Annotated in this window: 60 protein-coding genes and 1 pseudogene (2 of these 61 running past the window's edge); 28 read left to right on the top strand and 33 right to left on the bottom strand. The window is 63.1% G+C overall.

The features are described 5' to 3' along the window. The 9 genes from GLL_RS22670 to GLL_RS22630 all read right to left on the bottom strand — a co-directional run. Positions 1-308 carry the beginning of a response regulator gene (locus tag GLL_RS22670; RefSeq protein WP_011144387.1) on the bottom strand. The gene continues 382 nt to the left of window position 1, outside the view, so 308 of the gene's 690 nt are visible here — the first part of the coding sequence; it begins with the start codon at positions 306-308; its stop codon lies off the left edge, out of view. 249 nt (positions 309-557) lie between these two features. Then, positions 558-1,121: a Uma2 family endonuclease gene (locus GLL_RS22665; RefSeq protein ID WP_011144386.1), complete on the bottom strand. Its 564-nt coding sequence runs from the start codon at positions 1,119-1,121 to the stop codon at positions 558-560. A 127-nt stretch (positions 1,122-1,248) separates the two neighbouring features. Continuing rightward, complete coding sequence (gene bchM, locus GLL_RS22660) at positions 1,249-1,935, bottom strand: magnesium protoporphyrin IX methyltransferase (RefSeq protein WP_164929528.1); 687 nt, start codon at positions 1,933-1,935, stop codon at positions 1,249-1,251. Positions 1,936-1,940: 5 nt separating this feature from the next. Continuing rightward, the gene (gene mreD, locus GLL_RS22655; protein WP_011144384.1) at positions 1,941-2,465 is read right to left on the bottom strand and encodes a rod shape-determining protein MreD; all 525 of its coding nucleotides are present in this window, start codon (positions 2,463-2,465) and stop codon (positions 1,941-1,943) included. Continuing rightward, the gene (mreC, locus tag GLL_RS22650; RefSeq protein WP_011144383.1) at positions 2,434-3,672 is read right to left on the bottom strand and encodes a rod shape-determining protein MreC; all 1,239 of its coding nucleotides are present in this window, start codon (positions 3,670-3,672) and stop codon (positions 2,434-2,436) included. The genes mreD and mreC overlap by 32 nt, the downstream gene beginning before the upstream one ends. A gap of 12 nt (positions 3,673-3,684) precedes the next feature. Then, on the bottom strand, positions 3,685-4,731 hold the full coding sequence (locus tag GLL_RS22645; protein WP_011144382.1) for a rod shape-determining protein: 1,047 nt from the start codon (positions 4,729-4,731) through the stop codon (positions 3,685-3,687). Between the two features lie 61 nt (positions 4,732-4,792). After that, on the bottom strand, positions 4,793-5,581 hold the full coding sequence (locus GLL_RS22640) for a helix-turn-helix domain-containing protein (protein WP_011144381.1): 789 nt from the start codon (positions 5,579-5,581) through the stop codon (positions 4,793-4,795). Next, positions 5,578-6,324 carry a pseudouridine synthase gene (locus GLL_RS22635; protein ID WP_011144380.1) on the bottom strand — a complete coding sequence of 249 codons (747 nt, stop codon included), beginning with the start codon at positions 6,322-6,324 and terminating at the stop codon, positions 5,578-5,580. The genes GLL_RS22640 and GLL_RS22635 overlap by 4 nt, the downstream gene beginning before the upstream one ends. Beyond that, a complete protein-coding gene (locus GLL_RS22630; RefSeq protein WP_011144379.1) occupies positions 6,287-6,769 on the bottom strand; it encodes a hypothetical protein in 483 nt (160 codons plus the stop codon). Before GLL_RS22630 ends, GLL_RS22635 begins: the two co-directional genes overlap by 38 nt. Before the next feature lie 195 nt (positions 6,770-6,964). On the opposite strand from GLL_RS22630, the gene GLL_RS22625 reads away from it, so the two are divergent. From GLL_RS22625 to lgt, 3 genes are all read left to right on the top strand, one after another. Next, positions 6,965-7,747: a TPM domain-containing protein gene (locus tag GLL_RS22625; protein WP_011144378.1), complete on the top strand. Its 783-nt coding sequence runs from the start codon at positions 6,965-6,967 to the stop codon at positions 7,745-7,747. 87 nt (positions 7,748-7,834) lie between these two features. After that, positions 7,835-8,077: a Ycf34 family protein gene (locus GLL_RS22620; protein WP_011144377.1), complete on the top strand. Its 243-nt coding sequence runs from the start codon at positions 7,835-7,837 to the stop codon at positions 8,075-8,077. An 8-nt stretch (positions 8,078-8,085) separates the two neighbouring features. Beyond that, on the top strand, positions 8,086-8,889 hold the full coding sequence (gene lgt, locus GLL_RS22615) for a prolipoprotein diacylglyceryl transferase (protein WP_164929526.1): 804 nt from the start codon (positions 8,086-8,088) through the stop codon (positions 8,887-8,889). A gap of 70 nt (positions 8,890-8,959) precedes the next feature. On the opposite strand, the gene GLL_RS22610 is transcribed toward lgt, so the two are convergent. After that, positions 8,960-9,130: a DUF2949 domain-containing protein gene (locus tag GLL_RS22610; protein WP_011144375.1), complete on the bottom strand. Its 171-nt coding sequence runs from the start codon at positions 9,128-9,130 to the stop codon at positions 8,960-8,962. Positions 9,131-9,477: 347 nt separating this feature from the next. Between GLL_RS22610 and GLL_RS22605 the strand changes: the two genes are divergently transcribed. From GLL_RS22605 to GLL_RS22580, 6 genes are all read left to right on the top strand, one after another. Continuing rightward, entirely contained in the window at positions 9,478-10,062 is a 585-nt protein-coding gene (locus tag GLL_RS22605; protein ID WP_011144374.1) for a hypothetical protein, read from the top strand. A 47-nt stretch (positions 10,063-10,109) separates the two neighbouring features. Further along, positions 10,110-10,547 carry a DUF4079 domain-containing protein gene (locus tag GLL_RS22600; RefSeq protein ID WP_011144373.1) on the top strand — a complete coding sequence of 146 codons (438 nt, stop codon included), beginning with the start codon at positions 10,110-10,112 and terminating at the stop codon, positions 10,545-10,547. Positions 10,548-10,632: 85 nt separating this feature from the next. After that, positions 10,633-13,146: a hypothetical protein gene (locus GLL_RS22595; protein WP_011144372.1), complete on the top strand. Its 2,514-nt coding sequence runs from the start codon at positions 10,633-10,635 to the stop codon at positions 13,144-13,146. After that, a complete protein-coding gene (locus GLL_RS22590; RefSeq protein WP_164929525.1) occupies positions 13,130-13,990 on the top strand; it encodes a prepilin-type N-terminal cleavage/methylation domain-containing protein in 861 nt (286 codons plus the stop codon). Before GLL_RS22595 ends, GLL_RS22590 begins: the two co-directional genes overlap by 17 nt. Next, positions 13,987-14,562 carry a prepilin-type N-terminal cleavage/methylation domain-containing protein gene (locus GLL_RS22585; protein ID WP_011144370.1) on the top strand — a complete coding sequence of 192 codons (576 nt, stop codon included), beginning with the start codon at positions 13,987-13,989 and terminating at the stop codon, positions 14,560-14,562. The genes GLL_RS22590 and GLL_RS22585 overlap by 4 nt, the downstream gene beginning before the upstream one ends. Then, entirely contained in the window at positions 14,562-15,527 is a 966-nt protein-coding gene (locus GLL_RS22580) for a PilW family protein (protein ID WP_011144369.1), read from the top strand. Before GLL_RS22585 ends, GLL_RS22580 begins: the two co-directional genes overlap by 1 nt. Positions 15,528-15,538: 11 nt before the next feature. Here the strand turns inward: GLL_RS22580 and GLL_RS22575 are convergent, their stop codons facing one another. Beyond that, entirely contained in the window at positions 15,539-16,072 is a 534-nt protein-coding gene (locus tag GLL_RS22575) for a general stress protein (RefSeq protein WP_164929524.1), read from the bottom strand. 415 nt (positions 16,073-16,487) lie between these two features. Between GLL_RS22575 and GLL_RS22570 the strand changes: the two genes are divergently transcribed. The 5 genes and pseudogenes from GLL_RS22570 (at position 16,488) to GLL_RS22550 (ending at position 19,423) form a co-directional block, all read left to right on the top strand. Continuing rightward, positions 16,488-17,765, top strand: coding sequence for an IscS subfamily cysteine desulfurase (locus GLL_RS22570; protein ID WP_011144367.1), 1,278 nt, complete (start codon positions 16,488-16,490; stop codon positions 17,763-17,765). A 25-nt stretch (positions 17,766-17,790) separates the two neighbouring features. Next, positions 17,791-17,904, top strand: a pseudogene (locus GLL_RS22565) (iron-sulfur cluster assembly scaffold protein); the annotation flags it as partial. Positions 17,905-17,908: 4 nt separating this feature from the next. Then, a complete protein-coding gene (locus GLL_RS22560; protein ID WP_011144365.1) occupies positions 17,909-18,283 on the top strand; it encodes a HesB/IscA family protein in 375 nt (124 codons plus the stop codon). Between the two features lie 14 nt (positions 18,284-18,297). Beyond that, a complete protein-coding gene (locus tag GLL_RS22555) occupies positions 18,298-19,014 on the top strand; it encodes an RsmE family RNA methyltransferase (RefSeq protein WP_011144364.1) in 717 nt (238 codons plus the stop codon). Between the two features lie 64 nt (positions 19,015-19,078). Next, entirely contained in the window at positions 19,079-19,423 is a 345-nt protein-coding gene (locus GLL_RS22550; protein WP_011144363.1) for a DUF760 domain-containing protein, read from the top strand. A gap of 285 nt (positions 19,424-19,708) precedes the next feature. Here the strand turns inward: GLL_RS22550 and GLL_RS22545 are convergent, their stop codons facing one another. The 5 genes from GLL_RS22545 to obgE all read right to left on the bottom strand — a co-directional run bounded on the left by GLL_RS22545 (position 19,709) and on the right by obgE (position 23,892). After that, positions 19,709-20,110, bottom strand: a complete 402-nt coding sequence (locus GLL_RS22545; protein WP_011144362.1) for a hypothetical protein — start codon at positions 20,108-20,110, stop codon at positions 19,709-19,711. 98 nt (positions 20,111-20,208) lie between these two features. Then, on the bottom strand, positions 20,209-21,102 hold the full coding sequence (locus GLL_RS22540; RefSeq protein WP_011144361.1) for a glycerophosphodiester phosphodiesterase: 894 nt from the start codon (positions 21,100-21,102) through the stop codon (positions 20,209-20,211). Continuing rightward, positions 21,080-22,315, bottom strand: coding sequence for a geranylgeranyl reductase (gene chlP / locus GLL_RS22535; protein WP_164929790.1), 1,236 nt, complete (start codon positions 22,313-22,315; stop codon positions 21,080-21,082). The genes GLL_RS22540 and chlP overlap by 23 nt, the downstream gene beginning before the upstream one ends. Positions 22,316-22,380: 65 nt before the next feature. Beyond that, positions 22,381-22,869 (bottom strand): hypothetical protein, encoded by a 489-nt coding sequence (locus tag GLL_RS22530; RefSeq protein WP_011144359.1) that lies wholly within the window; start codon positions 22,867-22,869, stop codon positions 22,381-22,383. Positions 22,870-22,884: 15 nt separating this feature from the next. Further along, positions 22,885-23,892 (bottom strand): GTPase ObgE, encoded by a 1,008-nt coding sequence (gene obgE, locus GLL_RS22525; protein WP_011144358.1) that lies wholly within the window; start codon positions 23,890-23,892, stop codon positions 22,885-22,887. Between the two features lie 274 nt (positions 23,893-24,166). On the opposite strand from obgE, the gene GLL_RS22520 reads away from it, so the two are divergent. Then, positions 24,167-24,859 (top strand): manganese catalase family protein, encoded by a 693-nt coding sequence (locus tag GLL_RS22520; protein ID WP_011144357.1) that lies wholly within the window; start codon positions 24,167-24,169, stop codon positions 24,857-24,859. Between the two features lie 130 nt (positions 24,860-24,989). After that, on the top strand, positions 24,990-25,559 hold the full coding sequence (locus GLL_RS22515; protein WP_164929522.1) for a hypothetical protein: 570 nt from the start codon (positions 24,990-24,992) through the stop codon (positions 25,557-25,559). Between the two features lie 288 nt (positions 25,560-25,847). Here GLL_RS22515 and GLL_RS22510 read toward each other — a convergent pair whose 3' ends face one another. Together GLL_RS22510 and GLL_RS22505 are read right to left on the bottom strand one after the other, a co-directional pair. After that, a complete protein-coding gene (locus GLL_RS22510; protein WP_011144355.1) occupies positions 25,848-26,459 on the bottom strand; it encodes a glutathione S-transferase family protein in 612 nt (203 codons plus the stop codon). Further along, on the bottom strand, positions 26,456-27,301 hold the full coding sequence (locus GLL_RS22505) for a class I SAM-dependent methyltransferase (protein ID WP_011144354.1): 846 nt from the start codon (positions 27,299-27,301) through the stop codon (positions 26,456-26,458). The genes GLL_RS22510 and GLL_RS22505 overlap by 4 nt, the downstream gene beginning before the upstream one ends. Before the next feature lie 37 nt (positions 27,302-27,338). Between GLL_RS22505 and GLL_RS22500 the strand changes: the two genes are divergently transcribed. After that, positions 27,339-27,971 carry a 2OG-Fe(II) oxygenase gene (locus tag GLL_RS22500; protein ID WP_164929521.1) on the top strand — a complete coding sequence of 211 codons (633 nt, stop codon included), beginning with the start codon at positions 27,339-27,341 and terminating at the stop codon, positions 27,969-27,971. Here GLL_RS22500 and glyA read toward each other — a convergent pair. From glyA to GLL_RS22470, 6 genes are all read right to left on the bottom strand, one after another. Then, a complete protein-coding gene (glyA, locus tag GLL_RS22495; RefSeq protein WP_011144352.1) occupies positions 27,968-29,248 on the bottom strand; it encodes a serine hydroxymethyltransferase in 1,281 nt (426 codons plus the stop codon). The two genes, GLL_RS22500 and glyA, sit on opposite strands and share 4 nt — an antisense overlap. Positions 29,249-29,777: 529 nt before the next feature. After that, positions 29,778-30,227: a molybdenum cofactor biosynthesis protein MoaE gene (locus GLL_RS22490; protein ID WP_011144350.1), complete on the bottom strand. Its 450-nt coding sequence runs from the start codon at positions 30,225-30,227 to the stop codon at positions 29,778-29,780. Between the two features lie 4 nt (positions 30,228-30,231). After that, on the bottom strand, positions 30,232-30,477 hold the full coding sequence (locus tag GLL_RS22485) for a MoaD/ThiS family protein (protein ID WP_011144349.1): 246 nt from the start codon (positions 30,475-30,477) through the stop codon (positions 30,232-30,234). A gap of 38 nt (positions 30,478-30,515) precedes the next feature. Then, on the bottom strand, positions 30,516-31,706 hold the full coding sequence (locus tag GLL_RS22480) for a class I SAM-dependent rRNA methyltransferase (RefSeq protein WP_164929520.1): 1,191 nt from the start codon (positions 31,704-31,706) through the stop codon (positions 30,516-30,518). 114 nt (positions 31,707-31,820) lie between these two features. Next, positions 31,821-32,279, bottom strand: coding sequence for a hypothetical protein (locus GLL_RS22475; RefSeq protein WP_011144347.1), 459 nt, complete (start codon positions 32,277-32,279; stop codon positions 31,821-31,823). A 125-nt stretch (positions 32,280-32,404) separates the two neighbouring features. After that, positions 32,405-32,722 (bottom strand): hypothetical protein, encoded by a 318-nt coding sequence (locus GLL_RS22470; RefSeq protein WP_164929519.1) that lies wholly within the window; start codon positions 32,720-32,722, stop codon positions 32,405-32,407. A 173-nt stretch (positions 32,723-32,895) separates the two neighbouring features. Between GLL_RS22470 and cbiT the strand changes: the two genes are divergently transcribed. Further along, on the top strand, positions 32,896-33,513 hold the full coding sequence (gene cbiT / locus GLL_RS22465; RefSeq protein WP_011144345.1) for a precorrin-6Y C5,15-methyltransferase subunit CbiT: 618 nt from the start codon (positions 32,896-32,898) through the stop codon (positions 33,511-33,513). Here cbiT and GLL_RS22460 read toward each other — a convergent pair. Continuing rightward, a complete protein-coding gene (locus GLL_RS22460; protein ID WP_011144344.1) occupies positions 33,510-34,967 on the bottom strand; it encodes a hypothetical protein in 1,458 nt (485 codons plus the stop codon). The genes cbiT and GLL_RS22460 overlap by 4 nt on opposite strands. A gap of 4 nt (positions 34,968-34,971) precedes the next feature. Then, entirely contained in the window at positions 34,972-35,244 is a 273-nt protein-coding gene (locus tag GLL_RS22455) for a helix-turn-helix domain-containing protein (protein WP_197530076.1), read from the bottom strand. Positions 35,245-35,484: 240 nt separating this feature from the next. Here GLL_RS22455 and GLL_RS22450 point away from each other — a divergent pair, with 240 nt between their 5' ends. Continuing rightward, a complete protein-coding gene (locus tag GLL_RS22450; RefSeq protein ID WP_164929789.1) occupies positions 35,485-36,459 on the top strand; it encodes an RpoD/SigA family RNA polymerase sigma factor in 975 nt (324 codons plus the stop codon). A gap of 19 nt (positions 36,460-36,478) precedes the next feature. On the opposite strand, the gene hemB is transcribed toward GLL_RS22450, so the two are convergent. From hemB to GLL_RS22435, 3 genes are all read right to left on the bottom strand, one after another. Then, a complete protein-coding gene (gene hemB / locus GLL_RS22445) occupies positions 36,479-37,462 on the bottom strand; it encodes a porphobilinogen synthase (protein ID WP_011144341.1) in 984 nt (327 codons plus the stop codon). Positions 37,463-37,556: 94 nt separating this feature from the next. Next, positions 37,557-38,138, bottom strand: a complete 582-nt coding sequence (locus GLL_RS22440) for a sigma-70 family RNA polymerase sigma factor (RefSeq protein WP_011144340.1) — start codon at positions 38,136-38,138, stop codon at positions 37,557-37,559. A gap of 8 nt (positions 38,139-38,146) precedes the next feature. Further along, positions 38,147-38,290 carry a hypothetical protein gene (locus GLL_RS22435; protein ID WP_164929516.1) on the bottom strand — a complete coding sequence of 48 codons (144 nt, stop codon included), beginning with the start codon at positions 38,288-38,290 and terminating at the stop codon, positions 38,147-38,149. 341 nt (positions 38,291-38,631) lie between these two features. Here GLL_RS22435 and GLL_RS22430 point away from each other — a divergent pair, with 341 nt between their 5' ends. After that, positions 38,632-42,198 carry an NB-ARC domain-containing protein gene (locus GLL_RS22430; RefSeq protein ID WP_011144339.1) on the top strand — a complete coding sequence of 1,189 codons (3,567 nt, stop codon included), beginning with the start codon at positions 38,632-38,634 and terminating at the stop codon, positions 42,196-42,198. On the opposite strand, the gene fabG is transcribed toward GLL_RS22430, so the two are convergent. Next, positions 42,195-42,890 (bottom strand): 3-oxoacyl-ACP reductase FabG, encoded by a 696-nt coding sequence (gene fabG / locus GLL_RS22425; protein ID WP_011144338.1) that lies wholly within the window; start codon positions 42,888-42,890, stop codon positions 42,195-42,197. The two genes, GLL_RS22430 and fabG, sit on opposite strands and share 4 nt — an antisense overlap. 136 nt (positions 42,891-43,026) lie before the next feature. On the opposite strand from fabG, the gene GLL_RS22420 reads away from it, so the two are divergent. The 5 genes from GLL_RS22420 to GLL_RS22400 all read left to right on the top strand — a co-directional run bounded on the left by GLL_RS22420 (position 43,027) and on the right by GLL_RS22400 (position 49,402). Beyond that, positions 43,027-43,230 carry a hypothetical protein gene (locus GLL_RS22420; RefSeq protein WP_011144337.1) on the top strand — a complete coding sequence of 68 codons (204 nt, stop codon included), beginning with the start codon at positions 43,027-43,029 and terminating at the stop codon, positions 43,228-43,230. Positions 43,231-43,396: 166 nt separating this feature from the next. Continuing rightward, a complete protein-coding gene (locus GLL_RS22415; protein WP_164929515.1) occupies positions 43,397-43,741 on the top strand; it encodes a hypothetical protein in 345 nt (114 codons plus the stop codon). A 157-nt stretch (positions 43,742-43,898) separates the two neighbouring features. Further along, the gene (locus GLL_RS22410; RefSeq protein ID WP_011144335.1) at positions 43,899-44,780 is read left to right on the top strand and encodes a DUF4351 domain-containing protein; all 882 of its coding nucleotides are present in this window, start codon (positions 43,899-43,901) and stop codon (positions 44,778-44,780) included. 461 nt (positions 44,781-45,241) lie between these two features. Continuing rightward, positions 45,242-48,796: an NB-ARC domain-containing protein gene (locus GLL_RS22405; protein WP_011144334.1), complete on the top strand. Its 3,555-nt coding sequence runs from the start codon at positions 45,242-45,244 to the stop codon at positions 48,794-48,796. Between the two features lie 108 nt (positions 48,797-48,904). Further along, the gene (locus GLL_RS22400; protein ID WP_011144333.1) at positions 48,905-49,402 is read left to right on the top strand and encodes a hypothetical protein; all 498 of its coding nucleotides are present in this window, start codon (positions 48,905-48,907) and stop codon (positions 49,400-49,402) included. Here GLL_RS22400 and GLL_RS22395 read toward each other — a convergent pair. Beyond that, positions 49,394-50,512 carry a Gfo/Idh/MocA family protein gene (locus GLL_RS22395; protein WP_164929514.1) on the bottom strand — a complete coding sequence of 373 codons (1,119 nt, stop codon included), beginning with the start codon at positions 50,510-50,512 and terminating at the stop codon, positions 49,394-49,396. The genes GLL_RS22400 and GLL_RS22395 overlap by 9 nt on opposite strands. 52 nt (positions 50,513-50,564) lie before the next feature. Beyond that, positions 50,565-51,650 (bottom strand): hypothetical protein, encoded by a 1,086-nt coding sequence (locus tag GLL_RS22390; protein WP_011144331.1) that lies wholly within the window; start codon positions 51,648-51,650, stop codon positions 50,565-50,567. A gap of 84 nt (positions 51,651-51,734) precedes the next feature. On the opposite strand from GLL_RS22390, the gene GLL_RS22385 reads away from it, so the two are divergent. Genes GLL_RS22385 through GLL_RS22375 form a run of 3 tightly spaced genes read left to right on the top strand, consistent with a single transcriptional unit; the run spans position 51,735 to position 53,999 of the window. Further along, positions 51,735-52,505 carry an SDR family NAD(P)-dependent oxidoreductase gene (locus tag GLL_RS22385; RefSeq protein ID WP_164929513.1) on the top strand — a complete coding sequence of 257 codons (771 nt, stop codon included), beginning with the start codon at positions 51,735-51,737 and terminating at the stop codon, positions 52,503-52,505. Positions 52,506-52,548: 43 nt separating this feature from the next. Continuing rightward, on the top strand, positions 52,549-53,190 hold the full coding sequence (locus GLL_RS22380; RefSeq protein ID WP_011144329.1) for a glutathione S-transferase family protein: 642 nt from the start codon (positions 52,549-52,551) through the stop codon (positions 53,188-53,190). Next, positions 53,187-53,999, top strand: coding sequence for a hypothetical protein (locus tag GLL_RS22375; RefSeq protein WP_011144328.1), 813 nt, complete (start codon positions 53,187-53,189; stop codon positions 53,997-53,999). Before GLL_RS22380 ends, GLL_RS22375 begins: the two co-directional genes overlap by 4 nt. Positions 54,000-54,069: 70 nt before the next feature. Here GLL_RS22375 and GLL_RS22370 read toward each other — a convergent pair whose 3' ends face one another. Continuing rightward, positions 54,070-54,455, bottom strand: the end of a protein-coding gene (locus GLL_RS22370) for an acyltransferase family protein (RefSeq protein ID WP_011144327.1). It continues 775 nt past the right edge of the window; 386 of the gene's 1,161 nt are visible here — the last part of the coding sequence; its start codon lies off the right edge, out of view — the gene reads right to left on this strand; it ends in the stop codon at positions 54,070-54,072.

The raw sequence follows: 54,455 nt of genomic DNA, 5'->3' as shown, positions 1-54,455 counted from the left end.
TACGAATCGGCCCCGGCGGCAAAGGCGGCAAGCACCGTCTGGTCGTTGTCGCGCAGGGTGAGAATCAGCACCCGCACCTCGGGGTCTTCGGCTTTGAGGCGGCGGGTCACCTCGATACCGTCGATATCCGGCAGGCCAATATCAACGATGGCGATGTCGGGCTTTTCTTTGGAGATGAGCTTCAATCCGTCTTGGCCGTTCGCCGCCTCGCCCACCACCTGCACGCTGTCGTGCTGCTGAAGCGTCATGCGCATTCCGGCGCGGGTGAGGTCGTGATCTTCTACCAGAACTACGCGGATCGCGGACATGTGAGGCCTTGTCTCCGGGTGTATGCGACTCATCATAGAACCGGGCACCAGCAGCGGCCACTTGTCTGAAGAGATATGTCGCCGAGTACAGTTGCGGTTCGCTCAAGGTATGGGGCGCACGTGACCTACGCACCCATCTCCTCCCTCAGTCTGCTCGATCAAGAGACGGATCGACACCCCCAAATGTGCGATATATGCTGCATGTTTCTCATTTGATCCCCTTAGAAAAAGGGGGCAGGGCACCTTGGTTCACAGAAATAATTGAGCAATGGAGGTGCTGAATCCCGGCAGTAGGGGTGAGGTGAGGGTATCGCTTCTGAGGAGAGTGGCGGCGAGTTGGAGCTGGGCGTCTGTGCGGCGATAAATTTCCAGGGTTTTCAGTTGCCAATTGACAATCCAGTACTCCTGAACCCCGTGCAGGGAGTAAAGTTTGAGTTTGACTTCTTTGTCCCGCTGTTCGTTGAGTTCGCCGGGAGAGAGAATTTCGACCATCAGTTCAGGGGCAACGGTTAGATGTCCTGCCCCATCGATGCCGTCGGCGAGGCGCTCTCGGCCAATCCAAACGACATCAGGAATCACTGCATCGGTCGGGGAGAAAATCACTCCTGGCGCCTGGAAAGCGCTCCCCAAACCAGTCACCTCTGACCAGGTTTCCAGGCGAACGTGCAGTTTGCCCGCTGCGGCCTGATGGCGAATATGGGGGGCGCGGGTCACCAACAGTTCTCCATCGATGATTTCGTAGCGTTTCCAACCGCCATCGTCGGGCATGGCACCAAGATCTCGGGTTGTCCAGCGGAGGGGGTTGGGAACCATCGGGATTGCTGTTGTGCTTGGTTCTCAGTGTAGTCGCCAAGGAGGAAGGGTCGGCCCGCACCTGAAAATAGAAGGGCGAACCGTGCCCAGCCCAGGGGTGGGTATGATTAATCTCCTCTTGTAAGTCTTATGCCGCCACTGCAGACGCGGAGCGCGCCGTCATCACCAGGCGGGCAAAATAAAACTTGTCGTCGATGGCCGCCCGCCTGAGGATCTTCCAGCCCAACCGTGTCAGGATCGCCTCGATGTCCTCGCTGCGGTGCTGGTAGGCGCGGGTGGTCTTGTTTGCCCCCGGAAAAAATTCGCCGACTTTTTTGAGGGCAGCAAACAGCAAGGTTTTGGGGGCGTAGGTGAGGATGAGGTGCTCGCCCGCCCGGTTGCTCAGGTGGGCGAGCATTTTCTCCACCTGGTCAAGGGGATAGTGGATGAGTACGTCCAGACAGACGACGGTGTCGTAGCGGCCGTCGATTTGCTCCAGTTCGAGCACTTCGAAGCGGGGATTGTCACTGTCGGGGAGCCGCGACTTTTGCCTGCGGCGCGCTTCGAGGATCATCTTCTCGGAGATGTCGGTGGCGAATACCCGGGCACCGCGCTCGGCCAACGGAAAGCTGAGGCTGCCCAATCCGCAGCCCGCATCGCAGATCGATTGGTCATGCACATCGCCCAGCCATTCGAGTACGCGCTCGCAAGTGCGCTGGTGGCCGACACGGATCGAATGCTGGATGCGGTTGACCGCCTCGTCTCCGTAGATGCGCCGCCAGCGCTCAAAACCGGTGTTGTTGAAATAGTCGCGAACAATCAGCTTGTCATTCATAGAACTTATTTTAAGGGAACCGGCTCGCGCCACCACCAGCGTAGAGGCATGTAGACGATCGGTGCCCACAGGCTGCTGATCAGTGCCGAACCGAGGGCCACCGACTGGTGGTGCGACCAGATTTCAGCCAGGGGCAGCACGCCCATCAGCGAATACTGCACCGCGATGCAGGTCTCGGAGAGCACGGCCATCGCGAAGGTAATTAGGGCCACCGAGATAAAGTCCTCCTGGATGAAGCGCTGCTTTTCGAGGCGGGCGGTGAGCACCGCGGCGAGGGCGAGGCCCAGGGCGTGGGTGGGACGGGCGATGGTCAGGCCGTCTTGCGCCCAGCCCATGGCCAGCCCCGCGATCCCCGCCGGCAGGGGTGCCCGGCGGATACTGAAACAAATTACCCAGATGAGCGGCCAATCGACGCCGATGCCCGCGATCGCCCACCCCGGTACCGGCGCAAACAGCGCCAGCAGCGCGCAGACGGCCGAGACCAGGGTGCCGATCGCGTTAATAGATTGGCGGAGCAGAGAGGGTTGCATCGGCGGGGGCTCCATTGCGATTTTCGGGACTGACGGCGCCTTCGCCCGCGGTGGTACTGGAGGCGGGAGGCGGAGCGGGCGCCTCGGCTGGAACCGACTCGGGAGTGGTCGAAGGGGCGGGCGCTTCGGAGGGACGGGGAACAGCCGGCTTCGGGGTACCGCCCGGTGCGATGTCCGTATCGGGGGTCGAAAGGCGCGGGCTGGCCGCCGGTTTGAGCGGGAAGGTCGGCGGGGTTTGTCCCTCCGGTTCGGGTGCGGGCGAGGGCTTGAGTTTGGGAACGAGCGGTGTGCTTGCGGGCGGCACTGCCGCTTTGGGCTTGGCGATCGTCACTTCGGCGGGGGCGCTGGGGGTGGGGGGTGCCGGTTTTGCGGTCGTTGCCCCGGTGGGCGTACTGGCTGCGGGTTGGGGGGCCGCCGGCTCAGCAATCGGAGGTGGAGGTGGTGGAGGGGGCGGTTCAATCTTGACGGCGGGCTCACCGGGGTAGATCTTGACCCATTCGAGGCGGCCGATCGGGGCAAGAAATGCGATCTTGACGCGGGGTACGGCCTGGTTCTTGTCGAGGCCCACCACCCGGCCCACCGGCAGACCGGCGGGAAAGCGCGAACTGAGGCCGCTGGTAACGATCAGTTCGCCGGGTTTGAGCGGTTGCTGCTCAAAAAATTCGACCGTCGCCTGCTCGCGCCGTCGCCCCTGCAGAATACCCATCAGCCGCGGGCGCACCGCCATCACCCCGACTTGCGAGCCGGGATCCGACAGCAGCAGCACGCGGCTGGTGCGCGCCGAGACCTCGCTGATCTGGCCGACCACCGCGCCGCCGTCGCTGAGCACGGACGAACCCACCTTCACGCCGTCCTCGCCGCCGCGGTTGACGACCATGCCCTGCCACCAGTGATCGGCACTGCGGCCGATCACCTGGGCAGTGATCGTCTTGAGGTCGAGCTTCTCCTCCAGTTCAAGCAGACTGCGCAGTTCCCGGTTTTCGTAGTAGAGCGCCTCCAGGCGTCCCTGCATCTGGCTTGCGCGATCGTCCCGCTTTTGAGCGGGGGTCGGACCGGCGTAGACAAAAGGCGAAGCGGCCAGGCCAAATAGATCCGCGATGAGCGCGCCGCCCGACTGGCGCATCCACCAGCCCAAACCCAAGGCCAGCAGCCCCGCCACCGCGACCAGTCCAAACCGTATCCACCACCGCCTGAGCCGCTCAACCACCGCTGCACCCCTCTATCGATCGCTCAGCCGCTTGATGCTGCCGCCCAGCACCCGCTCCAAACGCTGGAAGTCTTCGAGTACGCGGCCGATGCCAAGGGCCACACAACCGAGCGGATTCTCGGCGACGTGCACCGCTACCCCCGTTTCATCGGAAATCAAATCGTCCAGACCGCGCAGCAGGGCTCCGCCCCCCGCCAGCACGATGCCGCGATCGGCGATGTCGGCGGCCAATTCCGGCGGTGTGCGCTCCAGGGTGCGCTTGACCGCCTCCACAATCGCGCAGAGCGGTTCGTGCATACTTTCGCGGATCTCCGCCGCCCGGACCACCACGGTCCGCGGCAACCCCGACAGCAGATGCAGGCCGCGCACCTCCATTTTGCCGGCCGCCTCATCGCGCTGGGGATAGGCTGTGCCCAACTGCATCTTGATCCCCTCGGCGGTGCGCTCGCCAATTACCAGGTTGTGCACTTTCTTGAGATAGGTGCCGATGGATTCGGTGAGTTCGTCGCCCGCGACGCGCACCGACTCGGAGAGCACCGTGCCTTTGAGGGCGAGGACCGCCACTTCGCTCGTACCGCCACCGATATCGACAATCATCGTGCCGGTCGGTTCGCTCACCGGCAAACCGGCACCGATAGCCGCCGCCACCGGCTCGTCCACAAGGCGCACCTCCCGCGCCCCCGCCCGGATGGCCGCCTCCATCACCGCCCGCCGCTCGATGCTGGTCACCCCGCTTGGAATCCCGATCACAATCAGCGGGGAGACAAGGTACTGCCCATTGTGCACGCGCTGGATAAAGTGCTTAAGCATCATCTCGGTGACGTCGAAGTTGGCTATCACCCCATCGCGCAAAGGCCGGATCGTGACAACGCTGCCGGGGGTGCGCCCGAGCATCTGCCGGGCGGCTTCGCCGAAGGCCAGGGCTTTGCCGGTGCGCTCGTCGAGGGCGACCACACTCGGCTCGAAGAGCACCGTGCCCCGACCGGCGACGTAGATCAGCGTATTGGCTGTACCCAGGTCGATTCCCATGTCTCGGGAAAACCGACTGAAAAGGCCCACGCAACACCCTCACACGGATGACTCGATGGGGATCCTAACACAGAGAAGATTCGCGGTCTGTTCAGGGTTCCGGACGAAAGACGCGCTCGACGACTTCCCCGGATTTGCCTAGCTGTCCAAGGGAGCGGTCGTTGAGGGTAATGAGCACGCCCCCGGCGTTGCCGGCCCGTACGGTAAATTGCTTTTCGGCCTGCCAGTCGCGCTTTGCTCCCACGGGCAATTCGCCTTCGAAGGCCTTGCGGCCGTCGGCGATCACCCGCACCCAGGAGGCCTGGGTCATCGCAAGTTGCATCTGCAATCCCTTAGAAGCGGGGGCGGGCGGGCCGAAAGCACCGGCCCCCTGGGTTGTCGGTTTGGCGGGCGGCTTCTGGGTTTTGCCCTGGGCAGGTTTGGTCGGTGCGGGCTTGGTGGGTTTGACCGCCGAGACCACCTCGGGTTCTTGCGAGCGCTGCAGGTACGAAAATCCTCCGAGGGCCAGGATCACCAGGGCCCCATAGAGCAACCAGGCGTGAAAGGGGCGCAAAGTCGGCTTGCCGAGCGAGGCACTGGCCCGCTCGATGGGGGTACCGGCCGTCACTGCTTCGGCGGCCGCAGCGGCGGGTTGCAGTTCTCTGAGCAGTTCTGTGCCGTCAAGTTCAACTAGGTCGGAGTACTTGCGGATAAAGGCGCGCACGTACACCGGCTCCGGCAGATGGTCAGTCTGGCCGCTTTCGATAGCCAGCAAATAGCGCCTCGGGATGCGCGTACGCTCCGAGACGTCGTCAACCGACCAGCCGCGTTGCTGGCGGCCTCTCGCAAGCAATGAGCCCACCGATTTGAGCGAGTCGGGTTGAAAACTCTCGGTTGTCATAAGTCGAAGGTTCCAGTGGCTTGCAGTAGTCGTTCGATTTGAGAAGCGGATAATAAACGGTGGGCGCCCGGGGGCAGTCCCGCCAGGGCAACAGGGCCGATGGCCGTGCGGTGCAGCCGCTCGACCGGATGCCCCAGAAGCTCGGCCACCTTGCGGATCTGGCGGTTGCGGCCTTCGACCAGGACAACCTCCAGCTCCGTCGCCTCAGCAGCCCGGCTCACGACCGTGACCGCCGCCGGCAACGTCTTTTGGCCCTCAAGCACGACGCCCGCGCGCCAGCGCCCGAGTACTGCCGCCGTCGGTCGGCCACGCACCCAGACTCGATAGGTTTTAGGCAACTGGTGGCGCGGATGGGTAAGCCGGAAGGTGAACTCCCCATCGTTGCTGACAATCAATGCCCCCGAACTGTCGCAATCGAGACGGCCCACCGGGTGCAGACCCTGGCCCGTCCGCCATTCAGCCGGCAACAAATCGAGTACCGTCCGCCGCCCACGCGGATCAAAGCAGGTCGAAAGCCAACCGACCGGCTTGTGCAAAAGGACATAGAGCAACGGCGGCATGCAGTGCAACGGCTGGCCGAACACTTCGATGAGATCAATTTGGGGATCGACCCGAGTGCCCAACCGATCGACGACCGTGCCGTTGACGCACACCTGACCTGAGACGATCAATGCCTCCGCTTTACGGCGGGAGGCGATACCGTGCTCAGCCAGAAGCTTTTGAAGACGGATAGCTGCTCCCATTGCCGCCGCTGTTGAAAAAACCTACCTGGTAACTGTTGGCATCTTCGGGGGGGGTGTGAACCAGGATACATTCAAATTCCCGCGCCAGGTTGTGGACCTCGCGCAGATCCTCCTCCGACCAGATCGTCCAACTGCCGCGCAACTCGTCGCCGACGCGCACCTCGACGCGGTTGCCGATGATGTACATGATCCGCTGGCGCTGGGTAGCCCCGGCCGCCTTCTGCTCGAGCACTCCTTGCGGATCGAGTCCCAACAGCCGCATCGTTACCAGAAGGCGGGGTAGGGCCTCACAAATCTTTTGACGGGCTTTGTCGGGATTGCTGCGCAGCCAGGCAAGCTGCGCCTCCAGCACCTCCTGCTGGAGGTACTTGAGCGCTTCGAGGGGAGACTTGGTCTGGTAGCGCTGGCTCTCCCATATCTTCTCTAGCGCTTCCTGCAGATCCATAGGCTACTGCCAACAACTCTAGAGAACTTCGCTCATCTGCCGTCCTTATCGCCCACAATCATAGCCGTTCGGCTATCGAAAAAGAGTGGGTCGTCCGCAAATTTCCGCTCCCCCCACTGCAACCTTTGTAAATAAGCAGATGAGCCAATCCTCACCAGCACCATTACACTTGAAAAAAAGGACGCGGGTTGTTCTATGGGCAGGATGGGTTGGCTTCTCGGTGGATTATTGGGGCTGGCACTCGCGTGTCCGGCAGTGCGGGCCGAGGTCAACCTCCCGCAGCCGCCGGTGCCGGTGTTGGATATCGCCGAGCAATTGACGCCGCAGCAGCGCCAAGTGCTGGGCCGGCAGCTGACGGCACTGGAGAAAAATTCCGGTTTCAAGGTGCGGGTTTTGACCCAAAAAATCGAGTCGCCCGGCAGGGCGGTGCGCGATTACTGGGGACTCGATGAACGATCGATCCTGGTGGTGCTCAATGTCCTGGAGAACAACCCCCTCGATTTCAACATCGGCATGGCGGTGCGCGAGAAGCTGCCGCGGGTTTTCTGGCAGGAACTGCAGGGCCGCTACGGCAATCTGTTCTACGTCCAGGAGAACGGCCGCAGCAAAGCGCTGATGGAGACGGTCAACGCCATCGACGTGTCGATCCGCCAGGGTGGGCGCGCCTCGGTACCGGGCATTCCGCGCGAGCACTGGCTGTTCACCTTTGTGCTTTCGATTTGCGGCGGTCTGGTGGCCGGTTTTGCCAGCCACGGCCGCGACAGGGGTGGTTACTTCAGCTGGAAGGGCTTTCTGGTGTCCTCACCGATGTGGTTCATTTTGTTCGTGGCCTTCGGCCTCGGCCCGGTGCTCACCCGCACCTCCGATTGGTCGCTGATTGTCCAGAATTTCGGCGGATTTCTGGCGGGGGGGCTGGTGGGCTTTTTGATCCCCTCGCCCAAGCGCGAGCGGCAAGATCCCAACCTCTCGGAAGGTTGATCCGGATCGGTCGCCTGCGGCTTGGGATGCTAGCCTTGAGGCGATGGGAGGCTTGTCGCCCTCCCGTGCTCTCCACAGGATCCGCCTATGTGCATCTGCATCAATTGCGCGCTCGTGGATCGTTGCCAGACCTATCACCAGGTCGAGACCATCCACCAGCAGCCGCACCTGACGGAGGAACCTTCCTTCGAGCCGATTCATCCGGTCATCAACGTCAACATCTACGATTACGGCCAGGGCATGGAGTGGGACGTGGTCGGCTGTGAAAGCTTCGTGAGCGATCCCGGCCGCTGGTCGCGTCTGCGCCCCGGTGAATTGATTCCCACCTGACGGTGCCCATGGAAACCGGCTTCACCTCCCCGGGACCGCTTATCGTTCAGATTGGCGGCTTTGCGGTCCGCTGGTACAGCTTGCTCATTCTCGCGGGAATCATTGCCGGTACGCTGCTGTCGCAGAAACTGGCCCCCGAGCGCAAGGTCGCCCCGGAGGTGCTCTCGGATCTGGTCGTCTGGCTGGTGGTGGGGGCGATTCCGATGGCGCGGCTGTACTATGTACTCTTCGAGTGGCAGCGCTTCGCCGGGGAACCCTGGTGGAAGGTGTTTGCCATCTGGGAAGGGGGCATCGCCATCCACGGCGCCATCTTGGGGGGGCTGCTCGCCGGTTGGCTCTTTTGCCGCCGCAACGGCTATTCGCTTCTGACGATGATAGATCTGGCCGCCCCGGGGCTCATCCTCGGCCAGGCCATTGGCCGCTGGGGCAACTTTTTCAATTCCGAAGCCTACGGTGCCCCCACCAATCTGCCCTGGAAACTGTTTATCCCCGAGGCCAACCGCCCGCCCGGGATGGCCGCCTTTGCCTACTACCACCCGACGTTTCTGTACGAATCGCTCTGGAACCTGGGGGTACTGGCCCTGTTGCTGTTTGTGTTCTTTCGCTTTAAAAATCTGCGGCCCGGCAGCATCGCCTGTCTGTACGCCCTGGCCTACAGTGTCGGACGCTTCTGGATCGAAGGGTTGCGCCTCGACTCGCTGATGGTGGGTCCGCTGCGCACCGCCCAGTTGGTCAGCCTCGCCGGAATCGTGCTGGGGGCAGTCGGTCTGTGGTGGCTCAATCGCCGCAGTGCCCGACAAGAGGCGCCGTGAGCCTCGAACAAGCGGCCCCGGTGCGTCAGGCGCACCGGGGCCGGCTGGTATTGCCTCGACCCATCTGCCGCTAGAGTTCGAGCAGGATGGCAAAAGTGTTAAGGTCAATAAGGCCCAATTTCCAGAGCACGATGGGGAGACTGCCCTGCCACAGTTGCACCAGTTCGCGGGCGCGCACCAGTTGCGGCTCGGTCAAAAGCCGATTGGTGAGCAAATAGGTTTCAACTGCGGGCGTTTCCATCGGCGTTGTTGGGGCGACGGCTGTGGGTGCGGGGCCGGTCGGCGAGGGTGAGAATGACGAGGGCCAGGCCAATGAGCATCAACTCCATGGACTTCAGGTCTCTATCGGGCGATACCTAGGCATGATGCCCGACTAGAGAAGGTAGCCCCAGGGCCAAGGCCGAACAAGTCATTGCGCTTGAGCGCAGCGGCATTGTAGCAGCTGGACGGATCGGTGTGTGTCTACCTTTGTGGAGAAGCGCAGATCGGGAAGGGCCAATGGGGGGTCTGCCTTTGTGGGGATGAGCGAGTATGGGTAACTGCCTACGATGATTTCGATGGAGTATCGCGCGGAATACCGGAGGGATCATGCTGTATTTATTTGCCTACGAACTCAAACAGCCGCTCAGCGCTTATCCGGATCTGGTGAGCTTCATCGATGAGCTCAAGCCCCAGGCGCGCCCGATGGAGAACGTCTGGTTGCTCAATAGCTCCGATCTGCCCTTTAATTTGCAGCGCCGACTCAAGGAGCGCCTTGGGGAGGACGAGCAGTTCTATATGGTCGATGTCTCCAAGTCGATCGTCGCCTGGTCGGGGGTGGAGGGGGAAGTGGCTGATTTTATCGGTCGCTTTACCGAGGCGGTCGAGCAGGACGTCAGCGACCGGCTGTTGACCATCGCCTTCGACAAACCCCTCGATACCGCGACCGTCTCCAGTGCCGCCGGTTCCGAGGTGCGGCCGCTGCTGGCCAACGTCTGGCAGGTACAGTCGCAGGCCGCCCCCGAGCAGATCGTTTCGGCGCTGCGCAGCAGTCTTGCTGAGGGTAGCCGTTTGCTGGTGGCGGATGTGTCGCTGGCCCCGGCGGCCTGGTCGCAGCTTCCCGAAGATTCGGCCTACGCGGCGGTGGCCTACACCCGCACCGAACAGGGACCCGGGGATCGCCAGGAGTTCTAGACGGCGGGCGGCTGCTACGATAGCGCCGTAGTGCGAGCCCTCGGCCGATGCACCTGCCCTCGTTTCTCTGGCTCTGGAAAATTGCGGCCTGGTCGATGGGTCTGTCCCTCGCGGTGTACGCCCTGCTGGCGGCGAGTGGCCTGTGGGTATTGATCCGGCGCCCTGGAGGGCGCAGCGGACGGGCTTTGCGCCGATTGCACCTGGGCGCCGGAGTGGCCCTGGTGGGCCTGACTTCGTTGCTGCTCGGCATTGGTGTGGTGGGTACCCTGGGCCGCTTCGGCTCGCTCGGCCATTCTCCCCACCTGGGTTCGGGGCTTTTTGTGGTCGCCCTTGTCGCTACTTCCGCCTGGACCGCCCGGCAGATGCTGCGCGGCCGCCGCTGGGCAAAACCTTTGCATTTGGGAGCGGGTAGTCTGTTGCTCGTAGGTTTTGCCGCGGTGCTTGCCACCGGCTGGCAGGTCGTTCAGAAGTATCTGCCGCCTTGATGTCGGGCGGGCGTGCGGCGGAAGCGGCATCCCGTCATCGCCGCTGATTTGTCGCTTGAATGGGGACGCAGAGCAGGAAAATCTCATGCATTTGCGTTCGCGGCGCGGCGTCACCCTGGTGATGGTTCTGACCATTGGTCTTATCGTCGGTACGATCGCCAGTGCCGCCTTGCTGTTGGGAGCCCAGCTGGCCACCGGCACCGCCGGCCGTCGCAGCGCCCTCGAAGCGCGACATTTGGCCGAGGGAGCGAGCGAACTGGTGCGCAGCAAGCTGCTCGGAGATTACCGCCGCGCCGGTTTGCCCCGCGCCGAATGGTTGCGCCGGTTGCTGCTGCCCCCGGATGACCCGCTTTCGCGCCACGCCGCCAACCGCGGGGATCCGGAGCTGGCTTTCTATCTGGTTGTGAGCGATGCCAAAGTGGCGGCCGATCCGGGGGCGCTGTTTGCCGAGCCGGGTGCCATCCGCCCTGCAAGCCAGCTTCCGGCCGAGGTGATCGCCCGCGTCTTTGCGCTGCCGGCGGCGGATGGCACCGCGAAGGATCTGGAAATATTCGCCACCGCCTACCTGCGCGGCACCAGCCAGACCGTCTCGCGCACGCTGCAGGGCCTGGCACCCGAGAGTTTCGAGTTTGCGCTGCTCGCGCGCGAACCCAACTGCCAGTTCTGTCACCTGCAGATCCACGGCAACGTCGGGGCTCTGGCCCATCTGCGTCCCGGCTTTGAGCACAAGGCAGCCGACAAATCCGCCATGGGGGACGCGGGTTTCGACGAAAGTACAGGAGAAATTGCCACCGGACCGTCCTCTGCCTGGGGCGACGGCAACCGCGAAGGCATTCTCGAAGACAGCGGCAGGAACACCACGGATAATGCCCTGGCCTCGCGCATCCGGGGGAATGTCTACACCAACCAGCTCGCCACCAACGACAAAAGCGATCTCGATTATGGATCGGGACGGGCCACCCGCCTCAACGGGGTCGTACTGGAGTCCGACCGGCCGGGTGGGAATGCCGGGGTGACGACCCGGTACTTCGGACCACTGTTCTATTTGTTGCGCGGCGAGGATGTCGATCGCAACGGACGGCTGGACGATTTTCCACCCTTTGATCTCGAAGCGCTTGCGCGCACTGCCTCGGGCTCGGTGAGCGGCAATGTCCAAGCGGTTGCTTTCGAAAGCACTTACGTCGCCCGGCCGGTCGCCCGCCTTGGACCGGTGGTGGCGGGCCAGGCCGTGCTGCTTGGGGAACTGCCCTCCGAGGCAAACGGCCACTGCCGCAGCGCCAAAAATCCGCTGCTTGTGCAGGGGGACTTGTTCGTAGAAGGCGATGTGGTCTTGCGCGGCTGCCTCCAGGGCCAGGGCCAGATCTACAGCGCCCGCAACCTCTACGTGGCAGGCGACCTGGTCTACCGCAACCCACCCGGAAATTTTGGCAACTACACCGCCGCCACCGACCCGGACGCGGCGGCCCGGGCCGATATTGCCGCCGCCAAAGACAGTTTGCGCCTCGCTGCAGGCGGCAGCATCATCCTGGGCGATTACACCGAGCGTGGGGCGGACGATGCGCCCAGGCTCTACCGCGATCGGGCCGGCGAGGTCCACATCCGCTCGCGCTTCGGCTTCACCAAGGGCCGGACGGCCGCTCTGCGAATCCTGAATGGACGGCTTGAGGAGCTGGTAGCGGTGGGCGCCGGCCAGTGGCGCACCCTGGCGGGCCAGGCGATCCCCGCCGGTGAGGTCACGACACTCGAAGCCTACGACGCCCTCGTCCGACCGGTTGTCTGGGACAGCACCCGCAAAGCCCTGCGCAGTTGGCTGTCCGACGATGCTTACCGTGCGTTGTTGGGGGAGAGCATCCCGGGCGGGGAAGGTTCGCTGAGCAGTTGGCGGGTGGACGTTTCGCATCACCGCATTCCAGCGGACGGCAAAGACGGTCCCCCCGAGACGCTGCTGACCCTGGCCACCAGCGCAGATCCCGCCAAAGTCGACAGCGCCCGGCATTTTTTTGCTGAGAATCTGGCCCTCTCGGACGACCCGGCCTCCCTCGAAGAGGCGGAAAACCGCGCCAAAGCCGTCATTGCCCAATTGCAAAGCGGCCGGAGCGGCTGGAGCACCGATGCCGTCGCCTCCCTGGTCACAGCGGGCGGATACGACCGCAAAAGCTGGATGTTGGATCTGGTGCACCGCGATCCGGGTATCTTGGACCCTTACGCGGTGGTCCGTCCCACCCAGATCCAGCGCGTCGATGCCTTGCTCTACAGCGCCCGGCGCATCGCCGGGCACATCAACGGCACCAACTTTACCCTCAACGGCGGGGCGGTGGCGCCGGAGGTGGCGATCAGCGCCCCGGGGGCGGGATGGCTGGGCGAACTGACCACCGATGCCGCCCTGAAGGCGCGGGTGGAGGCCAAATCCAACCAGACCAATCCCCTTTCGGGAACAAGTTATAAATATGGAGCGTTGAACTACGATTACCGGTTGCGCAATGGAGAAGCCGCCTTGCGCCACGTCTCCCGCCTCAACACTGCCGAATCGATCCGATTTGGCAGCAGTAGTGGCGGTGCCCTCACCAGTAAGGTTTGCCGCAATGCCCAGTGCAACTAGACGCCCGCGCGGGCGCCGGGGTCTTACGCTCGTCGAGGTGCTGGTGGCCACGGTGCTCCTGGCGCTGTTTCTGGCGGCTCTCGCCCCGATGCTCTCCGCCGCTGCCCTACTGCGCAGGCAACAGGAACTGATCGCCGAGGCTACTAACCTCGCCCAACTCGAAATCGAAGAAATTCGCCGCTCCTGGTCGGCCATCGAAAACCGCGGTCTGGGCTCCCGCCAGAATATCGGCGGCCTGGTGCCGACCGCCATGCGCGACCGGCTTGTACCCCTGCCCCGGCCCTGTGTGCTGAGCGAGGTCGAATACGAAGGCTGCCAGTACCCCGAAGCGGTTCCGCCGGGGGCTCTGCCGCTTACCGCCTCCGAGAACTACCCCTTCAACTCGGACGGTTACGAAGTGAGCAGTCCCGACCCGAGCGGCGAAGGGCCGGACGATCTTTATCTTTATGATGTCAACCGCGAGCCGCCCGACTCACCGCGCTCGGCGGGCTTCACCATGGCGGGGGTGCGTGGTTCCAGAACCTACCGGGTGCAGGTCTTCTGGGGTTATGCGCCGGGCTCCGCCACCCCCGCTGTGGCCCTGGACGATCCCCAGTGGTACCGGCAGGAGGTGGTGCGGGTGGTGGTGCGCCTCTATCTGGCGGGCAAGGACGGCGATTTGCCGGTGGACGGCGACGGCAACCCGACCCGGCTCACCCGGGCGGTGCGGCCTTTGATCACCTCGCGCAGCGAGGAGGTGGCCGACACCCGGTCTGCCGCCAACGACCCGCAGACCCCGCCGGTTTTCAGCCCCCTCGCCCCGCTGGTGGTCCTGAGCGCCGATATCGCGAGGAGCTACCAGTGAGGCGCGCGGCCCTCGGATTTACGCTGCTCGAGCTGATAATCGTCATAGCCCTCATCGGTTTGTTGGCGAGTTTCGGAGCGGTGTCGGCCTACGGCCTTTTGCAGTCGCGCCGCTTCGACAGCGGTGTGCAGGAGTTGGCCCTGGCCGCCCGCAAGGCCCGCTCCCGCGCCCTCGAATCCTCCGAGACCTACACGTTCGAATTCACCCTGCACGACCCGGGCCGCAACGCCGATCCCGACGATCCGCCGGATCGCTACGCGCTTTACCGTGGTGCTGAACGTCCGGCTGTACCCGACTGGCGGCCCTTGCCCCAGCGCATCTGGATCTATCGCACCAGTATCCCGGGGCCGCCCTACCGCTGGACCTTCGACGAGCGCGGCACGGTGAATCCCTCCCAGATAGGCACCGTCGTGCTCCAGGACGGCGACAACCTTGATGCCGGTCTGGAAACAGCCAAAGACCTGCCCGGCTACCTGCGCAGCCGCGAGAGCAACCCCAACGGCGCAAGCCGGGGGGCGATCATGAACACCTATCTAGGTAAAATCAGCGTCGTCTCGGTGGGGACGCTCTGATGCGCAACCGCCGCGGCCTGACGTTGCTCGAACTGTTGATCACAGCGGTGATTGGTCTATTGCTCGTGGGGGCTGTGACCTACACCTTCACCAACTTCGGCAAAAATGCCCTGGTCGAAAACGCCGTGAGCGACGTGCAGATGGATCTGCACAGTGCCCTCGGGTTGATGACCGACGAATTGCGCCAGGCCCGCTATATCTACAACACCGACCCCAAAAGCAGTGCCACCGACCGTCTGCTCCTTGACCCGATAAACCCGACTACCGCCACCGAGGAAACGACCCTGGCCTTCGCCAATTTCGACAAAAGCCGGTTGGTACAGGCCGATTCGCCCGGCTTTCGGATTTTGTTGGCCTTCTGGGTGCCCACGGTGACAGGCACGGGTCGCCTGGGGGATCGCGCCTCCCCTGCGGGCCGGGGAACACCGCTCGCCTTCAACCTCGACAGCGGCGCTCTCACCGCCTGGGGCTCCGCCAACTCGATCCCGGCCTACAACCTGATTGTTTATTATGTCACCGACCCGCCCCCCGGCTCCGCCTGGGGCGGCCCGCGCATTCTGGAGCGCTGGGAATCACAACCGGTGCCGATCCGCTACGACGAGTTCGTCCAAGCTGAAAATTCCAACCGCTTTCTCGACCTTGCCAACTTCGATGCCACCGCCACTCCGCCGGTGGATGGCGTGTTCCTGCGCAGTTTGCCGTCGGCCGATGAGGCAAGTTTTGCCCTCGCCGATTTTCTCGACGCCGACAAGGGTATCGAGGTAAGGTACCTGAGCGCCCAGACGGTGCAAATCAGCCTACGGGGCAGCCTCGCAGGCAGCCAGGCCGATCGCTATCTGGCCTCCACCGGTTCAACCGCCCAGACGTACTTGCGCGAGAATGCGGGCGACGCCCTCGACTTTACGACCACCGTTGTCGCCCGCAACGTCTGCACCGCCAATGCCATCTGCGTGAAAGATCCCTGAGCGGCCAGAATTTAGCCGCCCGCCAGGTCAAGCCCGGTGCTGTCGGGCGGGTTGCTGCTGGACGGCAAGAGCGCCTCCGGGCTCACCGCAAAACCGACATCCGCGCCGTGACGGTTCAAGATTGCCAGTGCGTCGGTGACGCGAACCCCAAGCGCCTGCACCGTAACCAAGGTGGAGCCCTGGGCGACTCCCCGTTCGAAATGCCGTGCCTCCGCCTCAGGGACGCCCATACCTGTGAGCAGTTCCACCAACTTCTCCGCCAGGGCGGGCTCGCGGGGACTCAGCAGATTGGCGATTGTACCGAGGATACCACTGCCGCCCTCGGCGGCTTCTTCGACGGTCTGGGTGCCGGTTGCGTTGATCAGTTCGCGCTGTTCCTGCCGTTCGGCGAGCGCCACCCCAAGCGTGTCGAGATTGAACCCGTTCGCGTCGAGATCGGCGATGGCGGCTTCGGCGCTGCGCCGGTCCACGAACAGTCCGGCCAGCGTGCCCCTCTCGATAAGATCCGGCGGCAACGAAGTGAGCGGCTCGCGGGGTGTCTCCATGTTTTCCTCCTGTATGCCCTGGCGGCAGTTCTCTCCATCGTCGCGGCAGTCCGGCACGGCAGGCTCTCCCTGGGGGAAGAAAGCCCGCCATGCAGGCCGGAAGTGAGTTCGACCCCGCAAAATCAGGCTCAACAGCATTGACACTCCCCGCGGCTGAAGCTTCGGCAGCAGTCCACCGCGTCTGGCAGGACAACAGGATAACCAGGCGCTAAGCCTTGCCGCTCTCGGCGCACAGTCCTCTTCCACAGCTCTGGCCAGGCCAAGTCCCAGTCAGAGGCATGTCTTGCTGAGCCGTCGTTCGCCACCGGTATCGCCACCACCGTAAAGTACAATGAAGCCAGCGAAACAGTACCAAGTTAGTGCGGTATCCGTTCGAGTCCGGCGAGACGTTTAGCACCCGAAGGGAACAGGCAGGATGATCACTAGAGCTATCTATATGGACAACAACGCCACCACCCCGGTCGATCCGGTGGTGCTGGAGGTGATGTTGCCGTACTTCACCGAGAAATTCGGCAACGCGGCCAGCCGCAACCACGCCTATGGCTGGGAAGCGGAGGAAGCGGTCGAAAACGCCCGCGCCCAGATTGCTGCGGCGGTAGGGGCCGACCCGAAGGAAATCATCTTCACCAGCGGCGCCACTGAATCGAACAACCTCGCCCTCAAGGGTGTGGCCGAGGTGTACCGCGAGAAGGGCAACCACATCATCACCGTGGTCACCGAGCACAAGTGCATCCTGGATAGCGCCAAGTACCTCGAGCAGCACGGCTGCCGCATCACTTATCTGCCGGTCAAGCCCGACGGTCTCATAGATCTGGCCGAGTTGGAAGCGGCGATTACCCCTGAGACCGTTTTGATCTCGGTGATGTTCGCCAACAACGAAATCGGCGTCATTCAGCCTGTCGCCGAAATCGCCAAGATTGCCAAATCCCACGGCGTGCTCTTTCACACCGACGCTGCCCAGGCCCTGGGCAAAGTGCCCATCGACGTGCAGGCCCTAGGCATCGACTTGATGTCGATGTCAGGCCACAAGCTCTACGGCCCCAAGGGCATCGGTGCTCTCTACGTGCGGCGCAAGAACCCGCGTGTGCGCCTCGAAGCGCAGTTGCACGGCGGTGGCCATGAGCGGGGCATGCGCTCCGGTACCCTCTATGTGCCCCTGATTGTCGGCATGGGTGCCGCGGCCGAGCGGGCGGTGCAAAACCTCGAAGTCGAAGCGGCCCGGACGCGCAAACTGCGCGAGCGGCTCTTAGAACAAATTACCGGTCGGTTGAGCGAGGTTTATGTCAACGGCTCGCTGGAACATCGCCTGTCCGGCAACCTCAACTTGAGCTTCGCCTTTGTCGAAGGGGAAGCCCTGCTGATGGGCCTCAACGACACGGTGGCACTCTCCTCCGGGTCGGCGTGCACTTCGGCGTCGCTGGAGCCCAGTTACGTGCTCAAGGCCCTGGGGGTGGGCGACGAATTGGCTCACTCCTCGCTGCGCTTCGGGATCGGCCGCTTTAATACTGAAGAAGACATCGACCGCACCAGCGCCAAAATTGTCGAGGTGGTCAACCGCCTGCGCGAGATGTCGCCTCTGTGGGAGATGCACCAGGAAGGCATCGACCTGAAGCAGATGGCCTGGCCGCCCACTGACTTTCTTTTGCCCACCGCACACCCTGAAAGGATCCCAGGCCATGCCGTACAGCGATAAAGTCATCGACCACTACAACAATCTCCTGAGCCTGCCGCCGGTCAAGATCCACTGCTCGGTGCCGGCTGAGGATGCCATGCGGGCTGCCGTTGCCGACTACCAGGCCGAACAATCCAAAACCCTACCCACCCAGGAATGACACCATGACCACCAGCATCGACACCGCTCCGGCCCGTCGCCTTCCGCGCCGAGGCATCCAGATGACCGAAAGCGCCCTCGCCGAGGTGATGCGCCTGCGCGAGCGCCGCGGCGGCGATCTGATGCTGCGCGTCGGCGTCAAAGGCGGCGGTTGCTCGGGCCTCAGCTACACGATGGACTTCGAAGAAGAATCCAACGTCACCGCCCACGACGAGGTCTTCGACCACAGCGGCTTTAAAGTCGTCTCCGACAAAAAGAGTCTGCTGTTTCTCTACGGGCTGGTGCTCGACTACAGCGACGAATTGTTGGGCGGCGGCTTCAAGTTCAACAACCCCAACGCCGAGCGCTCCTGCTCCTGCGGCAGTTCCTTCTCGGCCTAGCGGCGCACCGCCCCATGGGCAGCACCGCCCGGCTGTTTCTGGACCCGGTTCAGTTTAGCGGTGATACCGCCCGGCTCGACCCGGCCCAGTCGCATTACCTCAGGCAGGTACTGCGGCTGCGGGACGGAGCAAGTTGCATCGTAGGCGACGGCCTGGGCAATACCTGGCAGGCGACCCTCGCGGGCGACACCGTCAGGCTCGGCTCGCTTTTGCCCCGAACGGGCGAATTGCCCCTGCCGGTCACCATCGCCTGCGCGGTTCCCAAGGGCGATCGCTGGGACTGGCTGTTGCAGAAGTCTACAGAGCTGGGGGCAGACCGGATTGTGCCGCTGGTGTGCGAGCGCTCGGTGGTGCAGCCGGATGCCAAGCGGCACAAGCGCTGGCAGGCGATCGTCCGCGAAGCCGCGGAGCAGTCGGAGCGCGCCGTGCTGCCCGTCGTCGAACCACCGGCCTTGTTTGGCATGTTTCTGAGGCACCCTGCCCGGGGTACGCGGCTTATCTGCACTGCCCGCGGTGTGCGGCCACCTTTGTTGAATTATTTGCCGGCCGCCGCCCTGACATTGCTATTTGGGCCGGAAGGGGGGTTCAGTGAGACCGAAGTGGCCGCCGCCACCGACGCCGGTTACCAGGTATGCAGCCTGGGCAGCCGTATCCTGCGCACCGAGACCGCACCGTTGCTTGCCCTCGGTTGGATTGCCGCCTGGTACGAAGGGAAGCCTGAGGACACTTGACGCTCCCTGGCGCAAATGCCACGATCAAATTACAAGATGTTACGCACAAGCCGCCAAGGATGCCATGCTTGTCCCTTTCGACCCTTCGCAATTCGAATCCGAATCGGCCACAGGCGAACGGCCGCAGGATAACAAACTCGTCCACTACTTGCGGATGCAGTCGCCCGAGTTGCTTTCGCAGATCGCCCAATCCGTCACCCCGGAAGTGCATCAGATGATCGCGGGCAATATCCAGGGGCTCATGGGTAGCCTGCCGAGCAACCAGTTCAATGTTCAGGTAAGCACCAACCGCGACAACCTCTCGGCTTTGCTCGCCTCGGCGATGATGACCGGCTATTTTCTGCGCAACGTCGAGCAGCGCATGGAACTGGAAGGCCGCTTGAATGCCGCCCTTGGCGGCGAGGATTGAGCACGTTTGTTCTTGCACTCTAAGCCGGTGCCCCACGCCGCACTTCTGCAGCGTGGGGCATTTTGATGAGCACGGCACGGTCCCAACGCGGAATCGGGATAACAAATCCCGAGGGGCTCCGGGGGTAGATATATGCATGCGCTGCAGATGGAACTTCGCGGACAGCTTGGTGGCAGCACAAAACCCATACCCTCGCGATCGGAGGGCTATGCTAAAATCCCGCAAATAATGATCGGCAGTACGGCATGCCGTTTACTACCCGAACAAAAGGGGCTTATGGCGCGCTTAGAGAACGCCGGTTTCTTTTTCATTTAGTGAAGGGTATTCGTCTTCATCGGTCGAAAGAAGCGTCGAACCCTTCGCCCAGGTGAGCAACGAAATCAAAAACGACTGGTAGCCAACGTGGCGCCTTTGGGCTTCGTCCTTAAGCCACTTGAGCAGTTCTCCGGGCATCCGGATGCTGATGAGAAAGCGTTCGTCAGTCTTAGCCGCTTCAAGGGTTTCATCGAGACTGGTGCGCGGCTTGTAGGCAAAACGTTTCCACACGTGGCGGTAACGGTAAATGGTGCTCACCGAGAGCTGGGTCTCGGAGGCGAGTTCGCGCACCAACTGGCTACTTTGCATCGGCAGCGCATTCTTTTTATGCAGCGCCTTCAATGCCAACTCGATCTTCTCCTGGTTTTCCATATCTACTGTTTTTCCTCCGGGATCATGGCTTGCTGTTGCAAACTATACATCAAACATAGCGAAGTTCCCGGGGAAGCGGGAAGCGATTTTTTGACTTTTCAGCAACCCAGCGCCTGCAAAAGATCGGGCACATCGGTAACCAAACCGTTCACCCGCCATTCGGTAAGTACAGCCATTTCCTTGGCGTCATTGACAGTCCAGGGTATTACCTGTAGACCGGCCGCCTGGGCTATCTCGACTGCGGAGCGATCGATAGACTGGTAGTAGGGACACCACAGCTGTGCATTAAGGTGTTGCATATCGGTCAGCAAATTGACCGGTGTATGTGCGGTAAGTAGGGCAGTTCGAATCGAGCGATTGCACTGCCCGATCGCCTGAAGTGCGCGGGGCACAAAGGACAGAACCACAACATTCTTACAGAAACTCGATCGTTCAATCGCAGAGGCAACACACTGTTCGAAGCGCTCGCCATGGGGGCCAAGCCATAGGGCGTCATAAAACGGGGCGCGTTTGATCTCAAGAAATATGCGAATGCTTTGCAAATATAGTGCCTGTTCGGCACCCAATTGCCCATAAGCCGCTAGCAACGCGAACACCTGCTCGAGGGTAGGCGGCACAAAGACGCTAGCTACATTTTTCATCAACAGCGGTGCGATCCGGCCTGTGTAGAGGGTTTTTGGGCGCTCCGCGGACCCCAATTCGAACTGGCAATCAGCGATGTAATTATCTTGAATCGTTGACAGTTCCAACTCTCCCCAGCAAGGCGGCTCCACAGGAAGCGGACCGGTGCTGAGGCGGCATTTGCCGGGCAGCGGGCGCGGGTCGTGGCTGACCAGCACCTGGCCGTCGCCGCTCAGGTGTAAGTCCATCTCGATACCGTCGACGCGCAGGTCGAGGGCTCTTTCGAAAGCCGGCAGCGTATTCTCGGGCACCTGCGCCCGGCAGCCGCGGTGGGCGATGACGAGCGGTCTAGCGGGTGGGGGAGAGGGCATTGCCCCGCAGTAGCGAGCCGAGCGTCTTGAGGGTGATCTTGGTCTGCACGAAGGGACCGGCGGGGACCACGGTCTTGTACAGGTACGAATCGAACGTCAGCCGCTGCACGTCGCGGTCGGCGCACATCTCGACGAACGCCTCGCGGGTGGCGTCGCTGCGGTAGAAGACATCCTGCAGGATCGAGAGCACCCGGTAGGTGAGGCCGTACTGGCGGTCCCAGCGCCGCACATATTCGCCCAATTGCGCTTCGGAGGGCAGCTTGCCGCCTGCGGCCGCCTCGACGATCGTCTGGGCGGCCATGCGGCCGGACTTGGCGGCGAAGTAGATGCCTTCGCCGCTCGATTTGGTGACGTAGCCCGCAGCGTCGCCCACCAGCATTACCCGGTCTACCACCCGGCGCGGGCGCGAGCGCTCCGGCAGCGGGTGCGCTTCAATTTTGATAATCTTGCCCCCGGCGATTTTGGCCCCCGCCCGCTCGCGCAGCGCCTTCTGCATCCGGCGGATGCCGTCTTTGTTGGGGGACATGGTGCCGGTGCCGACGGCGACGTGATTCGACTTCGGAAAGATCCAGGCATAAAAATCGGGCGAGACGTCAAAACCCAGGTACATCTCGGCGCGGTCTTCGTAGTAGGCCATCTTCTCGGGCGGCAACTCGATGCGCTCTTGAAAGGCGATGGCGTAGGGCACGTCCCCGGCGTCGATGGTCTTGGCGATCTTTGAGTGAAAGCCGTCGGCACCGATCACGATGTCCGCTTTGAGGGAGCGGGCGTTGCCGTCCTTGTCGCGGTACTCCAGAACGTAGGGGGTGCCGCGCTTGAGTTCGGTGAAGGTGCCCTCGATGAGGTGCGCTCCCACCGAAGCGGCCCGGTTGCGCAAGAACCCATCCAGCACCTCGCGGCGGCACATGCCGATGTATTCGTCCTGCTTGGTAAGGGAGATGTCCACCGCGTGGTTGCTCGGGGCAATCATCGACATGTTGCGCACACGCCGGTCGATGATCTCGCTGGGCAAATCGAACTCGCTTACCATGCACAGCGGAATCGCCCCGCCGCAGGGTTTGGCGTTGCTCAGGTTCTTCTCGATGAGATAAGTTTCAAACCCGGCCTTCGCACAAATTTCGGCGGCGCTCGAACCGCCAGGACCCGAACCCACCACCGCTACTCGAAGTGTCACTGGTTTCCCTCCGCCGCAAGACGCCCGACTGGTGGGCATATTAACACGCACTTTCGCGGCTCCCGGTGGGAGATTGCGTAGTGTAACAAAACGTCGCGGCCGGGTCAGCGCTCGCGGCCCTTGTCCAGAATCTTGAGGTAGAGCCGCTTGTAGCCGGTCTCCAGGTCGTTGGTGGGGTCGGTGAGTTTGCCGCGCACGGGCGTGCGGCCGTAGGCGCTGGTGAATTCGTAATTGTCCCCGGTGTAGAGCGCCTCGTTGACGTCGGTCGATTCGGTACCGCCCATCAGTTGCCAACGTCCGCCGATAAATTCGAGCTGGTAGCGCGCCTTGTCCAGCGTCTGCGACGGGCGGACGATGCCCGCTCGGATCAGGCCCTTAAACGGGCGGTCGGCCCGGTCGGTTTGGCTGACTTGAAAGCGCACGTCGGTGTAGCGGCAGCGGCCGCTCTGGCAGAAACGGGTTTTTTCGAGCTGTTCGATGATTTTGATCAGGCGATTGCGCGCCTCGGCCTCGCTCACTTTGCCCGCCGCCCCCGCCGCAAGCATGCCGCAGGCAAGCACGGCCACCAGGCCCAGGCTCTGTCTTCTGCGCACTTGGGATACCTCCTTCTATGTCGTTACACCCTGGGGGGCCTCCAGAACCTGCCAGACCCGCGCGAGCAGCGCGTCGAGGTTGCTTCTGGCTGCCGCTGAGATCACCAGCACCGGCTCGCCTGTCTCGGTCGATAAAATCCGCCGCCAGTGCTCCGCCTCCTCAGGCAGGCAGACATCGGCTTTGTTGAGGGCGACGATCCGGGATTTGTGGAGCAGCTCGCGGCCGTAGCGGCCCAGTTCGTCGATGACCGTCCGGTAGTCGGCCAACGGATCGGCACTGTCCAGAGCAATCAGCTGCACCAGCACGCGCGTGCGCTCGATATGGCGCAAAAATTCGTGCCCGAGCCCGACTCCCTGGTGGGCTCCCTCGATGAGCCCTGGAATGTCGGCAAAGACGACCCCGTCGCCGGTCACCTTGCGCACCACCCCCAGATTGGGCACCAGGGTCGTAAACGGGTAGTCCGCGATGCGCGGTCGTGCCGCCGAGAGCACCGAGATGAGCGTCGATTTGCCGGCATTCGGCAGCCCGATAATCCCGACTTCGGCAAGCAGCTTCAATTCGAGCAAAAGCTTGCGCTGCTGGCCCAATCTGCCCTCGGTGGCGTAGTCCGGGGCGCGGTTCTGGTTGCTGGCAAAGTGGGTATTGCCGTGGCCGCCCCGGCCCCCCACCGCCACTACCAGCCGCTGGCCCGGTTCGGTAAGATCGCCTATCGTCTCGCCGGTCACGGCATCCTGCACCACCGTGCCGCAAGGAACAGCAATCACCAGATCTTTGCCCTTGGCGCCGGTGAGATTTTTGGGGCCGCCCTTGGTGCCGTCGTCGGCTTCGAAGCGGTGGCGGTACTTAAAGTCGAGCAGCGTCTGCAAATTGGCGGTTGCCTCCAGCACCACCGCGCCGCCGTGGCCGCCGTCTCCACCCGCCGGCCCGCCCGCCGGCACGTACTTCTCGCGGCGGTAGGCCACCATACCGTCGCCGCCTCTGCCCCCTTCGACCTCGATTTCTGATCGATCGATAAACTGCATCGCCCGCCTATTCGCTCAGATCCCATCGTAGCCAGCCGGGACCGAACGGCACCGAAAAGGGCGGCACTCCCCCGGGGAAGGAGAGACATGGCAACTGGCAAGGAATTTTCTCCACCCCAGGGTGCAAGCGCGGGAAGCCCCCAATTCACAAAATATGGAAGCGGACTTTTTTGTATTGAAAACTTTTGAATTCAAGCCGTCGTGGCATTCAAAATCCATGGGCGTTTGTTTGACAAGTCTGCACAAAGCCGTTTATTCATTTGGGGAGCTTTCGATGTTCATTCACAAAAAAGAACCGATTCATGCAGTCAAGATTGATGAAGCCAATCCGCGCTTTGCCCAACTGCTGCTTGAGCAGTTCGGCGGGGCGACAGGAGAGCTTTCAGCCGCTTTGCAGTACTGGGTGCAGTCGTTCCACATCGAGCATCCGGGCATCAAGGACATGCTGCAGGACATCGCCGTCGAAGAATTTGGTCACCTGGAGATGGTGGGCAAGCTCATCGAGGGGCACACCAAAAACGTCGATCAGACCGATGCGTTCAAGAGTACGCTCTTCGCCGTACGCGGCGTCGGACCGCACTTTCTGGATAGCCAGGGGTCGGCCTGGACCGCCGCCTATCTTAACGAAGGGGGAGACGTGGTGCGCGACTTGCGCGCCAATATCGCCGCCGAGGCGGGAGCAAGACAGACCTACGAAGCGCTCATTAAGCTGGCCCCCGACGAAGGCACCCGCAAGACCCTGGTACACCTGCTGACCCGCGAGATCTCCCACACCCAGATGTTTATGAAGGCCCTCGATTCGCTGGGCAAACTCACCGACCCGCTGTTCGGTTCGATCGAGCCCGATGAGACGGTGCGTCTGTACTACAACCTGTCCTCCAATGGTGGGCAGGCCGACGAGCGCGGCCCGTGGAACACTGAACCCACCTTCGAATATGTCGCCGATCCGGCCTCCCGGATGCAGTAACGAGAGTCGAGCCCATTGGAGACCTGTGGCGGTTCTCCAATGGGTCCGTTCGGTTCGACCGATTCCGACTTGTCCACCCCTTCCAGGAAACCACCCGAGTGCCTTGGGGGAACGGTGGTATCTTGAGAGAATGCAACAGGCGGGAAGGAGGTACCCCCTGGGGGACATCGAACTGGCCTTCCGCAAGGCATGGTTGTTTCTGTACGCGCGCGGTGTCGGCCCTGACTACATCGCTGCTCTGGAAGCTTTTGCGCGTGCGACGATCGCCGCCTACCGCCAGGGGCTAAGCCTCGACCGGTTAAAACTTGAACTGATTGCCAACCGCAAGCTGACCGGCAACGCCGCCCTCGATGCCAATCTTGCCTTCGACCCCGAGGAATTGGGGGTGCGCGATCTGTGGCTGAGGCTTATCTATTTGACGCTCGAACTGGCAGGAGAGGCGCTCCCGGGCGAACCGCTCGCCAGCCTAGAGCCGAGCGCCGATGAGACCGGCGTCGAGATGCTGGTCGAAGGGGTGATCCGCGCCCACCGCGACGGCTACACCCTCGACTCGTTCAAGTTCGAACTGGCCTTTGAGGGGCGCCAGATCGAAGATCCGGAGCAGGCGGCCCTGTTCAGCCAGTGGCTTCGGATTATTTTTATGTGTTTGCAACTGCGCGAAGAAGAAGACACTCCCGAAGCGGACGATCAAAACGCATAAGTGTTGCCGCCGACGCGCAGTTGCAGCGGCACCGCCCGGCCGTCGCTACTAAACTGCGGCATGGGAAGATGCCGTCAGGCCGTCGGTCCAAAGCCCGAACATCCGGGATTGAGGCAAGCACCATCCCGCAATAGGCGAGCACCGACAGTCCCAATAAGCCAAGAAAAATCGTGGGCGATCCCGAGCGCCACTCCATCTGTCTGTTCATCGGGATGATCCGATAGGTGTCGAGATTCTAGGTGCGGACAGCTGTAGAAAAAAGCGACTTTGTGCCAGCGGCCCAACTGTCTACGGCGCGGGCACCTGCATACCCCGTTGCACGGCGGGTCGGGCTTTGAGCCGCTCGAACCACACTTCGACGGCGGGAAAATCTTCGAGGATGATGCCCTGGAATGCGTGGATCTGCACCCAGGGGAAAATGGCTACATCGGCGATCGTATACTCGCGGCCCGCTACGTAAAGATTGCGGCTCAACTGCCGGTTGAGCACCCGGTAGAGGCGGATGCTCTCGCGAAAGTAGCGATCGATGGCGTAGGGAACGTGCTCGTCGGCGAAGCGCTTGAAGTGGTTGAGCTGTCCGAACATCGGTCCCACCCCGCCCATCTGCCACATCAGCCACTGCAAAGCGGCGTAGCGGGCAGCGGGTTCGCTCGGCAGCAATTTGCCGGTCTTTTCAGCCAGATAGATCAAGATGGCCCCGGATTCGAAGATCGTGAGCCCCGTGTCGTGGTCGATAATAGCCGGAATTTTGCCGTTCGGGTTGATGGCCAGGTACTCTTCCCGGTGCTGGTCGCCGCTGGAGATGTCCACGACATGGACGGTGTAGGGCAGGCCCACTTCCTCCAGCATCACCGAGACTTTGCGGCCATTGGGAGTGGTGAACGTGTAAAGGTCGATCATGGCGCTTCGGAAGGTTGCGGACGAGTTTCAGCATAGGCGAGCCCGGGTCGCCAGATGGGTTTCACCCCCCGGCTCACCTGGTGGATAAGCCAGTGCTCCTCGGTACGCACCGCCCCGAACCCGGCCGCCGCCAGGTCACAGGCCAGATCGCCCGCTGCGTAGGCCCCGATAAACGGCTCCTCGAAAATCTCGCCCAGCCACTCCACCCGGCGCAGCGTGCTCTGGGCACCATCCAGAATCAGGCACTGCCCCCCCGGCACCAGCAGCCGGTGCATCTCGGCAAGAATAACCGGCACCTCGTCAGGCGGGGTCTCGTGGAACAACAGCGACGCGCTCACCAGGTCGAAGGACGCCTCCGGCAATCCGCTCGCGCGCGCATCGCCATGCAGCCATTCAACGGCAAGCTTTTCGCGCTTAGCCTTGAGGCGGGCTGCCACCAGCATGTCGGCAGAAAGATCCAGACCCGTCACCCGCGCCCCGGGAAAAGCGCGCGCCAGAAGTACCGTCGTCGAGCCGGTGCCGCAGCCTAGATCCAGAATCCGACCCGGCGGCCGGGTGACGGCCTTGACCAGACAATCGCGCACCCAGGTTTCATTGGGCCACAAAACGTACTGGGTAATTGGGTCGTAGGTGACGGCGGCGCGCATGCTCAGGTAGCCGCCCGGGATGCCATGGAAGTTGTTCTCCAGGTAATAGGGCGGATATTGCACCTCGGGGCGGCGCAGTTCGGAGGTGGCCTGCTCCCAGTCGATACCCCGATAAGGGCGCAAGAAGGCGTCCTCGTCGATGAGCGCTCTGAGCACCGGCGCCAGGTAACGGTCGAAGAGAGCTTCGCGGGTCATGGGCGTGACAGATGGCGACGTTTCCCTTGTACCATCGATGCGGACAAGCGCGAATGGGAGCGGCGTGGGCTACTACCGGTTGCAGCCTCGGGCCTTCAGCCCGGTGTATCTGACGGATCTGGCAGGTCAGATCCTCGCTTCGCCCTATCTGGCTATCAACAACCTCAACCGGGACTTTGTGGCCACCCGCGGCTTCTCGGTCGTCTTCACCCGGGCGGGACTGGCGACCGTCCGGCGCCGGTTTCCATTTTTTGGCAGCTATCTGGATCTGGCGCTGGTGGAGGAGTGCAACGCTTTTTATCTCAATCCGCTGCTGCTCGAAGAAAATTCACGCGTCGATCCCCATATCGACCGCAGCCTGCGCTCGTACTGCAAGACCATCGAGCCGCCCTTTGCGGTGAGCGTGCTCTACGTGCAGGTGCCCACGGATCTAGAAGGCGGCGAACTGGTGCTCAGCCGTGCCCGCAGGCCGGTGGGCCGCATCCGGCCTGAAATCAATTTGCTGGTTCACTTTCAAGGGGATCTCACCCACGCGGTCGAGCGGATGCGGGTTTGCGGGCGGCGGTTGAGCCTGGTATGCGAGCAGTATCAGCTGGACGAGGAACAACTCGCCCAGATACCGGAATTTGTGATCGAATCGCGCGCGGCCGTCCGCCGGGGGGGCTACTAGCCCACCGGGGCCACCACTCGGCCGAGGTGCGGGTAGAGCGCGAAGCGCGTGCACAGCGATGCGACCCGCTCCAGGCAGTCGGCTACGACCCTGGCGTCGGTGGGCTGGGTGAGGCGGTTGGCGATGATCTCGCCGATTTCGCCGAATTCGGTTGTTCCCAGGCCGCGGGTGGTCATCGCCGGGGAGCCCAGGCGCAGGCCACTGGTCACAAAGGGCGACTGCGGATCGAAGGGGATCGTGTTTTTGTTGGTGGTGATGTTCACATCGCTCATCAGCAGGTCGGCCTGCTTGCCGGTGAGGTCCACCGAGCGCAGGTCCACCAGCATCAGGTGGTTGTCGGTGCCGCCGGAGACCAGGGTCAGGCCGCGGGCCGTCAGGCGCTCGGCCAGGGCGCGGGCGTTGGCCACCACATCGGCGGCGTAGGTCTTAAACTCGGGCTGCAGGGCTTCGCCGAAGGCGACGGCTTTCGCGGCAATCACGTGCTCGAGGGGACCGCCCTGGGTGCCGGGGAAGACCGCTTTGTCGAACCGCTTGCCCAGGGCCTCGTCGCGGGTGAGGATGAGGCCCCCGCGCGGCCCGCGCAGGGTCTTGTGGGTGGTGGTGGTGACCACGTCGCAGTGGGGAATCGGATTGGGGTGCACCCCCGCCACCACCAGCCCGGCGATGTGGGCGATGTCGGCGAGCAAGTAGGCTCCCACTTCGTCTGCGATCTCGCGGAAGCACTCGAAATCGATCACGCGCGGGTAGGCCGAGTAGCCGCAGATAATCAGTTTCGGGCGGTGGGCATGGGCCAGTTCGCGTACTTGATCGAAGTCGATGCGGTGGCTTGCAGGATCGACGCCGTAGTGGAGCGCCTCGAAGTAAATGCCCGACTGGTTCACGGGTGAGCCGTGGGTGAGGTGGCCGCCGTGGCTGAGGTCCATGCCCAGAATCTTGTCGCCGCGCTCCAAGAGCGCCAGAAAGACCGCCGCATTCGCCTGCGCGCCCGAGTGGGGCTGCACGTTGGCGTGGGCGGCGCCGAAGAGCGCCTTGGCCCGGTCGATGGCAATTTGCTCGACGGCGTCGACGAATTCGCAGCCGCCGTAGTAGCGCTTGCTGGGCAGTCCCTCGGCGTATTTGTTGGTGAGCACCGAGCCCTGAGCAGCCATCACCGCCGCAGAAGTAAAGTTCTCGCTGGCAATCAGTTCCAGGTGGGAGCGCTGCCGGTTCAGTTCCCGGTCGATCCAGCCAGCCACCAGCGGATCGGTTGCGCGCAGCAGATCGTCACTCACAGGCATGTACCTCGCGGGCAATATAATAAACCACCCTCGATCGATAGCATATCGGCGGTGCGTCTGCGGCTGAAGTCAAAAAATCCAGGATTGAGCGACGGTTGCAGGATGACGCAGGCTGCGTGGGTATCCTGCCTGTGTAGTCTTCATGAGACATAGATGGAGCCGAGTGAGGCACAGTTTCTAATCGTCAATGCCCTCGATGCCCTCGAATTACTGGAATCCGATGTCTGTGATTCGGGAGACCGGCACCTGGTATATCAAGACGCCCAGCCCGTCACTACCGGTGGCCCAGCTAATTTTTGATGGAGAGGTGATACCCGTGGATGCAGAACCAGGAAGATGAGCAACGTGACAGATCAACGCCAACAGCGCCTTGTAGAACTGATGCAGCTGGCTCGTGCACGGGCGGTGGCCAGCGGTGCAACCGGTCGGGACAAACTGCGAGGTGAGCGCTTTTTGAACCCTGAAGAATGGCAGGAATTCAAAGCGCTGGTAGACCAATTTCGGGGCCGGGCAAACCCGTAAACCGGCTTCAGGTACTCGGTTCAGTGAGAACCGCCAGACCCACCACCCAGTCGCTGTCCCCATCCGCCCAGTGCTCTTTTTTCCAGATAGGAGCATCCAGCTTGAGGGTGTCGATGGCGTACTGGCAGGCGGCAAAGGCGTCGGCTCGGTGGGCGTTGCCCACGGCGATGATCACGCTCGCTTCGCCCACCATGAGGCGTCCCAGGCGGTGGTGGATGACGATGTTGCCGGTGGCGGGCCAGCGCTCGCGGATCTGACGGGCGATCTGCGCAAAGACATCCAGGGCCATCGGTTCAAACGCTTCGTAATCAAGAAAAGCGACCGCCCGCCCCCCGGTGCTGGCGCGCACGGTGCCCACCATCGTCACCACCGCCCCCGAGGCGGGAGCGGCCGTCAGGGTGTAGGCGCGCTCGATCGAAAGCGGTTTGTCCGTAAAACAAAAGTGTTCGCCGCCCACGGCCCTACCCTCCGCTCACCGGCGGGATGAGCACCAGTTCGTCGCCGTCGGCCACTGGGGTGTCGGGGGCGACGAACTGGCGATTGAGGCCGTAGCGGACCACCGCCTCCCAGCGCGCCAGTTGCGGCCGCTCGCCCGCCAGATGCCGCTGGATCTGGGCGCAGGTGGTGCCCTCGGGCAATTCCAGCACCAACTCGTCGCGCTCGAACGCCTCGCGGTAGCTGGCGAACAACTTGATCTCGATTTTCATCGCCCCCCGGAACGCTTTTATCCCTATCGTGCCCCGCCTCAGTCGATGCTGATCAGAAGATATTTCAGGTACTCGGTCTCGGGGATATGCAGCAAGATCGGGTGATCGGGCGCCTGGCCGCGCTGTTCGACCAGACAGGCGGTGCGGCCGGTATCCTGGGCGGCGTCGCGGATGACGTCGCGGAACATCTCCATGCTCAGGTGCGACGAGCACGAGCAGGTGACCAGGATCCCCCCTGGGGTGAGCAGCTTCATTGCCCGGAGGTTGATCTCCTTGTAGCCGCGCAGAGCCCCCTCCAGCACGCTGCGGCTTTTGGCGAAGGCGGGCGGATCGAGAATAATCATCTCGAAGCGCCGACCCTCCCGGTCGAATTCGCGCAATACATCGAAGGCGTTGGCGGTGAGCGCCCGGCACTGCTCGCCCACCCCATTGAGCTGGGCGTTTTGCTCGGCGATCGCGGTGGCCGCCTCGGCGATATCGACGTTGAGGACCGAACTGGCCCCGGCCAGGGCGCATTGCACCCCAAAAGCACCGGTGTAGCCGAAGGCGTTGAGCACGTTGCGCCCCTCGGCAAAGCGGGCGGCGTGCTGGCGGTTGAAGCGCTGATCGAGAAAAAGGCCCGTCTTTTGCCCCTGCTGGATGTCCACCAGGAGCCGGGCGGAACCTTCTTCGATCTCAACCAGCGTCGGCGGCGCCTCGCCCCACAAACAACCCACCCGCTCCTTGAGCCCCTCCAGGCGGCGCACCGGTGCGTCGGAGCGCTCGAAGATGCCCAGAGGCGACCCCAGTTGCGCCAGACACTCGACGATCACTTCGCGCCAGGGCTCAAGCCCCAGCGCCAACAGCTGCACGACGACAAAATCGCCGTAGCGATCGACCGTGAGCCCCGGCAGGCCGTCCGCCTCGCCGTGGATCCAGCGGAAAGTCTTCACCTGCGGCCCCAAAAAACGGTGCCGGTGCTCCAGGGCCTTACCGAACCGTTCGATCCACCAGGCCCGGTCGATTACCACATCCGCGCCGCGCTCCAGATAGCGCACCGCGATTTGTGATTGACGGTTGAGAAATCCCCGCCCGCAAAAGCGGCCCTGGGCATCGAGCACATCGACCATGCTGCCGTCCGCCACCTGCTCAAGCGGTGGAAAACGGGCGACTTCACTCGCAAAAATCCACGGATGGGTGCGGCGGTTGCGGCGTTGGGGCTTCAGCTGCACCGCCCCGGGCGCACTCACCCCAACCTCCCGGCGCGCAACACGGTTCCGCACCTGGAGGAAAAAACTGCTATACGTTGCTGAAACATTAGACAACCCCTCTGCGGGAATAATACAGACGAAACAACAGTTTTGTCAGCGGCGGCCGGGTTCGGGCGGATCAAGAACCCAGCGCAACAATTGACCGACAAGACTGACGCGCGGCACCTGGTGGGCCACCAGGGGCGGGTGCGGGTCCGACAACTGGCCGGGTTGGCCGCCGCCGAATCCGCGACTTTCATCTGTACCAGCCGCACAGCGGCAGAGTTGCAAAATTCCCCGGCCTACCGTCCGGCCGAAGCCGACGACGAACCGGGCACAGGCCTCCTGGGTTTTGACGATCAGAACCTGCACGTCTTCGATGTCGCTGCGCTGCGGGCTTTCGAGTCCACCGCTTCCCGCCAGGCAAACGTTCTCGACGACGAGCAACTGGGTCAGGTATGTGACCGCCAGGCCGAAGTACGCTCGCAACCGCCCCCACAGCGGCAGCACAACCGCCGGCACTTCGGCAAGCGGTCGGTCAAAAAGTGGGGACGGGAACGTGGTAAAGGCCATGAAACGCTGGCTACGGGATGAACAAATACCGAGTCAACCGGCCTCGGGATGCCTGGCAAAGCCACTGGCTGTGCTCGGGGGCTGCCGCCTGCATCGGTGCGGCCGGCTCGCGGTCGAGCTTCGCCCTATTCGATTTCGCGGCTGGCGGAAAAACGGTGCAACGGCAAGCTCAGCACGCTCGCCCAGGTCAACAAGTAAGCAAGCACACTGGTGGCGCGCAGGCTGCGGATCACAAACTCACCCTCCAGCCAGCCGAAGCGTACAATCGCCACCGAAGCGCAGTAGACCATCCAGTAGGCAAAAATCATGGCAAAGAGCGCCTCGTCCACCCGCTCGTATTCGTCCGCCGGGGTGCACCGAAAACCTAACACAAGCACCAGGCCGATCGCACAGGCTACGAATGAGACAACGATCACGGCATTTTGCCAGACAATGCTTTCCATCGATATACCCAGGCTGTCCACAGTAAACGAAAAGCAGTTTAGCGGACCGTCCAAAAGTGGGATCGAATCGGTAACCAATTGAAATATTCCCCAAGGCGGAGGTGAGCGCCCCTCTACCCCGCTCCAGTTCTCATCGGCTAGGGTAGTGGTCGTTTCCGTTGTCTGGACAATCCTTGAGCGAGAGCGGACCTTCGAGCGGCAGACCCTGGCCCTACGCCTCTCCGGGCATTCCGGACGAGTGGTTCGAGCGCATCCCGGGCATTCCCCTCTCGCCGCGGGAGGTGCGGGTGCTGATGCTCTCGCAGTTGCGCCTCAGTTGCCGGCTGCGGTTCTGGGATATCGGCGCCGGGACCGGAACGCTCCCGGTGGAAGCGGCCTTACTGTGTCCCACCGCCCCGATCGTTGCCATCGAGCGCGACGAAGAAGTAGCGGAGCTTATCGAGCGCAACTGCCGCAAATTTGGCGTCACCAATGTGCAGGTTGAGCGCGGCAGTGCCCCCGAATGTCTCGCCGACCTCGCAGACGATCCCGATCGCGTTTGCATCGAAGGGGGAAAAGCTTTGGCCGGTATCTTGCACTCGGTCTGGCCGCGGCTGAAGGCGGGGGGACGGGTGGTGGCGGTCACTTCCACCCTCGAAGGACTCTACCGGCTCACCGAGGGGTTCGCCGAACTGCAGGCGCGTCAGGTGGAGGTGGTGCAGGCGGGCATCTACCGCCTGGAGCGGCGCGGTGCCCAGCAGGCTTTTATGGCCCTCGATCCTACCTTTGTGCTGAGCGGCGAAAAAATCTAGGCATCGCGCATCAGTTCGGGGTCGGCGTGTACCTGCACCCCCATCGAACGGATGAGTGCCAGACTTTCCTCGGGGCCGTCGATGTGCTGGTCTTCGCCGATCCAGTAGGTGTGAATATTCAAAGCGCCCAGGAAGGTCACAAATTCGCCGATGGGAGGCCGCTCGAAAACGGCGGCCATGGCGATCGGATAGCCTTCCTCGCGCCAGGGTGCCAGCGCAAAGCGCTGGTAGTAGAGCAGTTGGCCGACCGTCTCCTGGATGGCTTCGGCCAGATCCTGCTGGCCGAGCACCTTGATTTCGGCGAGTAACACCTGTTGTTCGTCGATGGCCAAAAAGTCGAAGGTATCGGCGTCCTCGCGCACCTCTTTGCCCGCCAGGCGAAACCAGCGCCGGAAGTGGGTGAGCACTTCGTCGTGACGGGCGGTGCGCTCCAGTTGGCGCCGACGTCGGCGCTCGGCCAGCAGCGGATCGCGGGCGCTGCCGCCGGGGACGCCGCTTTTTTGATAGGCGGGTTTTTCGTCGGGATCGATGACGAGCCTGCCGCCGCTCGGGCGCCCGCGCTCGCGCTCGGGCGGCAGTACCGGCAGCACGAAGCGCGGCGAGAGCGGCTCGCCCGCAGGCGGCGCATCGAGGTGAGTAAGCAGGCGGCGATTGAGCGGATGCTCGGGAGCGGCCTCAAAAAGAGCCGCGAAGACCGCTTCTGTAAGGCCGAAATCGCAGCGGAACTGTTCGGGGGTGATCGTCCCACGGCCCTTGGCCAGTTGGGGCGCTCCGAAGTAGAGCGCCGCCAGCAGCGGATAAACCGGCAGCGCCTGACCCGCCGGTACGAGCGCCTGCCACATCGGCACTGTCCAGGCCACTCGGCTGAGGCGGGCCTGGCGGCCCCGGCCGAGCACCTGCAAAAACTTGGGCAGGCCCGGTTGCCAGCCGCAGGGGTTGCCGTCGAAGCCGCACTTCTGGCGGCCCTGGTCAATCACCAGGGAGGTATGGCCGTCGTAGACCCGAAATGGGCACAGGTCGCGGTCGCCTTCGAGAAATTCGACATCCTGCCAGAAGTGGATGGCGGCGGCGTGGCAGCCGATGCCGCGCTGGCCGTTGCACAGCTTGTGCCAGCGAAAATCGCCTTCGGCGCTCGACTGCGGCAACAGCGGCTGGGGAACCCCTTCGCTATCGAGGTTCAAGATGGGCCAGACGAGCGTTTCACCCTTGGGACCGTGGGGCAGGCGCCCGTCGCTTTTGCGGTAGAGGCCGTCGCAGATGCGCTCGGCCACTTCGTCGAGGCCGATGCCCCCGCCGCTGCCCACCACCGGCACGAGATCTTGAAAGTACTGCACCGCCAGGGCCACCTCAATGGCCCTGACCTGGACACCGCCCGAGCGGGCCAAATGGTGTGCGAGCAACCGACCCGCCAGCAGGTACAGGTCGTAGCGCTCAAGCGGCAGTGCGCGATCCATCGGCCTACAACCTCCCGTCTTCTCCGCAGAGCAACCAGTTCACGGACACCCCGAGCGCCCGCGCGAAGCCCACCAGCTCCCAATCGACGACCCGGCGCTTGCCGTTTTCGATTTGTCCGATTTTGACGTAATCGAGTTCCAACCCGTAGCGGCACAGCCGCCCCGCCAACTCGTCCTGGGTCAGCCCCAGCCGCTCGCGCAGGTAGCGCACCTGCGGTCCGATCAAATTGGTGGGACGGGGGCCGTGGTTGGGGTTGATCGCATCTGCGTGGGACATGATCGAAAATCGAAAATGGCTGAAAGACGCTTGAATTGAAGACAAAAGAGCTCTCATCAGGGTTGGATTCATCCTAACCCTATAAAAAATCTTAGCCGATGATCGATTTTCGTTTACAGCCGTTTGCAAGATTTCCTTAATGTTGAGACATCCGGCAGCCAGACGAGAGGGAGAGGAACGGTGGTGAGAGCGAGGCACCGCGATTCGGAGGAGCAACCCTTTGGCCTTGACGAGGGCAATCTGCCCTCCAGGAGCGAGGCCCAGGGTAGTGACGACCTGGTCGATCTGTATCTCAACGAGATTGGTCGCATCCCGCGGGTAACCCCCGAGGAAGAAATTCATCTGGCCCGCCGCATCCAGGCGAAGCTTGCCATCGACGGGGCGCGCGAGGAGCTGGCGATGCGGCTGGGTCGACCTTCGCCGGAAGAGGACGTGGCCGCCTTCATGGGTCGCGATCCCAAGGCCCTCATCGAGGCGACCCGCCAGGGGCTGTGGGCGCAGCGCAAGCTCATCAACGCCAATTTGCGCCTGGTGGTCTCGATCGCCAAAAAATATATCGGTCGCAATGTGCCCTTTCTCGATCTCATCCAGGAGGGTAATATCGGCCTGATGCGCGCCACAGAGAAGTTCGACCCTGAAAAGGGCTACCGCTTCTCGACCTACGCCACCTGGTGGATCCGCCAGAGCATCACCCGCGCTATCGCCAACCAGGCGCGCACGATTCGCCTGCCCATTCACATGGTCGAAAAAGTGCGCAAGGTGCGCCGCGAGATGCGCATGGCGACGCTGGAACTGGGCCGGCGGCCGAGCGAGGACGAACTCGCTTCCCGTCTGGCGATCAAAGTCAAGAAGCTGCGCACCATTCAAGAAGTCTCCCGCCAGCCGGTGTCCCTCGACATGCCCGTGGGCAGCGAAGGGGACATTTCACTGGGCGAGATGATCGAGGACGGCACCGCAGAGCGGCCCTTCGACGAACTGGTGCAAAAGGCGCTGGCAAGCGAACTGTACGCGGCCATGAATGTACTCAAGCCCGTGGAGCGCGAGGTACTCGCCCTGCGCTTCGGCCTCAAGGGCGAGGAGGGCCTGACCCTGCGCGAGGTGGGCGAGCGCTTTGATCTGACCCGCGAGCGCATCCGGCAAATCGAATCGGAAGCGCTGCGCAAGCTGCGGCGCAGCAAGCGCAAGCAGATCCTGCAGCAGTATGTAGGCGGGTGATCCGCCCACGAGGTGGGGATCAGGCTCCAAGCCAGCGGGCGGCGTCCTTGGCGTGGTAGGTCAAGATCAGGTCCGCCCCGGCGCGTTTCATCGACATCAGCGTCTCCATCACCACCCGTTCCTCGTCGATCCAACCGTTGAGAGCGGCGGCTTTGACCATCGCGTACTCGCCTGAAACGTTGTAGGCGGCTACCGGCAGGTGGGTCGCCGCTTTGACGCGGTGCAGGATGTCCAGGTAGGCCAGGGCCGGTTTGACCATCAGCATGTCGGCGCCCTCGGCGATGTCGAGGGCAATTTCTTTGAGCGCCTCGCGGCTGTTGGCCGGGTCCATCTGGTAGGTGCGCCGATCGCCAAATTGAGGGGTCGATTCGGCGGCGTCCCGAAAAGGACCGTAGTAGGCGGAGGCGTACTTGGCCGCGTAAGAAAGAATCGGCGTGTCGGTGAAGCCCGCTTCGTCGAGGGCCGTGCGGATGGCCCGCACCATGCCGTCCATCATCCCGGAAGGGGCGATCAGATCCGCCCCGGCGCGCGCCTGGGCGACGGCGGTCTTGCCCAAAATTTCGAGGGTCGGATCGTTGAGGACATGGCCAATCGTGTCGCTCAACTCGATGACGCCGCAGTGGCCGTGGTTGGTGTACTCGCACAGGCAGGTATCGGCCATCACCACCAGCTCCGGCAGGGCCGCTTTGATAGCAGTCGTTGCTTCCTGGACAATGCCGTGGTCGTGCCAGGCGCCTGTGGCCCCGGCGTCCTTTTGCTCGGGGATGCCAAAAAGAATCACCGAGGGGACGCCCAGATCCCACACTTCGCGCGCCTCCTCCACGGCCTTGTCCACCGACAGCTGAAAGACGCCGGGCATCGAGGAGACCTCGCGGGCAAAGCCCGATCCCGGCACCACGAAGATGGGGCTGACCAGATCTTCGGGGTGCAGATGGTTTTCGCGCACCATCCGGCGCAGGGTGGGCGTCGTGCGCAATCGGCGCGGGCGAACAGACGGAAACATGGCGGGCCTCCTCCCCTGGTGCGTTGGACAAAGAACGGCGCCTACCACGTTAGCAGGCGCCGGTACGGGGAAGGGATCCCATCGGTGTCGGCGGCTATTCTATGAGTGCCTTGAGATCTTCTTTGAGCTGAAGCATGCCCTTGCGCGCCCAGCGCTTGATGGTGCCCAGCGGGGTGCCCGTCCGCGCGGCGATCTGCGGATAACTCAGGCCGCTGAACACGCTCAGTTCGAGCACCTGGCGCTCCTTTAGGGGCAAACTTGCCACCGCCTCGCGCACCCGTTCGGAGCACTCGTCGACGGTCGCCCGCTCCAGGGGCGTCACCCCGGAGGGTTCACCCAGATTCACCTGGCCGACCCGCTCGATCATCTTGAGTTTGCGGCCGCGGGCGCGCAGTTTGTCGAGGGCGCGCGAGCGGGTGAGCAGCATCAAATAGCTCGACAGCGAACCGCGCTCCGGGTTGTAGCCGCCGCCGCGCCAGAGGCTCAAAAAGATCTCCTGGCTGAGGTCTTCGGCCTCCTGGGGATTTTTGAGAATCGACAGCGCCAGGCCATAGACGACGCTCGCATAGCGACGATACAAGCTCACCATCGCTGTGCGCTCACCTGAGCGCAGGGCGTAGAACAGCTGTGCATCGCTCGGTTGGGCCATCGATTCGGACAATTCTGTAGTCGCCATGGTTTGCATCACTGTATTTGAACCCGATTGGGAAGAAAAGATAGAAAGGGCGCGGCGCCCGGTGCGGGCGGGGTGGTGAGCGCCCCCTGCGGAGCGGTCAGGCTCATCAGCTGCTTCCACAGCACAGCCGGTACGAATCGATTGGCTTCCATGCTTCCCCCCGCTGGGAAATTAACTGCTGAGTATCGACTGCCTGAGCGCAGGCCTCGGGCGGTTGACCGGTTGGGCGGATAAAATCCAGAAGGAACGGCCAAAGAGCTCCACAGCACCAAGCTTAGGGAACTACACTGGCCTTATCCAGGGACGATAGGGACGTTAAGGACCACTGCACATTGCATTGCAGTCCAAAGCCCAGGCCTTGCACCGGGGCGTTTTGTAGAAGATAAAGATTGTTCTGCGATAGCCCCTTAACACCCTTAACTTCCGGAGCGGGCGTACATTCTCTAGAGGGCCGCCCGGGTAGGGGCACCTGCATTCCGTGCGAGGAGCGCCGATGAACCACCCCCCCAAGGCAAAACGCAGGCGCGGCTTCCGGCTGACCCCCCAGGGCTGGCAGCGACTGCACGAGGCGCGCTGCGAACTGGAGAACCGGACGAACGGCGGCGAGCGCCTTACCCTCGAAGAACTGAGTGACCGCATCGGCCTCGATCCGAGCACCGTCGCCAAGGTGCTCACAGCCGAAGAAGGGGTCGATAAACAGACGCTCTTTCGTTTCTTCCAGGCGTTCGGGCTGGATCTGGGTTCCGGCGACTATGCTCGGCCGGAAGCGGGAGCGGTAGAGCCCTCCGAGCCGGTCCCGCCGCGCGGAGCGCGGCAGGATTGGGGTGAGGCGGTCGATGTGTCCTTGTTCTATGGGCGCACCGAGGAACTGGCCACCCTCGAAGGCTGGCTGGTCCGCGAGCGCTGCCGGTTGGTGGCGCTGCTGGGTATGGGCGGCATCGGCAAATCCACCCTCGCCGTCAAGCTCGCCCGCCAGACCCAGGAGCACTTCGAGCATTTGGTCTGGCGCTCGCTGCGCAACGCTCCGCCGCTCGGCGAACTGCTCGGCGAGCTTATCGAGTGCCTGTGCGACAGCCCGCAGGTGAACCTGCCCGCGGGCACCGAGGGGCGTCTATCGAAGCTGATGGAATGCCTGCGCCGTTCGCGCACGCTGTTGATTCTAGATAATGGCGAGTCGCTATTAAGCGGCGCCGAGCAGACCGGCACCTACCGCGAGGGCTGCGAGGCCTACGCAGAATTGTTTCGGCAGGTGGGAGAAGTGCCCCACGCCAGTTGCCTGATCCTCACCAGCCGCGAGAAACCCAAGGAAGTCGCTTCGCTGGAGGGGGCGAGCCTGCCGGTGCGTTCGCTGCGGTTGGGCGGTCTGCGCGAGGACGAGGGCGAAGCGATTCTGGAGGCGAAAGGGCTCAGCGGCAGCCCCGACGAGCGCCGCAGTCTGGTGGAATGTTACCGGGGCAACCCCCTGGCGCTCAAGATTGTTTCCACATCGATTCAAGAGTTGTTCGGCGGTGCCATCGGCGAATTTTTTGTTCACGGCGCGGTCGTCTTCAACGGCATCCGCAACCTGCTGGAGCAGCAGTTCGACCGGCTCACCCACTTCGAGAAACAGCTGATGTACTGGCTGGCTATCCACCGGGAACTGGTGAGCGCCGCCCAACTTCGAGAAGACACCGTCCCCGCCGCCCCCACCCCCAGGTTGCTCGAGGCGCTCGAATCGCTGTTGCGCCGCTCGCTGATCGAGCGCAGCAGTGCGGGTTTTACCCAGCAGCCGGTGGTGATGGAATTTACCGCCGAGCGGCTGATCGAGCAGGTGTGTGCCGAAATCGAGCGCGGGCCTATCGCACTGTTGAAATCCCACGCTCTGATGAAGGCCCAATCGAAAGATTACGTTCGCGAGACGCAGGTGCGCCTGATCGTGCGGCCCATCCTCGACGAGTTGCTCACCCGCCTGGGCAGCAGGCGCAGCCTGGAGCAGCGACTTTATGCCGTCCTGGAAGCCCAGCGCGAGCACTCACCCCTAGAACCCGGTTATGTGGGCGGCAATGCCCTCAATTTGCTGTGCGAACTGAAAAGCGATCTGGCCGGCCGGGATTTTTCGCGCCTCGCCATCTGGCAGGCGTACTTGCAAAAAGTCAGTCTGCACCGCACAAATTTTGCCGGTGCGGATCTGGCCCGCTCGGTCTTTGCCCAAACCTTCGGCGGCATCCTGTTCGTCGCCTACAGCCCGAAGGGGGAATTGCTCGCCATCGGCGACGACAGCGGCGAGGTGCGCCTGTGGCGAGTGCGCGACGGCCAACAGCAGCTGAGCTTTCGGGGCCATACCGACTGGATCAGCGCCCTTGCCTTCAGTCCCGACGGGAGCGTGCTTGCTAGCGGCAGCGAAGATCAGACCATCAAATTGTGGGATACGGCCACGGGACAGTGTCTGCGCACGCTTACCGGTCACGGCGGTTGGGTGTACTCGGTCGCCTTCAGCCCCGATGGGACGTTGATAGCGAGCAGCAGTCCCTCCAATGAAACCGTCCGGCTGTGGGATGCGGCCGGCGGCCAGTGCACCCGGACGTTCAAGTCGCGCACGGGCCGGATGTGGTCGGTGGCCTTCAGCCCTGACGGGCACACCCTCGCCGCGGCAAGCCTCGATCGCACCGTCAAGCTCTGGGATGTGAGGACCGGCGAGCGCCTGGGCACCCTCACCGGCCACACCGACCAGGTGCTCTCGGTCGCCTTCAGCCCCGACGGCGGTGTGCTGGCCAGCGGCAGCCACGACCAGACCCTCAAACTCTGGGAAGTGACGACCGGTACCTGCCTGACCACCCTCACCGGCCACACCGGCCGCATCCGCGCGATCTCCTTCAGCCCGGACGGAGAATGGCTGGCCAGCAGCAGCCTCGATTGCACCGTCAAGCTCTGGGACGCAGCCACAGGGGAATGCCTGCGCACCTTCACCGGCCACAGCGGCCAGGTCTGGTCGGTGAGTTTTGCCCCGGACGGCCAGACGCTAGCGAGCGGCAGCCTCGATCAAACCGTGCGGATCTGGGATGCGGCCACCGGCCAGTGCCTGCGCACGCTGCAGGGCAACGCCGGCTGGATCTGGTCGGTGGCCTTTGCCCCGGACGGCCAAACCCTAGCCAGCGGCAGCCTCGATCGCACCGTGCGGATTTGGGATGTACCCTCGGGTCGTTGTGTGCGCACCCTCACCGGTCACGGCAGTTGGGTGTGGTCGGTGGCCTTCAGCCCCGACGGCCGCACCCTGGCCAGCGGCAGCTTCGATCAGACCATCAAACTCTGGGATGCGGCCACCGGCCAGTGCCTGCGCACCCTCTCGGGCCACAACAACTGGGTGCGTTCGGTGGCCTTCAGCCCCGACGGCCGCACCCTGGCCAGCGGCAGCCACGACCAGACGGTGAAATTGTGGGAGGTTTCCTCCGGTCAGTGCCTGCGCACCCTGACTGGCCACAGCAGTTGGGTGTGGTCGGTGGCTTTTAGCCCCGACGGCCGAACGGTGGCCAGCGGCAGCTTCGATCAGACCGTTCGGGTCTGGAATGCCGCTACCGGCGAATGCCTGCATACGCTCAAAGTCGACAGCAGCCAGGTGTGGTCGGTCGCCTTCAGCCCGGATGGCCGCATCCTCGCAGGCGGCAGCGGCAACTACGCCGTCTGGCTCTGGGACACGGCTACCGGCGAGTGCCTGCGGACACTCACCGGGCACACCAGTCAAGTGTGGTCGGTGGCTTTTAGCCCCGACAGCCGGACGGTCGTCAGCAGCAGCCACGACCAGACGGTCAGACTCTGGGACGCGGCCACCGGCGAGTGCCTGCGGACGCTCACCGGGCATACCAGTCAGGTGTGGTCGGTGGCTTTTAGCCCCGACGGCCGCACCGTCATCAGCGGCAGCCAGGACGAAACGATCCGGCTGTGGGACAGTCACACCGGCAAACCCCTCGAATTGCTGCGCGCCGACCGGCTCTACGAGGGCATGGACATCACCGGGGTGACGGGTCTGACCGACGCCCAAAAGTCGATGCTCCAGGCTTTGGGGGCGGTGGAGGCGGCAGGCTAGACGCTGCCGTAAACCGGCACCGCCGCCCCGCGCACATCGCGGGCCGCCTCCGAAGCGAGAAAACAAATCACCTCGGCGAGCGACTCGGGTTTAACCCACTTGTCGGCATTTTCCGCACCCATCGCCGCCCGGTTGCCGGGGGTGTCGATGACGCTCGGCAGCACGACATTGGCGGTGATCCCGGTGCCTTTGGTCTCGGCGGCGATCGCCTTGGTGAGCGCCACCACCCCGGCTTTTGCCGCCGAATAGGCGGCCAGTTGCCCGGCAGGCTCCAGCGCACCGCGCGAACCGACCGTGACGATCCGTCCGTAGCCCGTGGCCAGCATCCGCCCCAGGCAGTGCTTACACAATAAAAACGTCGTATCCAGATTCAACTCGATGTCGCGCTTCCAGTCGGCGTAGGTGTACTGGTGGGTCGGTCCCATGTTGAACCCTCCCACTAGATGGATAAGCACGTCGACCCGCTCCAGCGCAGCCAACAATCCCTCGACACTCGCCTCCTCGGCCAGGTTCGCCTCCACAAAGCGCACGCGGCTCAGATCCGCCGGGCAGAGGCGGCTTTTGAGGCGCTCGACTTCCCGCTGCGCGATAAACGGGATCGTCAAATGCGCCCCCCGTGCCAGCACCGCCGGGGTCACCCCCAGACCCAAACCGCCCGTGCCGCCGGTGAGCAATACGTGCCTTCCCTGCATCGGATCTCCTCGCTTGTCGCTGCTTATCGATTGTTCCTGAAATGGCGACAATTGGTAAGTATTTGTACTGGACAGGCGCAAAATTGGTAAACAGAATGGAATCAAAGGATATCGCAGATAGAGCAAGGGGTTAAACATGGACGGCTGGATGAAGCCTTTGGCCAAGGAAATTGCCGACTGCTACGAGCAGCGGACCGATGCTGCGAAGGCTTTGCCGCAGGTGATGACCCAGGTGCTCACCGAGCATCAGATCAAAATTTGCGACCTGCGGCTCTGGCAACAACTCCAGCAGGCAGCCGAGGGGCAGCTCAACCAGGTCGCAGGCTCCAAGGCATCCTAGGCCTAGGCCGCCGGGTGGGGCTCGCTCCGACACAGGGTGTACCTGCGAGGATTTGTGGTTGACAGAGCCGCAGGTCCGGATTCGCTTTGGCGGTGGGTGGGTGAAAGCAGCCTCGGTAGCGGCATGTCTTGTTTTGCTGGGCAGTATCCTGGGGCCGGGTGAGGTGATGCCCTGGCCTGTGCGCCTCGGTAGCGCTCTGGCCGCCGTCTGGGTGCTTTCGGTGTTTCTGGGATTCGAACTGCGCATCGGCGATGGCGGTCTTACGCGCCGTTTGGGACCACTGGTGCTGCATTGCCGGTGGACAGACCTGGAGACGGTTCGGGTCGATGCCGTGCCCGGCTTCAGGCGGGTACGTCTGGTCTTGCACTCCCGCAACGGAGATAAGATCAGCTTTCCACTCTTTTTGCTGGGCGATAGAGACCGCATACGGCTGGCCGATAGGCTGTTGCACCACCTGCCTGACACGTTGAGACAACAATGGCTGAATGACGGAGACAGCCTGCTGCGCTAATGCACCGAGCAATCGCCTCATCTGCGCTGTGCGGCAGTTATGAAAACGTGCGGGCAATCGCGCAGAGTGGTTCCGCTGGAAATGGTCATGGCATATTCCTTACCAAGATGGAAGGCCGAATGGCTCCCCATCAATCGCCTTCAGCCGAGCAATACCCATGGCTTACGACAACCTCTGCAAGCTGCTGGCCGAGCTGGCGCCAATCGCCTTTGCCACCTGGCTGCTTCGCCGTCCTGTTTCCACGGCCAGTGTCTTGAAAACCGAGTTGAGTATCGAGCCCATTCGGGCCGACTCGGTATCTTTTCTGGCCGCCGAGGGTAGCATTTTGCATATCGAATTTCAGACAAAATACGATTCCGATCCGCCCCTGCCGTTGCGCATGCTCGATTACTTTGTGCGGCTGTCCCGGCGCCACCGCCAGCCGATCGATCAGGTGCTGGTTTTGCTGCGCGAACCGGCCGGCGGCGCAACGATCGAGCAGGAGTACCGCTCGGAGAATACTTTGCACCGCTACCGGGTCGTGCGCCTTTGGGAGGAAGACCCGGAACCCCTGCTCGCGGATCGGGCTTTGTTGCCGCTGGCCACTTTGGCCAGGGCGCCATCGGCCGAGGAACTGCTCGGCCGGGTCGCACGGCAACTCGGTACGATAGAGGAGCCGGTGCAGCGGCGAGACATCGCAACGTTTGCCACCATCCTGGCTGGTTTGAAGTTCGATGCGGGGTTGCTCGCTCAAATTTTTCCGGAGGGTATGATGCGCGAGTCGGTGATATTTCAGCAAATCCTGCAGGAAGGACGAAAGGCAGGTCAATCCGAAGGACGGGCCGAGGGACGGGCCGAGGGATGGGCCGAGGGATGGGCCGAGGGACAGCTTGAAGGTGAGCGCCGCCTACTGCTGCGGCAACTGGGTCGCAAGTTCGGTCCTCTGCCGGACACGCTGGTGCAGCAGGTGCAAGCCATTGCGGATCTTGCTCAGCTTGAGCAACTGGCGGACGCGGTGCTCGACGCCGGCAGCATTGGTGACTTTTGCCGCAGATTGTAGTTTCCGCCTGTGGCAGGGGTAAATACTCAAATCTCTGCTCTCAGATCCACCCCAAAGCCGGAAGGACCGGAGCGGCGACCATGGCCACGAAGTACAGTGTCCCCAGGGCGGTTTTAAGCGCGTCAATGCGCCCGATTCTGCGCGAATGTGTCGGCTGCATGTGCGTATCTCCTTGTGAATGTCGGAGCGGAAATTTTGGTTGGAGCGTCGGGGTGTATTCGGACCCTTCATCTCTCCGCTGCTGTAACCAGACTAAATAGCCGCACTGCGCCAATCCAGGGACAATTAGGTCGATAAGCACTTGTTGGGCAGCGGGTCGTCGGCCATACACGGTGGGCTGCTCTGCCGTCCGTGACAACTCTTGAAGCCCGCGGCTGAAATCCCCTTAAAATCCGGATAGTTCCTTATCTTCCGAAAAGCCCGCCGACCCGAGGTTATCGAAATTCACGCGAGCGACGCCGATGAGCGATACTCCCAAGGCAAGACGCAGGCGTGGGTACCGGCTGACTTCCCAGGGCTGGCAGCGCCTGCACGAGGCGCGCTGCCGGACTGAAGAGCGCGAGAATGCCGGGGAGCGCTTGACCCTCGAAGATCTCAGCGAGCGCACCGGCTTTGACCCCAACACCGTTGCCAAGGTGCTCAAGGCCGAGGAAGGCGTGGATAAACAGACCCTGTTGCGCTTTTTCATCGCTTTTGGCCTGGAACTGGAAAGCGACGATTATGCGCGGCCGGAAGCCGGAGCAGCATCGTCCCAGCCGCCGCGCGAGGTGCGTCGCGACTGGGGCGAGGCGGTCGATGTGTCGCTGTTCCACGGCCGGGGCGGCGAATTGGCGATTCTGGAGAACTGGCTGGTCGAGGAGCGCTGCCGGCTGGTGGCCGTTTTGGGGATGGGCGGCATCGGCAAGACCGCCCTCGCCGTTAAACTCGCCCGCCAAAGCGAGGCACACTTCGAGCGGCTCATCTGGCGCTCGCTGCGCAACGCGCCACCGCTTGCGGATCTGCTGGCCGAGTTGATTGTCTTTGCAGGCGACGAGCAGGCCCCGGCACTGCCCACGGGCATCGAAGGCCGGATCTTGCGGCTTTTAGAATGCCTGCGCCGCAACCGCTGTTTGCTGGTGCTCGACAACGCCGAATCGCTGTTGCGCGGCGGAGAGCAGGCAGGTACCTACCGCGAGGGCTGCGAAGGCTATGGCGAGCTGCTCAGACGGGTTGGGGAGGTGCCCCACGCGAGCTGCCTGGTGCTCACCAGCCGCGAAAAACCCGCCGAGGTCGCGGCCCTGGAGGGGTCGAGCCTGCCGGTGCGCTCGCTGCGGCTGGGCGGTCTGCAGGAGAGCGAAGGCGAGGTGATTTTGCAGGCGAAGGGGCTCAGGGGCGGAGCGGACGAGCGGCGCAAGCTGGTGGAATGCTACCGGGGCAACCCGCTGGCGTTGATGATCATCTCGACGTCGATCCGGGAGCTGTTCGACGGCCAGATCCGCGAATTTCTCGCTCAGGACACGGCGGTCTTCAACGGGATCGCCAACCTTTTGCAGCAGCAGTTCGACCGGTTGACCGAGGCTGAAAAACAGCTGATGTACTGGCTGGCCATCCACCGGGAGCCGGTGGTTGCCACTCAGTTGCGGGAAAACGTCGTCCCTGCCGTCTCCGCGCCCAAAATCCTCGAAGCGCTCGAATCGCTGTTGCGTCGCTCGCTCATCGAGCGCGGCACCACGGGGTATTCGCAACAGCCGGTGGTCATGGAATATACCACCGAGCACTTCGTGGAGCGCATCTGTGACGAAGTGCACAAAGGGACGATCGGTCTATTTAGAAGCCATGCCCTGCTGCTGGCCCAGGCAAAAGACTACATTCGCGCCGCCCAGAGCCGGCTGATTCTCAAGCCGGTAATCGACGAGTTGCTTGTTAGACTCGGATCGCAGGCGCACCTGGAGCAACGGCTGGCGGCCGTCCTGGCGCAGCAGCGCGATGAGGCGCCATTGCAGCCGGGGTATGTGGGTGGCAATACCCTCAACATGCTCGCCACTTTGCAGACAGAATTGCGCCACTGGGATTTTTCCCACCTGGCCGTTTGGCAAGCCTATCTGCAGGAGGTGAATCTGTACGGCGTCAATTTTTCCCACACCGATCTGGCCCGCTGCGTCTTTGCCCAGAACTTCGGGGGGGTGTTCTCGGTGGCCTTCAGTCCGGACGGCGAGCAGATAGCTGTCGGTGACGACAACAGCGAAATTCGTTTGTGGCGCGCAGCCGACGGCCAGCAACAACTCAGCTGCCAGGGCCACACCGATTGGGTCTGCGCCGTCGCCTTCGCCCCGAACGGACAAACTTTCGCCAGCGCCAGCCAGGATGGCACCGTCAAACTCTGGGATGCGCGCATAGGCCAGTGCCTCGCGACGCTGCGCGGGCACATCGGCTGGGTGCGCTCGGCGGCCTTTGCCCCGGACGGGAGCCTCCTCGCAAGCGCTGGACAGGACAGCACCGTCAAACTCTGGGATGCGGCCACGGGAAGGTGCCTCGCCACGCTCCAAGGACACACCGGCGTAGTCCACAGCGTCGCCTTTGCCCCGGACGGGAGCCTCCTCGCAAGCGCCGGACAGGACAGCACCGTCAAACTCTGGGATGCGGCCACGGGAAGGTGCCTCGCCACGCTCCAAGGACACACAGAGCCGATCCGCTCGGTGGTGTTTTCCCCGGACGGCCACAGGCTCGCCAGTGCCAGCCACGACCGGACCGTCAAACTCTGGAATCCGGCCACAGGAAGATGCCTCGCCACCCTCGCCGGGCATGGCGACTGGGTCTCGGCGGTGGCTTTCGCCCCAGACGGGCGCAGCCTTGCCACCGGTAGCCTCGATCGGACCGTCCGGCTGTGGGAGACGATCACCGGTCAATGCTTGAAAACGCTGCAGGAGCATACCGATCAGGTCTTCTCCATCGCCTTCCATCCCCAGGGCCATACCCTTGCCTCCGGCAGCCCGACCCAGACGGTCAAGCTCTGGGACACCGAGAGCGGCCAATGCCTGCGCACGCTGCAGGGAAAAACGGTCACGGTCCTCGCAGTGGCCTTCAGCCCGCACGGGCAAACCCTGGTTTCCGGCAGCGACGACCGGCTGGTCCGGCTGTGGGATGTGCGCACCGGCGAATGCACCCGCGTGCTGCGCGGTCACCTGCGGGGGGTCACCACCGTCGCCGTCGCCCCGGACGGGCGCACCCTGGCAAGCGCCGGTGCGGATCTGAGCGTCAAGATCTGGGACGCGCTCTCGGGCCAGTGCCTCAGGACGCTGCGCGAGCACACCGGCTCGATCCGCTCGGTGGCGTTTGCCCCGGACGGACGGCTGCTCGCCAGCGGCAGCCAGGACGGCACCGCCAAGCTCTGGGATCCCGGCACAGGGCGGTGCGTCGCGACGCTGCGGGGGCACACAAGCTGGATCCGCTCGGTGGCGTTTGCCCCGGACGGGGGGCTGCTCGCCAGCGGCAGCCAGGACGGCACCGCCAGAATCTGGGACACCCGCACCGGCGAATGCCTCCAGATCCTGGCGGGACATACGTATTTGATTTGCTCGGTGGCCTTCAGCCTCGACGGACAGCTGCTCGCCAGCGGCAGCCAAGATCAGACCATCCGGCTGTGGGAGGTACAGACAGGAGCGTGCCTGCGCACCCTTACAGAAAAGACCGGCATGGTCTTTTCGCTGGCCTTCAGCCCGGATGGACAAATCCTCGCAAGCGGCAGCAACGACATGACCGTGAAGCTCTGGCAGGTGGGCACCGGCCGGTGCGTCAAGACGCTGGGTCCGCACACCAGCCTGGTCGTGTCGATCGCCTACGCCCCGGACGGCAGTACCCTCGCAAGCGCCAGCCTCGATGAGACCATTCGGCTTTTCGATCCGGCCACGGGCGCATGTTTGCGGAGGTTCACGGTCGAAAGAACCTACGAAGGCACCGACCTCACCGGCGCCACCGGCCTCAGCGACGCCCAAAAGGCGGTGCTGATCGCCCTCGGGGCAGTGGAACGCATTCTGTAAAGAGCGGGTTGCAGAGTGTAACTAACAATTGCGAATGTTGGAGTCCTCCGGGGCTTCGCAGGCACTCTCCTACACTGAGAGGACGGGTTGCCAAGGGAGTGCGCCTCGATGCACTGTGAACTATCGACTACCGGGCGATTGCGCCTCGATACCGCCTACCGCTGTCCGGCTTGCCGCTTCGGGCGGATCGCCATGATGCCGTTGATGGAAGTGATGGCCTGCGATCTGTGCCGCCACATTTTTGATGTCGATCTAGGAAAGCAAGAAGTCAAAATGAACGGCAGCCTGCCGCCATTGAGTTGGCGGTGGAACGGCCGTACCTGGCATGACCCCTTTGCCCAAGGGCCCAACCGCCTCGATAAGCTCGTAGCCCTCGCAATGCTCGTTTTTCCGGCCGCGCTGGTGGGGGGGCTCGCCTGGCGGTTCGGCCCGCCCCCGGATGCTCCGCTTGCCTGGCTGCCGCCGCTGTGGACCGCGCTCACTTTCACCTGCCACCTGGGCTGCGTGCTGCTGGCGGTGTGTTCGTATTATCAGTTCTCGCCGGTGACCTTCGCTAAAGCGCTGGCCCGCCGCCTCCAGCAACGGTTGGCCACGGGATTAAGCTGACGTTTCGCCCGGAAACGCTTCGACCGGCACCTCCAGCCAGACTTGCTCCCGGTGGGAGCGTTGGGCCAGATCCATCAACAGTTGCGCGTAGGCGCCCTCGCGCAGCGACGGCACTACCGTCTCGCCCTCGCGGATGCCTTCTAGAAAGCGGCGGGCAATGGCGATAAACGGCGCGAGCCGCCCGTCCGGGTAGGTACGCTCGAAGCGCAGTCGCTCGGGCACCTCGACGGGCTCCAGAACGCCCCCTGCATTGGCGCGCTGGAGCTTGAAACCGTGGACGTAATCTTTCTGGTTGTCGTTGGCGAGCACCAGGCTGCCCCGCTCGCCGTAGACTGCGAGACGATGGCCGGTACCCTGCCAGGTAGCGGTGCACAGTCGCGCGTTCACCGGGGTGCCGTCGGTGAGTTCGAGCCACAGTTGGCAACTGTCGTCACTGTCAACCGGCAGCCAATCGCCGCTCACCGGGTCGGGGCGGCTGTGGATGAGCGTGTCGAGGCGGGCATTGAGGCGGGTAAGGGGACCAAATAGCCACCCCAGATAGTCGAAGAGATGGGAGCCCAGCGATCCGAGCGCGCCGCCGCCCCGTTCGCGCTCGGCATACCAGCTCCAGGGCCGCCGGGGGTCAGCTCGTCCCTCCACCAGCCAGTCGACGGTGACCAGGTGCAGCGCTCCGACCGCGCCTTCCATCAGCAACTCGTGGAGCAGTTGCCACTCGGGAATGCAGCGAAACTCAAAATCGACCGCATGGATCAGGGAGCGGGCGGTGGCGGCTTCCAAAAGCCGGTAGGCTTCAAAACCCGCCAGAGCCACCGGTTTTTCGCACAGCAGGTGCTTGCCCGCGGCGATCGTCGCCATCGCCTGCTCGTAGTGCAAAAAGGGCGGCGAGGCGATACTCACTGCTCCTAGGCCCGGTATTTCCAATAGTTGCTCGATGCTCGTGCAGGGGTAGGGCACATCGAACTGACGGGCCACCTGGGCGATGCGGTCGCCGTCACGGCCCAGGACGGCCAGCACCTGCAGATCCATTGCTTCTGCAAGCGCTTGAAAGCCCGGCAGATGAATTTTTTGTCCGAATCCCGTGCCGATGATGCCGATGCCGATGCGTGCCATGGTGAAACCGCGTCCTGGCGCAGAGTGTATCACTTGTGCGTGCAGACGGGCTTTAGCCGCCGCGCACGAAAGCCATCACCACCTCGAAGAGGATCAAGACGATAATCACCAACTCCAGCGTCTGGCCCTGGATCGAGCCCAGCCGGTCGGTCAGTAGCTGATATAAGTTGGCGACGATGTCGAGCTTTTGGGCAATCGCCGCCTCCCACTCGCGCAGATAAAACCGCTTGGTGGCGGCGGCGTGCACCTTGGCCAGGTACAGATCGCCGATCAGTTTGAGGGCGTTGTCCACCCGTTCCGAGAGGAGCGAATACTCCAGGCGCAACTCGGCCAGCTCTTCGATCGCCTGGCGGTAAGGGGTACGCAGCGGAATGGGCCACACGAAGCGCTTCTGGACCAATCCTTCGTAGCTTCCCACCTGCCGGTCGAGCTGGGCGTCGATGTAGCGCGCTTCGAGCAGCTCGACGTTGATCAGCTCAAGGACGTTGACGGTATCGTAGTGGTCGCGGTCGTAGATGATCGAAGCATTCCAGTCGACCAGTACCAGATCGTTTTCGTAGTAGCTGACGCTTTGGGAGAGTGCTTCTTCCTGCTGCTCACTGCTGAGGGGCAATGTCTCGAAGCGCAGCACCTGGGCGAGGGTGGCGCGGTGGCGCTCGAGCAGTTCCTCCGCCTTGAGGGGTGCATCAAGTTCTTCAAGAATAAACAGGTAGTAGTCTTCCACCAGATTGGACAGTTGGGGCCGCGCGATGGCCGGGCGCAACTTCTCCATCAGACTGCTCACCCGCGAGCGCGCCTGTTTTTCGAGTTCCAATCCGTAGAGGTGCCGGCTCAGTTGCGGCAGTTGGTCCACAGCCAGCCGCAAAGGCCAGCGAAAGGCGAGGCTGATCGCCCCGAAACCGAATACGGTCGCCTGCAGTTGCCCCGACCCCTCTGCGCCGATGGCCGGGGTCTCGCCCAGGTTCAACACCTGGGGAGGCGGGTCGTTGTACTGCAGGTAACTGGGGGTCTGCCGCTTGCGCGAGAGCGGCTGGACGGGGGAGGAAGCAAACAAGCTGCTCACTTCCTGAAGTGAGACTTCATAGCCGACGTCGAAGGCAAAAAGGGCGACCGCCTGCCCCTGGACGATGGTAACCATTGCCCTACCCTCCCCCAAGGCTCTGCGGGCGTCAAGCCCGATTCGGCCGTGATAAAATCCCCGGATTGCGCTGGGGGATGCGGGATGAGTATCAAGCTGTTCGATTTAAGCCAAAAAGTGGCCGCGATCACCGGTTCTGGGCGGGGTATCGGCCGGGCGATCGCCCGGGGGATGGCAGCGGCCGGGGCGAAGGTGGTGATTGCCGACATCGACGCCGCGAGCGCCCGGGTGAGCGCCGCTGAAATTGAACAGGCGGGCGCAGAAGCCCTGGCGGTCGAGGTGGACACGGTGAGCCCAGAGCAGTGCACCCGGATGGTCGATTCGACCGTGGAGCGCTTCGGTCGAATCGACGTCATGGTCTGCAATGCCGCCGTGGATGTGATCAAACCGGCGGTCGAGTTGGCGGAGGCTGAGTGGGATTGGATTGTCGATGTCGATCTGAAGGGCTACTTCAATGCGGCCCAGGCCGCCGCCCGCCGGATGCTGGCCCAGGGGGGCGGTTCGATTGTGATGACTTCTTCGCTCGCCAGTGTAATCGGTATCCACGGGCTGGTCGCTTACGCCGCCGCCAAAGGGGGCGTCAACCAACTGGTGCGTTCGATGGCGGTGGAATGGGCCACCAGCAACGTCCGCGTCAACGCCATCGCCCCCGGCTACTGCGAAAACATCATGGTCGGGGCCGAGTCCACCCACGCAGACCCGGTCAAGGAACAGCAGATCCGCACCTTCACGCCGATGGGCCGACGCTGCAAACCCGAGGAGTTGGTGGGTCCGGTGATCTTCTTGGCCTCCGAAGCCGCTTCCTATGTGACCGGGGCTATCTTGCACGTCGATGGCGGCTACACCGCCATGTAGCCTCGAGGGCGTACAATCGGGCGGCAAGGGTGGGAGAAAAACCGTGATCGAGCTTTATACCTGGAACACGCCCAACGGCCAAAAGATCCCGATCTTTTTAGAAGAGACCGGCACGCCCTACAACTTTCATCCGGTCCACATCGGCAAGGGCGAGCAAAAGACCCCCGAATTTCTGGCCATCAACCCCAATGGCAAGATTCCCGCCATCGTCGACACCGAGGGACCGGACGGCAAGCCTCTGCGGGTCTTCGAGTCGGGGGCCATTTTGCAATATCTGGCGCAAAAGACCGGCCAACTGCTCCCCGCCCACCCGCGCCATCGGGTCGAAGCGCTCGCGTGGTTAGCCTTCCAAATAGGAGGGGTGGGTCCGATGTTCGGGCAGGTGGGCTTTTTCCTGCGCGCCAAAGAGCGCAACGAACAGGCCATCGAGCGCTATACCACCGAATCGCAGCGGCTATTCGGTGTGCTGGAGCGGCGGCTTGGCGAGGAAGAATATTTGGCGGTCGAATATTCGATCGCCGACATTGCCACCTACCCCTGGGTGCGCGCTTCCCAGTTCATTGGGTCCGACTTTATGCAGCAGGCACTTGAAGACTCCCCGAATGTACGGCGCTGGTACGATGCGATTGCTAAACGACCGGCTGTCGAGCGGGCCTTGCAGATCACCAAAGAAAAAAGTCAGTGACCAAGGGCCGCTACACAGGGCTCTGGCGGCGCGAGACCATCCAGATCGAAGGCGGGGAGCCCCATGAGACGGCGGTAGTGCTCTGGTTGCAGGTAGATGCGTACTTCGCGGATCTGCGCATTCCGTTCGAGCGGGCGTTTTTGCCGGCGGGTCAATCGCTGGCGGACTTGCCCATCCGGCGATTGCGGGATTTTGCGGGCTTTTCGGCCTTTGCGGGTTCCATCGAGGCGACGGCCGATTGGATCCGCTGGAACCGGACCATCGACTTTCGCCCCCGCCCCGGCCAGCTCGATCAGGGCCGCGTGCACCGGGAAGACAGCCATTTGATTGAAATCGGCGAATTTGCCCGCCCGGACGGCAGCACCGGCATGTACAAAGAAATCTGGGTACCCCAGCCGTGCGCAAGTCCGGATGTACTGGTGCTCGAACTGTCCGAGCCGGTCGATTCCGCAAGCCGGGCTATTCGGCCTGCGAAGGGAATGCTGGTTCGACTGGCTCAGCATTTCACCCATATCTACGATCCCCGGGGCTATCCGCCAGACTTCGAAGCCCCCGACCCCCAGGATCTTTCGGAACCGGAGTTGCGGCGGTTGCTGGATTTTCAGGCCGATTACGGCTGCTACGAGGCGGGGTCGGAGCGCTGGCAGATCTTGCTGTCGAGCGATCCCGGACGTGTCGGCGAATGGCTGCCCGCCCCCATCCGGCAGGCAAACCAAACCTGGCTCCAGACGTTGACCGGCCCGGAGGGTTTTATTGGTGAACGGCGGTGGCTGCAACTCGAACCGGCGGTTGAAAGGGCCGAGAGATAGAGCCGAAGACGCGTCTTCAAGCAGTTAGCACTGCATCGAAGGAGAGTATTTCCAGATCCAAATCACGCCATCACCCGAGCACCGCTCGCACCGCCTTGCCGCCCCACCGCCGGAGAGAGGCGGCCACTGCCAGCGACAGGCCCACGCCCAGGAGCGACACCACGAAAAACTTGCCCAACGGGTGCAGGGGAATGCCCCGAAACGCCAGCGCGGCGAGCACGCACACCGGCGCGTGCACGATGTACACGGCATAGGAATGCTCGCCCAGAAACGCCCACCACCGTTGGCCGCTGAAAATCCGGTCGCGAAACAGCAGGAGCACGGTAATGCAGGCGGCCGGGCAGGTCACACCCTCCACCAGGCAGATGGCTGCCGCCTGCCAGTGCCACCCACCCAAGAAGCGATCGTCGATGCCGCCGTTGAGCAGGACGAGGATGGGCACCATCGCCGCGCCCC

The sequence above is a fragment of the Gloeobacter violaceus PCC 7421 genome (genome assembly GCF_000011385.1).
Lineage (GTDB): Bacteria > Cyanobacteriota > Cyanobacteriia > Gloeobacterales > Gloeobacteraceae > Gloeobacter > Gloeobacter violaceus.
Note: the sequence above shows the minus strand (reverse complement) of the source record. Positions and strands in the feature narration are given on the sequence as shown.

Bases quoted from the DNA above. Each gene is read 5' to 3' on its own strand.
- obgE (WP_011144358.1), bottom strand. From the start codon at position 23,892: ATGCAGTTTATCGATCGATCAGAAATCGAGGTCGAAGGGGGCAGAGGC.
- GLL_RS22500 (WP_164929521.1), top strand. From the start codon at position 27,339: ATGCGGACAAGCGCGAATGGGAGCGGCGTGGGCTACTACCGGTTGCAG.
- GLL_RS22635 (WP_011144380.1), bottom strand. From the start codon at position 6,324: ATGGGAGCAGCTATCCGTCTTCAAAAGCTTCTGGCTGAGCACGGTATC.
- GLL_RS22515 (WP_164929522.1), top strand. From the start codon at position 24,990: ATGCAACAGGCGGGAAGGAGGTACCCCCTGGGGGACATCGAACTGGCC.
- GLL_RS22540 (WP_011144361.1), bottom strand. From the start codon at position 21,102: ATGCCCTCTCCCCCACCCGCTAGACCGCTCGTCATCGCCCACCGCGGC.
- GLL_RS22625 (WP_011144378.1), top strand. From the start codon at position 6,965: ATGGGCAGGATGGGTTGGCTTCTCGGTGGATTATTGGGGCTGGCACTC.
- GLL_RS22420 (WP_011144337.1), top strand. From the start codon at position 43,027: ATGGACGGCTGGATGAAGCCTTTGGCCAAGGAAATTGCCGACTGCTAC.
- GLL_RS22505 (WP_011144354.1), bottom strand. From the start codon at position 27,301: ATGACCCGCGAAGCTCTCTTCGACCGTTACCTGGCGCCGGTGCTCAGA.
- GLL_RS22575 (WP_164929524.1), bottom strand. From the start codon at position 16,072: ATGGAGACACCCCGCGAGCCGCTCACTTCGTTGCCGCCGGATCTTATC.
- GLL_RS22590 (WP_164929525.1), top strand. From the start codon at position 13,130: ATGCCCAGTGCAACTAGACGCCCGCGCGGGCGCCGGGGTCTTACGCTC.
- mreD (WP_011144384.1), bottom strand. From the start codon at position 2,465: ATGCAACCCTCTCTGCTCCGCCAATCTATTAACGCGATCGGCACCCTG.
- hemB (WP_011144341.1), bottom strand. From the start codon at position 37,462: ATGTTTCCGTCTGTTCGCCCGCGCCGATTGCGCACGACGCCCACCCTG.
- GLL_RS22560 (WP_011144365.1), top strand. From the start codon at position 17,909: ATGACCACCAGCATCGACACCGCTCCGGCCCGTCGCCTTCCGCGCCGA.
- GLL_RS22570 (WP_011144367.1), top strand. From the start codon at position 16,488: ATGATCACTAGAGCTATCTATATGGACAACAACGCCACCACCCCGGTC.
- GLL_RS22455 (WP_197530076.1), bottom strand. From the start codon at position 35,244: ATGTCCCACGCAGATGCGATCAACCCCAACCACGGCCCCCGTCCCACC.
- GLL_RS22430 (WP_011144339.1), top strand. From the start codon at position 38,632: ATGAACCACCCCCCCAAGGCAAAACGCAGGCGCGGCTTCCGGCTGACC.
- GLL_RS22400 (WP_011144333.1), top strand. From the start codon at position 48,905: ATGCACTGTGAACTATCGACTACCGGGCGATTGCGCCTCGATACCGCC.
- GLL_RS22510 (WP_011144355.1), bottom strand. From the start codon at position 26,459: ATGATCGACCTTTACACGTTCACCACTCCCAATGGCCGCAAAGTCTCG.
- GLL_RS22640 (WP_011144381.1), bottom strand. From the start codon at position 5,581: ATGACAACCGAGAGTTTTCAACCCGACTCGCTCAAATCGGTGGGCTCA.
- GLL_RS22550 (WP_011144363.1), top strand. From the start codon at position 19,079: ATGCTTGTCCCTTTCGACCCTTCGCAATTCGAATCCGAATCGGCCACA.
- GLL_RS22595 (WP_011144372.1), top strand. From the start codon at position 10,633: ATGCATTTGCGTTCGCGGCGCGGCGTCACCCTGGTGATGGTTCTGACC.
- GLL_RS22555 (WP_011144364.1), top strand. From the start codon at position 18,298: ATGGGCAGCACCGCCCGGCTGTTTCTGGACCCGGTTCAGTTTAGCGGT.
- GLL_RS22545 (WP_011144362.1), bottom strand. From the start codon at position 20,110: ATGGAAAACCAGGAGAAGATCGAGTTGGCATTGAAGGCGCTGCATAAA.
- lgt (WP_164929526.1), top strand. From the start codon at position 8,086: ATGGAAACCGGCTTCACCTCCCCGGGACCGCTTATCGTTCAGATTGGC.
- GLL_RS22395 (WP_164929514.1), bottom strand. From the start codon at position 50,512: ATGGCACGCATCGGCATCGGCATCATCGGCACGGGATTCGGACAAAAA.
- GLL_RS22485 (WP_011144349.1), bottom strand. From the start codon at position 30,477: ATGAAAATCGAGATCAAGTTGTTCGCCAGCTACCGCGAGGCGTTCGAG.
- GLL_RS22405 (WP_011144334.1), top strand. From the start codon at position 45,242: ATGAGCGATACTCCCAAGGCAAGACGCAGGCGTGGGTACCGGCTGACT.
- GLL_RS22440 (WP_011144340.1), bottom strand. From the start codon at position 38,138: ATGGCGACTACAGAATTGTCCGAATCGATGGCCCAACCGAGCGATGCA.
- GLL_RS22460 (WP_011144344.1), bottom strand. From the start codon at position 34,967: ATGGATCGCGCACTGCCGCTTGAGCGCTACGACCTGTACCTGCTGGCG.
- GLL_RS22580 (WP_011144369.1), top strand. From the start codon at position 14,562: ATGCGCAACCGCCGCGGCCTGACGTTGCTCGAACTGTTGATCACAGCG.
- fabG (WP_011144338.1), bottom strand. From the start codon at position 42,890: ATGCAGGGAAGGCACGTATTGCTCACCGGCGGCACGGGCGGTTTGGGT.
- GLL_RS22605 (WP_011144374.1), top strand. From the start codon at position 9,478: ATGCTGTATTTATTTGCCTACGAACTCAAACAGCCGCTCAGCGCTTAT.
- bchM (WP_164929528.1), bottom strand. From the start codon at position 1,935: ATGAATGACAAGCTGATTGTTCGCGACTATTTCAACAACACCGGTTTT.
- glyA (WP_011144352.1), bottom strand. From the start codon at position 29,248: ATGCCTGTGAGTGACGATCTGCTGCGCGCAACCGATCCGCTGGTGGCT.
- GLL_RS22475 (WP_011144347.1), bottom strand. From the start codon at position 32,279: ATGGCCTTTACCACGTTCCCGTCCCCACTTTTTGACCGACCGCTTGCC.
- GLL_RS22470 (WP_164929519.1), bottom strand. From the start codon at position 32,722: ATGGAAAGCATTGTCTGGCAAAATGCCGTGATCGTTGTCTCATTCGTA.
- chlP (WP_164929790.1), bottom strand. From the start codon at position 22,315: ATGCCCACCAGTCGGGCGTCTTGCGGCGGAGGGAAACCAGTGACACTT.
- GLL_RS22385 (WP_164929513.1), top strand. From the start codon at position 51,735: ATGAGTATCAAGCTGTTCGATTTAAGCCAAAAAGTGGCCGCGATCACC.
- GLL_RS22610 (WP_011144375.1), bottom strand. From the start codon at position 9,130: ATGGAAACGCCCGCAGTTGAAACCTATTTGCTCACCAATCGGCTTTTG.
- GLL_RS22630 (WP_011144379.1), bottom strand. From the start codon at position 6,769: ATGGATCTGCAGGAAGCGCTAGAGAAGATATGGGAGAGCCAGCGCTAC.
- GLL_RS22390 (WP_011144331.1), bottom strand. From the start codon at position 51,650: ATGGTTACCATCGTCCAGGGGCAGGCGGTCGCCCTTTTTGCCTTCGAC.
- GLL_RS22415 (WP_164929515.1), top strand. From the start codon at position 43,397: ATGCCCTGGCCTGTGCGCCTCGGTAGCGCTCTGGCCGCCGTCTGGGTG.
- GLL_RS22620 (WP_011144377.1), top strand. From the start codon at position 7,835: ATGTGCATCTGCATCAATTGCGCGCTCGTGGATCGTTGCCAGACCTAT.
- GLL_RS22520 (WP_011144357.1), top strand. From the start codon at position 24,167: ATGTTCATTCACAAAAAAGAACCGATTCATGCAGTCAAGATTGATGAA.
- GLL_RS22435 (WP_164929516.1), bottom strand. From the start codon at position 38,290: ATGGAAGCCAATCGATTCGTACCGGCTGTGCTGTGGAAGCAGCTGATG.
- GLL_RS22665 (WP_011144386.1), bottom strand. From the start codon at position 1,121: ATGGTTCCCAACCCCCTCCGCTGGACAACCCGAGATCTTGGTGCCATG.
- GLL_RS22600 (WP_011144373.1), top strand. From the start codon at position 10,110: ATGCACCTGCCCTCGTTTCTCTGGCTCTGGAAAATTGCGGCCTGGTCG.
- GLL_RS22410 (WP_011144335.1), top strand. From the start codon at position 43,899: ATGGCTTACGACAACCTCTGCAAGCTGCTGGCCGAGCTGGCGCCAATC.